The 57,671-nt window shown below is 43.1% G+C and carries 53 protein-coding genes and 1 pseudogene (2 of these 54 cut by a window edge); 32 read left to right on the top strand and 22 right to left on the bottom strand.

What is annotated here, in order from left to right:
- Positions 1 to 214, bottom strand: the beginning of a protein-coding gene (locus F6K46_RS12490; RefSeq protein ID WP_293058761.1) for a glycosyltransferase family 2 protein. It extends 746 nt beyond the left edge of the window; only the first 214 of its 960 coding nucleotides appear in the window; the start codon lies at positions 212 to 214; its stop codon lies beyond the left edge, outside the window.
- 296 nt (positions 215 to 510) lie between these two features.
- Here F6K46_RS12490 and F6K46_RS12485 point away from each other — a divergent pair, with 296 nt between their 5' ends.
- From F6K46_RS12485 to F6K46_RS12475, 3 genes are all read left to right on the top strand, one after another.
- Complete coding sequence (locus F6K46_RS12485) at positions 511 to 1,740, top strand: glycosyltransferase family 4 protein (protein ID WP_293058801.1); 1,230 nt, start codon at positions 511 to 513, stop codon at positions 1,738 to 1,740.
- 510 nt (positions 1,741 to 2,250) lie between these two features.
- Positions 2,251 to 3,465 carry a glycosyltransferase gene (locus F6K46_RS12480; RefSeq protein ID WP_293058756.1) on the top strand — a complete coding sequence of 405 codons (1,215 nt, stop codon included), beginning with the start codon at positions 2,251 to 2,253 and terminating at the stop codon, positions 3,463 to 3,465.
- A gap of 406 nt (positions 3,466 to 3,871) precedes the next feature.
- Positions 3,872 to 6,256 carry a hypothetical protein gene (locus F6K46_RS12475; RefSeq protein WP_293058753.1) on the top strand — a complete coding sequence of 795 codons (2,385 nt, stop codon included), beginning with the start codon at positions 3,872 to 3,874 and terminating at the stop codon, positions 6,254 to 6,256.
- A 365-nt stretch (positions 6,257 to 6,621) separates the two neighbouring features.
- Here F6K46_RS12475 and F6K46_RS12470 read toward each other — a convergent pair whose 3' ends face one another.
- From F6K46_RS12470 to F6K46_RS12430, 9 genes are all read right to left on the bottom strand, one after another.
- Complete coding sequence (locus F6K46_RS12470; RefSeq protein WP_293058750.1) at positions 6,622 to 6,837, bottom strand: hypothetical protein; 216 nt, start codon at positions 6,835 to 6,837, stop codon at positions 6,622 to 6,624.
- 219 nt (positions 6,838 to 7,056) lie between these two features.
- The gene (locus F6K46_RS12465; RefSeq protein WP_075900514.1) at positions 7,057 to 7,341 is read right to left on the bottom strand and encodes a DUF1816 domain-containing protein; all 285 of its coding nucleotides are present in this window, start codon (positions 7,339 to 7,341) and stop codon (positions 7,057 to 7,059) included.
- A 73-nt stretch (positions 7,342 to 7,414) separates the two neighbouring features.
- Positions 7,415 to 8,464: a 23S rRNA (guanosine(2251)-2'-O)-methyltransferase RlmB gene (gene rlmB, locus F6K46_RS12460; protein WP_293058743.1), complete on the bottom strand. Its 1,050-nt coding sequence runs from the start codon at positions 8,462 to 8,464 to the stop codon at positions 7,415 to 7,417.
- Positions 8,465 to 8,478: 14 nt separating this feature from the next.
- Positions 8,479 to 8,967 (bottom strand): ribonuclease III domain-containing protein, encoded by a 489-nt coding sequence (locus F6K46_RS12455; protein ID WP_293058740.1) that lies wholly within the window; start codon positions 8,965 to 8,967, stop codon positions 8,479 to 8,481.
- Between the two features lie 224 nt (positions 8,968 to 9,191).
- Positions 9,192 to 9,560, bottom strand: coding sequence for an STAS domain-containing protein (locus F6K46_RS12450; RefSeq protein WP_293058798.1), 369 nt, complete (start codon positions 9,558 to 9,560; stop codon positions 9,192 to 9,194).
- A 457-nt stretch (positions 9,561 to 10,017) separates the two neighbouring features.
- The gene (carA, locus tag F6K46_RS12445; RefSeq protein WP_293058737.1) at positions 10,018 to 11,166 is read right to left on the bottom strand and encodes a glutamine-hydrolyzing carbamoyl-phosphate synthase small subunit; all 1,149 of its coding nucleotides are present in this window, start codon (positions 11,164 to 11,166) and stop codon (positions 10,018 to 10,020) included.
- A complete protein-coding gene (locus F6K46_RS12440; protein ID WP_293058734.1) occupies positions 11,163 to 11,705 on the bottom strand; it encodes a GIY-YIG nuclease family protein in 543 nt (180 codons plus the stop codon). Before F6K46_RS12440 ends, carA begins: the two co-directional genes overlap by 4 nt.
- A 50-nt stretch (positions 11,706 to 11,755) precedes the next feature.
- Complete coding sequence (locus F6K46_RS12435; protein WP_293058731.1) at positions 11,756 to 12,082, bottom strand: hypothetical protein; 327 nt, start codon at positions 12,080 to 12,082, stop codon at positions 11,756 to 11,758.
- Positions 12,083 to 12,362: 280 nt separating this feature from the next.
- Entirely contained in the window at positions 12,363 to 13,310 is a 948-nt protein-coding gene (locus F6K46_RS12430; protein WP_293058728.1) for a Sll0314/Alr1548 family TPR repeat-containing protein, read from the bottom strand.
- A 334-nt stretch (positions 13,311 to 13,644) separates the two neighbouring features.
- On the opposite strand from F6K46_RS12430, the gene F6K46_RS12425 reads away from it, so the two are divergent.
- The 11 genes from F6K46_RS12425 to F6K46_RS12380 all read left to right on the top strand — a co-directional run bounded on the left by F6K46_RS12425 (position 13,645) and on the right by F6K46_RS12380 (position 24,361).
- The gene (locus F6K46_RS12425) at positions 13,645 to 14,292 is read left to right on the top strand and encodes an ABC transporter ATP-binding protein (protein ID WP_293058725.1); all 648 of its coding nucleotides are present in this window, start codon (positions 13,645 to 13,647) and stop codon (positions 14,290 to 14,292) included.
- A gap of 335 nt (positions 14,293 to 14,627) precedes the next feature.
- Complete coding sequence (gene rsmG / locus F6K46_RS12420) at positions 14,628 to 15,374, top strand: 16S rRNA (guanine(527)-N(7))-methyltransferase RsmG (RefSeq protein WP_293058722.1); 747 nt, start codon at positions 14,628 to 14,630, stop codon at positions 15,372 to 15,374.
- Between the two features lie 258 nt (positions 15,375 to 15,632).
- Complete coding sequence (locus F6K46_RS12415; protein ID WP_293058717.1) at positions 15,633 to 16,220, top strand: Uma2 family endonuclease; 588 nt, start codon at positions 15,633 to 15,635, stop codon at positions 16,218 to 16,220.
- Between the two features lie 115 nt (positions 16,221 to 16,335).
- Positions 16,336 to 16,830 carry a DUF4058 family protein gene (locus F6K46_RS40120; protein WP_366510720.1) on the top strand — a complete coding sequence of 165 codons (495 nt, stop codon included), beginning with the start codon at positions 16,336 to 16,338 and terminating at the stop codon, positions 16,828 to 16,830.
- On the top strand, positions 16,799 to 17,188 hold the full coding sequence (locus tag F6K46_RS40115; protein ID WP_366510719.1) for a DUF4058 family protein: 390 nt from the start codon (positions 16,799 to 16,801) through the stop codon (positions 17,186 to 17,188). Before F6K46_RS40120 ends, F6K46_RS40115 begins: the two co-directional genes overlap by 32 nt.
- 243 nt (positions 17,189 to 17,431) lie before the next feature.
- A complete protein-coding gene (locus F6K46_RS12405; RefSeq protein ID WP_293058714.1) occupies positions 17,432 to 17,614 on the top strand; it encodes a hypothetical protein in 183 nt (60 codons plus the stop codon).
- A gap of 89 nt (positions 17,615 to 17,703) precedes the next feature.
- Positions 17,704 to 19,251: a CHAT domain-containing protein gene (locus F6K46_RS12400; protein ID WP_293058712.1), complete on the top strand. Its 1,548-nt coding sequence runs from the start codon at positions 17,704 to 17,706 to the stop codon at positions 19,249 to 19,251.
- A gap of 49 nt (positions 19,252 to 19,300) precedes the next feature.
- On the top strand, positions 19,301 to 20,290 hold the full coding sequence (locus tag F6K46_RS12395; protein WP_293058710.1) for a hypothetical protein: 990 nt from the start codon (positions 19,301 to 19,303) through the stop codon (positions 20,288 to 20,290).
- Entirely contained in the window at positions 20,290 to 21,294 is a 1,005-nt protein-coding gene (locus F6K46_RS12390) for a MoxR family ATPase (protein WP_293058708.1), read from the top strand. The genes F6K46_RS12395 and F6K46_RS12390 overlap by 1 nt, the downstream gene beginning before the upstream one ends.
- The gene (locus F6K46_RS12385; RefSeq protein WP_293058705.1) at positions 21,291 to 22,388 is read left to right on the top strand and encodes a VWA containing CoxE family protein; all 1,098 of its coding nucleotides are present in this window, start codon (positions 21,291 to 21,293) and stop codon (positions 22,386 to 22,388) included. The genes F6K46_RS12390 and F6K46_RS12385 overlap by 4 nt, the downstream gene beginning before the upstream one ends.
- Before the next feature lie 2 nt (positions 22,389 to 22,390).
- The gene (locus tag F6K46_RS12380) at positions 22,391 to 24,361 is read left to right on the top strand and encodes a formylglycine-generating enzyme family protein (protein ID WP_293058702.1); all 1,971 of its coding nucleotides are present in this window, start codon (positions 22,391 to 22,393) and stop codon (positions 24,359 to 24,361) included.
- Positions 24,362 to 24,373: 12 nt separating this feature from the next.
- Here the strand turns inward: F6K46_RS12380 and F6K46_RS12375 are convergent, their stop codons facing one another.
- On the bottom strand, positions 24,374 to 24,640 hold the full coding sequence (locus F6K46_RS12375; protein WP_293058699.1) for a hypothetical protein: 267 nt from the start codon (positions 24,638 to 24,640) through the stop codon (positions 24,374 to 24,376).
- Positions 24,641 to 24,648: 8 nt separating this feature from the next.
- On the opposite strand from F6K46_RS12375, the gene F6K46_RS12370 reads away from it, so the two are divergent.
- Entirely contained in the window at positions 24,649 to 24,957 is a 309-nt protein-coding gene (locus tag F6K46_RS12370; RefSeq protein WP_293058691.1) for a hypothetical protein, read from the top strand.
- Between the two features lie 211 nt (positions 24,958 to 25,168).
- A complete protein-coding gene (locus tag F6K46_RS12365; protein WP_293058688.1) occupies positions 25,169 to 25,915 on the top strand; it encodes a transposase in 747 nt (248 codons plus the stop codon).
- Between the two features lie 182 nt (positions 25,916 to 26,097).
- On the opposite strand, the gene F6K46_RS12360 is transcribed toward F6K46_RS12365, so the two are convergent.
- The gene (locus F6K46_RS12360; protein ID WP_293058685.1) at positions 26,098 to 26,232 is read right to left on the bottom strand and encodes a hypothetical protein; all 135 of its coding nucleotides are present in this window, start codon (positions 26,230 to 26,232) and stop codon (positions 26,098 to 26,100) included.
- 200 nt (positions 26,233 to 26,432) lie between these two features.
- Between F6K46_RS12360 and F6K46_RS12355 the strand changes: the two are divergent.
- Together F6K46_RS12355 and F6K46_RS12350 are read left to right on the top strand one after the other, a co-directional pair.
- A pseudogene (locus F6K46_RS12355) lies at positions 26,433 to 27,242 on the top strand (formylglycine-generating enzyme family protein); the annotation flags it as partial.
- A gap of 267 nt (positions 27,243 to 27,509) precedes the next feature.
- A complete protein-coding gene (locus tag F6K46_RS12350) occupies positions 27,510 to 27,929 on the top strand; it encodes a trypco2 family protein (RefSeq protein WP_293058682.1) in 420 nt (139 codons plus the stop codon).
- A 37-nt stretch (positions 27,930 to 27,966) separates the two neighbouring features.
- Here F6K46_RS12350 and F6K46_RS12345 read toward each other — a convergent pair whose 3' ends face one another.
- On the bottom strand, positions 27,967 to 29,667 hold the full coding sequence (locus F6K46_RS12345; protein ID WP_293058672.1) for a GMC family oxidoreductase N-terminal domain-containing protein: 1,701 nt from the start codon (positions 29,665 to 29,667) through the stop codon (positions 27,967 to 27,969).
- A gap of 26 nt (positions 29,668 to 29,693) precedes the next feature.
- A complete protein-coding gene (locus F6K46_RS12340) occupies positions 29,694 to 29,876 on the bottom strand; it encodes a hypothetical protein (RefSeq protein WP_293058669.1) in 183 nt (60 codons plus the stop codon).
- Between the two features lie 238 nt (positions 29,877 to 30,114).
- Here F6K46_RS12340 and F6K46_RS12335 point away from each other — a divergent pair, with 238 nt between their 5' ends.
- On the top strand, positions 30,115 to 30,651 hold the full coding sequence (locus F6K46_RS12335) for a late competence development ComFB family protein (protein WP_293117065.1): 537 nt from the start codon (positions 30,115 to 30,117) through the stop codon (positions 30,649 to 30,651).
- On the opposite strand, the gene F6K46_RS12330 is transcribed toward F6K46_RS12335, so the two are convergent.
- Both F6K46_RS12330 and F6K46_RS12325 read right to left on the bottom strand, forming a co-directional pair.
- On the bottom strand, positions 30,561 to 30,782 hold the full coding sequence (locus F6K46_RS12330) for a hypothetical protein (RefSeq protein ID WP_293058663.1): 222 nt from the start codon (positions 30,780 to 30,782) through the stop codon (positions 30,561 to 30,563). The genes F6K46_RS12335 and F6K46_RS12330 overlap by 91 nt on opposite strands.
- Before the next feature lie 117 nt (positions 30,783 to 30,899).
- Entirely contained in the window at positions 30,900 to 32,156 is a 1,257-nt protein-coding gene (locus F6K46_RS12325; protein ID WP_293058660.1) for a glycosyltransferase family 4 protein, read from the bottom strand.
- A gap of 708 nt (positions 32,157 to 32,864) precedes the next feature.
- Between F6K46_RS12325 and F6K46_RS12320 the strand changes: the two genes are divergently transcribed.
- The 3 genes from F6K46_RS12320 (at position 32,865) to F6K46_RS12310 (ending at position 35,162) form a co-directional block, all read left to right on the top strand.
- Positions 32,865 to 32,990, top strand: a complete 126-nt coding sequence (locus F6K46_RS12320) for a hypothetical protein (RefSeq protein WP_293058657.1) — start codon at positions 32,865 to 32,867, stop codon at positions 32,988 to 32,990.
- A gap of 548 nt (positions 32,991 to 33,538) precedes the next feature.
- A complete protein-coding gene (locus F6K46_RS12315; protein WP_070393514.1) occupies positions 33,539 to 34,048 on the top strand; it encodes a hypothetical protein in 510 nt (169 codons plus the stop codon).
- Positions 34,049 to 34,274: 226 nt separating this feature from the next.
- Positions 34,275 to 35,162: a hypothetical protein gene (locus F6K46_RS12310; RefSeq protein ID WP_075900494.1), complete on the top strand. Its 888-nt coding sequence runs from the start codon at positions 34,275 to 34,277 to the stop codon at positions 35,160 to 35,162.
- On the opposite strand, the gene F6K46_RS12305 is transcribed toward F6K46_RS12310, so the two are convergent.
- Positions 35,159 to 35,557, bottom strand: a complete 399-nt coding sequence (locus F6K46_RS12305; protein ID WP_293058784.1) for an ATP-binding protein — start codon at positions 35,555 to 35,557, stop codon at positions 35,159 to 35,161. The two genes, F6K46_RS12310 and F6K46_RS12305, sit on opposite strands and share 4 nt — an antisense overlap.
- A 463-nt stretch (positions 35,558 to 36,020) precedes the next feature.
- Positions 36,021 to 37,010, bottom strand: coding sequence for a sugar transferase (locus F6K46_RS12300; protein ID WP_293058781.1), 990 nt, complete (start codon positions 37,008 to 37,010; stop codon positions 36,021 to 36,023).
- A gap of 115 nt (positions 37,011 to 37,125) precedes the next feature.
- Between F6K46_RS12300 and F6K46_RS12295 the strand changes: the two genes are divergently transcribed.
- Positions 37,126 to 37,905, top strand: a complete 780-nt coding sequence (locus F6K46_RS12295) for a 7-carboxy-7-deazaguanine synthase QueE (protein WP_075900492.1) — start codon at positions 37,126 to 37,128, stop codon at positions 37,903 to 37,905.
- 403 nt (positions 37,906 to 38,308) lie between these two features.
- Here the strand turns inward: F6K46_RS12295 and F6K46_RS12290 are convergent, their stop codons facing one another.
- Entirely contained in the window at positions 38,309 to 38,956 is a 648-nt protein-coding gene (locus F6K46_RS12290; protein ID WP_293025904.1) for a DUF3318 domain-containing protein, read from the bottom strand.
- 574 nt (positions 38,957 to 39,530) lie between these two features.
- Between F6K46_RS12290 and F6K46_RS12285 the strand changes: the two genes are divergently transcribed.
- On the top strand, positions 39,531 to 46,064 hold the full coding sequence (locus F6K46_RS12285; protein WP_293058649.1) for a translocation/assembly module TamB domain-containing protein: 6,534 nt from the start codon (positions 39,531 to 39,533) through the stop codon (positions 46,062 to 46,064).
- Here the strand turns inward: F6K46_RS12285 and F6K46_RS12280 are convergent.
- The 3 genes from F6K46_RS12280 to F6K46_RS12270 form a co-directional block, all read right to left on the bottom strand.
- On the bottom strand, positions 46,019 to 46,219 hold the full coding sequence (locus F6K46_RS12280; RefSeq protein ID WP_293058646.1) for a hypothetical protein: 201 nt from the start codon (positions 46,217 to 46,219) through the stop codon (positions 46,019 to 46,021). The genes F6K46_RS12285 and F6K46_RS12280 overlap by 46 nt on opposite strands.
- Positions 46,220 to 46,315: 96 nt before the next feature.
- Positions 46,316 to 46,618, bottom strand: coding sequence for a hypothetical protein (locus F6K46_RS12275; protein ID WP_293058643.1), 303 nt, complete (start codon positions 46,616 to 46,618; stop codon positions 46,316 to 46,318).
- A gap of 669 nt (positions 46,619 to 47,287) precedes the next feature.
- Positions 47,288 to 47,542: a hypothetical protein gene (locus F6K46_RS12270; RefSeq protein WP_075900466.1), complete on the bottom strand. Its 255-nt coding sequence runs from the start codon at positions 47,540 to 47,542 to the stop codon at positions 47,288 to 47,290.
- Positions 47,543 to 47,852: 310 nt separating this feature from the next.
- Between F6K46_RS12270 and F6K46_RS12265 the strand changes: the two genes are divergently transcribed.
- The 8 genes from F6K46_RS12265 to F6K46_RS12230 form a co-directional block, all read left to right on the top strand.
- Positions 47,853 to 47,999, top strand: a complete 147-nt coding sequence (locus F6K46_RS12265) for a hypothetical protein (RefSeq protein ID WP_158069621.1) — start codon at positions 47,853 to 47,855, stop codon at positions 47,997 to 47,999.
- A gap of 1,589 nt (positions 48,000 to 49,588) precedes the next feature.
- The gene (locus F6K46_RS12260) at positions 49,589 to 51,541 is read left to right on the top strand and encodes a hypothetical protein (protein ID WP_293058632.1); all 1,953 of its coding nucleotides are present in this window, start codon (positions 49,589 to 49,591) and stop codon (positions 51,539 to 51,541) included.
- A gap of 88 nt (positions 51,542 to 51,629) precedes the next feature.
- On the top strand, positions 51,630 to 51,767 hold the full coding sequence (locus F6K46_RS12255) for a beta-ketoacyl synthase N-terminal-like domain-containing protein (protein ID WP_366510716.1): 138 nt from the start codon (positions 51,630 to 51,632) through the stop codon (positions 51,765 to 51,767).
- Complete coding sequence (locus tag F6K46_RS12250) at positions 51,721 to 51,918, top strand: beta-ketoacyl synthase N-terminal-like domain-containing protein (protein ID WP_293058627.1); 198 nt, start codon at positions 51,721 to 51,723, stop codon at positions 51,916 to 51,918. The genes F6K46_RS12255 and F6K46_RS12250 overlap by 47 nt, the downstream gene beginning before the upstream one ends.
- Positions 51,919 to 52,047: 129 nt before the next feature.
- Positions 52,048 to 53,403 (top strand): long-chain fatty acid--CoA ligase, encoded by a 1,356-nt coding sequence (locus F6K46_RS12245; RefSeq protein WP_293058624.1) that lies wholly within the window; start codon positions 52,048 to 52,050, stop codon positions 53,401 to 53,403.
- Between the two features lie 181 nt (positions 53,404 to 53,584).
- Positions 53,585 to 54,328 (top strand): SDR family oxidoreductase, encoded by a 744-nt coding sequence (locus F6K46_RS12240; protein ID WP_293058621.1) that lies wholly within the window; start codon positions 53,585 to 53,587, stop codon positions 54,326 to 54,328.
- Positions 54,322 to 54,651 carry an acyl carrier protein gene (locus F6K46_RS12235; RefSeq protein WP_293058618.1) on the top strand — a complete coding sequence of 110 codons (330 nt, stop codon included), beginning with the start codon at positions 54,322 to 54,324 and terminating at the stop codon, positions 54,649 to 54,651. Before F6K46_RS12240 ends, F6K46_RS12235 begins: the two co-directional genes overlap by 7 nt.
- 48 nt (positions 54,652 to 54,699) lie before the next feature.
- Positions 54,700 to 57,671, top strand: the 5' portion of a protein-coding gene (locus F6K46_RS12230) for a type I polyketide synthase (RefSeq protein WP_293058615.1). The gene runs 2,524 nt beyond the window's last position; 2,972 of the gene's 5,496 nt are visible here — the first part of the coding sequence; it begins with the start codon at positions 54,700 to 54,702; the stop codon falls past the right edge of the window.

Below are 57,671 nucleotides of genomic sequence, written 5' to 3'. Positions count from 1 at the left end.
TTCCAATATTTTTGGGGTGACGGATGTAGTTAATTCGGCTATCCTGATACTGGGACATTAACTCAGGAGTGTCATCAGTTGAACCATCATCACAGACAATTAATTCCCAGTCTTGATACGTTTGTTTAATAACACTGTCAATCGCATAAGGAAGTAAATTAACGCGATTGAATGTAGGAATACACACACTAACCTTGGGGACTCGTTGAATCATTGTATTGTTATAGATGAAACTATCAAGTCACTCAATTCATTGATTTGTTGACATAAAATTATCCTATTGGATGCCTGATATCAAGTCCGGTTATAACGGGAGCATGTCAACTTTGTAATTAGGTAAATAGATCCCCCCTAACCCCCCTTAAAAAAGGGGGGAATTAGATGGAAAAGTCCCCCTTATTAAGGGGGATTTAGGGGGATCTGAATCAGGGATTAACAAAATTGACATGCACCCGGTTATAACGAACTAGATATGACTTATAGCAACTTCTTACCTAACCTGAAGATATGATGAAAATTCTCATGCTATCTGCCACCTTTCCTTATCCCCCCACTAGGGGAGGAACTCAGGTACGGACATTTAATTTACTAAAACATCTTAAGTTAAGTCATGATATCACCATGATTACTCAACGTTCAGAAGATGTCACGGATCAGGAAGTGGAAAAACTCGGTAAATGGGTAGATGAATTGGTGGTTTTCCCCCAACCAAAGCCTTGTGATCCCTCAGGAGGAATCTGGGGAAAAGTAAAGCGATTTAGTAATTTTTTACGCCAAGGCATCCCCCCCAGTGTGCTACATCTCTACTCCCCGGAAATTCAGCAATGGATGGATGAAGCTGTGGCGGCTGGACGGTTTGACATTATTACCTGTGAACATAGTGTAAATGAAATATATGTACGACCAGAATGGCGACAGCAGCTGGGAACGGTGGTGAATATTCACAGTTCTGTGTATGGTACGTTCCGTAATCAGTTGGAAACAGGAACCTCGGAAAATCAGCTAAGAGACCAGTTAAATTTACCCCTGTTGCGCCGCTATGAGGAACGATACTGTGCCAAATTTACTGGCCTTGTGGTCACAACACCGGAGGATCAAAGCCAGATAGCTGCCTACAAGCCATCGGGTAAAATTGTGGTGATTCCAAATGGGGTGGATTTGACTCAATTTCCCCAACGCACTGCTGACCCAGGGGGACATCGCATAGTTTTTATTGGAGCTATGGATAACCGAGCCAACATTGATGCTGTAAGCTTTTTCAGCTTGGAGGTCTTTCCAGCCATTAAAGAACGCTATCGAGATGCTAGCCTGGACCTGGTAGGAGCAAGACCAGTACCTTCGGTGTTGGAGTTGGCAGCATTGTCGGGAATTACGGTCACCGGTCGTGTGCCATCAATGGTAGAGTATCTCCATCAAGCAACTATCTGTGTGGTACCGATGCGGACTGGCTTTGGCATTAAAAACAAGACCCTGGAAGCAATGGCGGCTGGGGTACCTGTAGTGGGAAGCGATCGCGGTTTGGAGGGATTGGCGGTTGATGGTGCCAATACACCTCTGCGAGCATTGCGGGCAAATCATGTTAAGGAGTATATTAGTGCCATCACTCGTTTGTTTGAAGACCCACAGCTGCGAGCAAAGTTGTCCCAAAACGGGCGCTTATTGATCGAGGATGAATACACCTGGGATCGGGCTGGTCAATGCTACGAACAAGCCCTATCTCAGTCACTGGTTAGGAGTTAGTGGCATATGTTCATCTAAAAACTTCCGAGAGTAGGAAAACTCCGTGACGGTGGCAAACCCCTCTAAATCACCGTCACTGGAAGTCATAGAGAGATTAGGCTAGGTGGTGTTTGGTCAATCGGTAAATTTGAATTTTTAACTATATTTTCTAGAGGAAAATTCACAATTGTATAAATGTATTGGTATGAAGATATAATACATTTATACTGTCCGATTTTTTCGGTAGTGTTCTTTGTCGTTGTTTTTTGGGTTTTGGGTAATAGGTAATCGGGAATTACTCTGCAGTAATCAGAATTATCAAAAACCCCAACCTTGGCAATATCGATTATCACGTATTTTATACAATAAGAAGTTGGAGTAAAATAAAATTACGAAATGTTAATAAAAGTTTAGATTTTTAAAAAATAGTATAAATAAATTAATCCTTAACTCATGTAAAAAGTGAGATAAGCATGAATTATTGCCTGTCCTTTCCTTGTGGTCACTTATTGCTCAAAGTAGTAACGTCCTATGAAGATTCTAATGATCTCCACAACCTTTCCCTATCCGCCAACGCGGGGGGCAACTCAGGTCAGGACGTTTAATTTACTTAAGTACCTGAGTAAGCGTCATGCTATCACCTTGGTTACTCAACGTTCTGAGGAGATCACGGAGATCGATGTGGAAAAATTGCAGCAGTGGGTGGAAGAACTGGTGATGTTTCCCCAACCGCAGCCATCAGAACAAGAGAAAGGCATAAAGGATAAATTGCAGCGCTGGAGTACCATTTTGCAACAGGGAACGCCCCAGAAAGTACTCCAACTCTACTCAACTCCAATGCAGCAATGGCTGGATCAGGCTGTAGAGGCGGGACAATTTGACCTGATTACCTGTGAACACAGTACCAATGAAATTTATGTGCGACCAGAGTGGCGGGAGCAGCTGCGAACTGTGGTGAATATTCATCATTCTGTATACCGGAAATCTCTGGACAAGCTGGAAACCAAAACATCAGACAATCAGCTGAAAGACCAGTTAAATTTGCCCCTATTACGTCGCTATGAAGAGCAATATTGTGCTAAGTTTACAGACATTGTAGTCACAACAGCAGAAGATAGACGGCAAATAGAATCATTTGAGCTAGACAGTAAAATTACATTGATTTCTAATGGGGTTGATGTTAATTTATTTCCCAGGCGCATCTCCGATCCTGGTGGACACAGATTAGTATTTACTGGGGCGATGGATAACCCACTAAACATCAAAGCAGCTCGTTATTTTAGCCTAGAGGTGTTCCCAGCAATTACAGAGCGCTATGCTGATACCAAGCTAGAATTGGTCGGACCCAAACCGGTGCAAGCGGTGCTAGAGTTAGAAGAGATCCAAGGGATTACTGTAACTGGCGCAGTGCCTTCTTTAGTAGACCACCTTCATAAGGCAACTATATTTGTGGTGCCAATGCAAAGTGGATTTGGCGTAAAAAATAAAACTCTCGAAGCGATGGCAGCAGGAGTACCGGTCGTGGGAAGCGATCGCGGTTTGGAGGGCTTGACAGTTGATGGCGGGGATGTCCCTTTGCGGGCATTGCGAGCAAATGATACAACAGAATATGTTTATGGCATTAGTCGGTTATTTGAAGACCGCCAACTCCGTAAACAACTGTCTGAAAATGGTCGAGGGTATATTGAACAGAAATATACTTGGGAACGTGCTGGTGAGCTATATGAGCAGGTAATCACAAGTTAAGGATTTAGGGTTAGGGTGCCTTTGGCTCAGGGTGTAGGGTTTAGGGTGTAGGGTTTAGGGTTTAGGGTTTAGGGTTTAGGGTTTAGCACGCCGCAGCGACTGTGAGCAAACTGGTTTAGTCACGATTTTTAGAGTGAGCAAGGGAGAATGACAAAGACATGGACGTGGACGAATTAGCCTTTAAGTCCAAAAATATGTAGAATTTCGCTAATTACTATCTATCATCTATCGGGTGTCTCATAGTTATGAGGTACACAAGATTGTTTCCCTGTTGCCTGTTGCCTGTTGCCTGTTGCCTGTTGCCTAAAATCCAACATGTACCTCACCCAATTTAGAACTGCTATATTGCCGCCAACATTTTTTTAAAACTAGGAAAAAACTAGAAAGATAAACTATTAAAACATCAGTGCAAAAGTCTAGTAGAGGTGGTTGGTTAACAACCTTGGGCGCGATCGCTGCCTTAATCACCACTAGCGGTATCATTGCCGGTAGTATCTGGGTGGCGGTTATGTTAATTATTGACCCTGATTCGATTGTCTGGATCAATCACATTTTGCCGAGTTGGGCTCGTATCCCCCAGACTGTTCCTTCATCTGCCAAGACATTTGCCCAAATTCAAGGGGAGATTCGTGAAAATGGACTAACGGCGAGCACACCCGTTGCCCTTAACTCTGACTTGCTGCTACCGATTTTGGCATCACCACCATCATGCCAAAGTAATTGTAACCAGATTGTGGAACTCAGAGTCTATCAGCCCCTTGAACAAAGCAATAGACAACAGCAGTATTATCAGCTAGTTAGTCAGCTGCCTATCACTGCCCCGATCGAATATTTTGTGCTGTCTACCCAAGTGAACACAGGATCGGCTGATGCTAGTGTCTCCCGTTCACTACCTTTAACTAAACTCGATCGTTTCGATCAACAAGCTCTAGAGGAAGGGTTTTGGTTCAACCTCTCGGGTCAAGTGGCCTCAGAGAATACACCCTCAAGCTATGGACAAATTATTCACTACAATCCGGACCAGACACACCTGAGTATGATGTTGGAGTGGAAAAGCCCTAATGAAGGTTCTCCCTATTGGCAGGAAGTGACCGGTGGTGCTACTCCAGAATTAGTGGTTAATCATACTGTAGGCTTGGAACCCCAGTTCAAGGTTTACCAAATTCAACCTCGGACTTTTGTTCCCAACCCGATTTATCTAGAGGAAATTTCCCTGACCCAAGCAGCGATAGATACTAAACTCTATCGCAATGGTTTAAATCTAGCGCGTAATGGTTTGTGGTCTGATGCTTGGCAATGGTTGAACCAACAGAGACCAAAACACTGGTCAGCAGAGGCTCAAGCCCAAATGGATTTGGTTAAACTGCACGCTCAGGTTACCGAGTCTCAGGCCAATCAAATTTGGGCAAGTGCCAGTGCGGCTATCTTTGCCTATCTCCTGGATGGTCGCTGGGGGGAGGCAAAAACAGTGTTTCAGACGGCAGTGGATGGTGCTCAGTTGGGGGATATTATCACGATGCTAAAGACCGATTCTGGGGGATTGTGGCAGCGGGTGGAAGCAGCTCTAGAAGTGAATCCTGATGACAGCAATGTACAAGCTTGGGGAGGGTTGATTTTGGCAGCCCAGGAAGACCCTCAAAAAGCGATCGCATGGGTGAAGGAATTACCCCAAACTAATCCCCAGGTTTACCAACTCCTCAACCATATGGACAATGCCTTAAACCCAGTTCCAGCTATCGTCAGGCACTTCAGTCAACTGGTTGGCAATTCAGAAATAATTCAAACTGTCAACACAACAGATTGGCTGCAACCGGAAGATGGACATGGGGGAATAGGAGAACAGCACTGCCAAAGGCAACAGGAAAGTACTGAATTGGTGTCTGTAGCAGAGGAAGAGAGTATAGCAGTTTCACCCCTGTCCCCATGTCCATCTGTCCCCCTCACTCTAGAAAAAAACCCCGAGGAAGTTTGGTATCAAGTACAGGTAAAAGCATTTCACGATGGTCAGGGTTGGCGGTGGATGCCCTTTTCTGATTTACGGCTGCCCACTTTGACCAAGGGCAAGCGATTGTGGCGATATTTGGGCTTAGACGTTGACCCCCAGATTCGGATTAGCCTTTGGAATGACAATGGTATTCAGCAATCAACCACAGCTACGGTCAAGGGGGTTTCCTACCAGGAAGGGATGATTAAGCTGTTGGCAGCAGGTGGGAAATTCCCTAGTGAAGCTCTAGCTGTTGATGGCTCTAATCAGCACCTGCTAGCACACACCGATACAGGACTGCGCTGGTTAGACCCAAGTGCGATTACCTTGTCAGCACTCTACCACCTTAACCCCGAGTCGGTCTCAGCCATGCTGCCAGTACTCTGGCAGGAATTAACCAACAGTGGTCAGTTCTCCCCAGGACCCCTTCCTAGTTTACCAATGATGCTTCAGGAGATCGGGCATTGGTCAGTTAGACCGATCGAGCTGACTGGCAACAACCAGCCAGAAGCGGTGCTAACCTTATATCAAGAAATATCGGTTACCTCAGAATCTACCGACGTTGGTCTATCGGATAGTATTAATCACGGGATGGATACAGATAGGGGAACTACTATCTACAAACCCCGCACCATGATTTTTTCTGACACAGGAGCCTTACTATACAGCGAATTTTCCCAAGATTCCAACACTTCCATGACTGCGATCGCAGATTTAGGGGATGGGGGTCCTGCAGCTATAGTCATTGATGAACCAAATAACTATAGCCTTAAGCGTTGGTCAGCCAAGCATCAGCGTTTTGAGTAATGTTTGTACTTATATAGCAATTCTCATAGCTATGAGGTACAAAATTTCGGGATTTTAGGGAACAGGGAACAGGGAACAGGGAATAGGGAATAGGAATGCGCTGCCTCAAGAGTGTACCTCATAACTTCGATAAACGCTAGAATACTTGTACTTAAGCGCATTGGTTAGACCTCTTGCAAAAGTATTTTTCTGATAGTGTTCTTGATGCAAAGGGCGAGTGGGGGGAACCCCAAGACCGTAATGGTGCGTTTGACCCGTAATTAAATTCGCCACGGGTCGCACCTCTGCATCGCTTTACGTCAATTCTTGTGCACTATTCCCTGTTCCGGTGATCCGCTGTTCCCGACAACTGCCGCGAAGTCTGTTCAACGTAAAACCAACCGTTGTTGCTTAAGTAATTGCTGGTGCTGCCAGAGGGATTCAACTTCTGCCTGTAAGTGAAGGTACTTTACTTGCTGGTCAACCCCATAAACTGATGTCATCAATTTCTTCAGCTGGGGCTCACCAGTGACAACAGAACGGGAATTGCTCTGCCAGTGGGCATTGGATAAATCTGTCATATGGTCGGAAGAAGTTAACATCTTTATATTAAGTATTTTTGCTTGTTAAAAACTCCACGTAATTGTATACCAAATTTCCAGCACATGCTAACTATACTTGGAGCGGTCAGCGTTCTCAAGGGATGCAAGCTCCGAGAGCTGCGCTGACTTCGTCAGCTTACGGGCTACTTTAACTAGAGACTACTTAGAGCGTTTTCATGCTTCACACTTAACACCCTACAGGTTAAACTTCATCCTTTTTCAAAAAATCGGCTTACTCAAGCTAGACGATTTGTCTAGTTCAGTTTGTTCTGGCAACTCATCAAAAATTGTTAGTCTATTGGGTTTGCAGCGTTTGAGAGTTACCATAATGCCTTGAGCTCCTTCATTTTCTAAGTCTTCAATGTATCCATATTTGGCAGCCTGAGCCTCCTGCTGGTTAACAAAGGGTCCAAAGTAGTAGGTACACTTGGGGGTTTCGGTGATGATTTCCACCCAAAACGCTAACCCTAAGACGTCGAAGATTTTGATTAAGGCTTCTTTCATGAAATCTACCTAGTTTCAAGGATAATCTCTGTTAATTTAATAGCCTTTTAAACGTTTTTATCCTCCATTTACTTTACTTTTCTTGTTTCACAATCTGTTGATTGGAATTAGTATCTAGATACAGTAAGTCTGACCAACGCTGCCGATAGGTTTCATATAACACCATAGCAGTTGCTGCTGAGGCATTGAGGCTAGGGGTCTTACCCTGTAATGGAATTGAGACTAACATGTCACAGCAGCTTTGTGACCTTAGGCTTAAACCATTCCCCTCTGAACCTATTACCAATACGACTGAACCCGTCAAATCAACTTTGTGTAAAAGTTTACCAGTACCGGCAGCAGTTCCGTAAATCCAAAAGCCCGCAGTTTTCAACTGCTCTAGGGCATTACTGAGATTGACAACTCTGGCAATAGGAAAGGTTTCTAGAGCTCCTGCTGCCACTTTCCTCACAGTTGAGGTGACACCAACAGCTCGACGTTGGGGTATGACTAAGCCTTGAGCGCCTAGAGCTTCTGCTGTACGAATAATCGCCCCTAAATTTTGAGGATCATTAATGCCATCACAAGCCAATAAAACTGGCTGCTCAGTTGCCCATTTTGCTTTGTCAATTAAGTCATTTAAATCTATGTAGTCGTAAGGTGCTATTTGAGCTGCCACACCCTGATGGTTACCACCTTTAGTAATTTGGCTCAGGCGTTTTGGTGCTACTTCATCAATTACTGTACCGTTAGCCTTGGCTTGAACCAGTAAGGAGTGAAAGCGAGGATCGTAACGTAGCTGGGAAATAATCCAAACTCGGTTTAACTGGTGCTGGTTTTGGAGAGCTGCTAGAACTGAATGACGCCCGTAGATTAAGTCACTCTCTTCTTCTGTGCTACTTACAAGTTTTGACTTAGGGTACCCATGCTCCTTCAGCTGAGTTTCCTCGGAGTGATGGGAATGTTTTGGCCGTGGTTTTCGAGAGTGGTAGTTCTTTCGAGGGGGTTTCCCGTTCTTGTGAGAATTGGCTGGGGTCGAACGAGATAATTTTTTATTCTCACCTTGCTTCACAGAGGACTTCCCTGCCTTGATCTGACCAGAAGCATCAGAGGAGGCATCAGAGGAGGGGTTTTGATTAGCCATAATAGAATTAGTATTTATGGGGTGTCGAGTTGTAGATGAGCCAATAACTGGGTCAAGCGTTGAGTATCAGTAAGGTAGAGGTATCCCAGTAAGGTTTCTAAGCTACTAGCTTGTTGATAGATTTCTCGATTGAGACGCCGGGGGCTCTTTGTGGCAGCATTCCGTCCGCGCCGTAAAACGTCTTTTTCAGAAGCAGTTAGGTAAGGTTCTAGCGATCGCAAAATCTCAGCTTGGCTTTCTGCTCTCACATGAGCCACTACCTGGTTATGATAGTCACAGATTCGCCTCGGTGGTAGCAGATAGTGGGTTCGGATGTAAAGTTCATAAACAGCATCTCCTATATATGCCAAGGATGCTGGGGAAATCTGTTGAATTTTGGCGATTTGATCAACTTTCGCCATGAATTGCCTAAATCGAAACTCTGTCCACAATACTATAGAGTCAGTTCCATCGCCATTGCTATCCTCTTCCAAGGGGTCTAATTGTGCATCTGTTTGAGCCATCTTTGGGGTCTCACGGTCTTTTGTTTACTAGACCAAATTTGAAATCTTTCAACAATTTCTCCTTCCACTATTCAATACATTGGCAAGAAGTCAAGTTACTCACACTCAAATCTCACCGATTCCCCACTGCTGAGAAAGTTAGGTGCCCTTTCCGTTGGCGAATTAAATTCGCCACGGGTCGCACCTGAAGGCGAGTTTTGTCCCCGCCTTCAGCAACGATTTTGTCATTTACCCTTGAATTTCTCCTCAGCTACCGCCAGAGAATCTTGCAGAGAGAGAAATTGTTCTAGGCGCACTAGTTTCACAGTTTGAGTCACCCGGGGATTGGTCACGACTTGTAGACTTCCGTCAGAAGTTTTAGCTTTCTTAACTAGTTGCACCAAAGCACCCAAACCAGAGCTATCGACAAAATCAATTTTAGATAAGTCCAGAATAATATCCGGTGGACCTTCATCAATACATTTGCCAATAACGTTACGGAGAGTAGATTCCGAAAAGGCATCTAGCAATCCAGTAAGGCGGAAAATTTGATAATTTGACTCGACTTGGCGAGTGCCCCTTAAACTGACTGTAAGGGTTAGTTGTTCAGGAATAACACCCTCCTAGATATAGCTTATAAATATCAATAATCTAATACTTCTACTGTCAAGTTGACTACTGTGACAGTAGATTGATGACTTGGCTACCGTTGATACACGCGCCCTATCACCATAACCTTTGCTTGTTGGTTAGCACGTCAAGGGGCTAAAACAACGTCAATTTTTTATTATACAACAGTATCAGAGTGTGGGGGGTAGGGTGAGCGGGTTTGGGGGTAGGGTAAAATTAAGCCAGCCGCAATTGTAACCGATTAATTATAACTGAAGCTGATTTCTTGCTTTGCTGGCAATGGGGCGTTGCTGATTCTGAGTATGGTTTAGCCCCCCTAGCCCCCCAATTCTGGGGGGACTTTGAGTATGGGCTCCCCCCTTTTTTAAGGGGGGCTGGGGGGGATCATAATCTTGCGGAAAACTTTGAAAACACGCCCTAGGCCACGCTACGGAATTGGCTCTAGGCCACGCTACGCGAACGCATCAGCTCGACAAACTGCTGAAATAAATAGTCAGCATCGTGAGGACCAGGACTAGCCTCTGGGTGATACTGTACTGAGAAGAACGGTAAGGATTTGTGACGCAACCCTGCCACAGTGCGGTCATTGAGATTTAGGTGAGTAATTTCCACCTCCGTGCCTAAGGTATCGGGATCAATAGCAAAACCATGGTTTTGGCTAGTAATTTCCACCATTTGCTGCAAACCGGCTGGGTGATTCAAACCTCGGTGACCAAATTTAAGTTTAAAGGTCTGCGCTCCTAGGGCAAGACCAAGAATCTGATGTCCCATGCAGATGCCAAAAATAGGTTGCTGACGCTCCAATAACGCTTTGGTGGTTGAGATGCCTTCGAGTACTACAGCCGGATCCCCTGGTCCATTGGACAGAAATATCCCATCGGGATTATATTTAGCAATTTCTTCTGGCGGTGTATTAGCAGGGACGACAATTACCCGACAATTGTAGCTAGCTAGACGTTTGAGAATATTACGTTTAATCCCAAAATCAATGGCAACAACTGTCAAAGGCTTGTCCTTTTCCACTCCATCAACCCCAGGACCGAACTCCCAATTGGCTTCCGTAGGATCAGACCATTCGTAAACCTTGTCAGTGCTCACTTCTTTAACTAGATTTAATCCTGCCATACTCGGAGCCGCTTGCACTTCGGACAATAACTCAGCAGAGTCAAGGATTTCTGTGGAAATAGCACCGTTTATGGCACCAATGGAGCGTATTTTGCGGGTTAATGCCCTTGTATCTATGCCATAAATTCCTGGGATGTTGTGTTCTGCCAGATAATCGGGCAAGGACTGGGTAGAGCGCCAGTTACTGGGACGGTAGCAGATGTTACGGGCAATTGCACCTCTGATTTGAGGATGAGCAGATTCTTCATCGGATGGGTTAACACCAGTATTGCCTAATTCTGGATAGGTGAAGGTCACAATTTGACCGCAGTAGCTGGGATCTGTCACCACCTCTTGATAACCCGTCATAGCAGTGTTAAACACTACTTCACCAATGGTTGTACCAGTCGCTCCGAAAGACCAGCCTTGGTAAGTTGTGCCATCAGCGAGAACTAACAGAGCTGGATGAGCCGTTGAGATAGTCATTTTATATCAAGTAAACCCTTTTCTTTAAGCTTAGGATTGAAGCGAATTTCAGTCTTTACCCCTCGGGATTCTAGCTCATCTTTAATTTTAGCTTCAACTCTCCGAGCAATTTTTTTTAGAATCTTCGTTTTTGCTAATTCCTCACTTTGCTGATAGTCTAATTGCTCTGCTTCAGTCATTGTGGTTTTAGCATCAATCGGCTGACTCCACAAATTTTTCTGCTCTCCATTACCCACGGGGATAACACCATTCTCCTCAATCCATGCCTTACGAATCGTTTCTAATCGACTCCGGTCCGGTTTTTCAATGGTTTCTATTTTTAGCCAATAGCAGGATTGAGGCTGACGAACTAAATGTTGTTTGATGCTGATATATACATCCCGGGAATAATTAACAAATTTCAGGGTTTTATCCTGGTCAAAAATTGCGTATACACCAATCTTTTTTTGTAAAAATTCTGGTATATTTCCCGTTTTATCCAGATAGGGAATAAATTCTAAATCCCTCAGAGAGGGAATTTGATTATCAGAGGTGAGCATAGGATGGGATTCAAAAATAAGATTCAAAAATAAATAATATCAACAAAATATTATTGAATTTTGCGATAAATCGCACAGAGGCGACTGGGATTAAAGATTTTGGCTTTGAACATGAAGTTAGGAGGTACGTTAATGATGATATAATCATCAGATTCCTGATACTGCTCATATTCCGCTGGCATTCCCTTAGGGGTTGAAGTGGTGTAGGGAACTGGTTTAAACAGTAATTCAGTAAACTCAACCCTGTCAGCTTGAGCCGCTTCAGCTACTTGAGCCAAAAAGTTTTCCCCGATTAGTAAAGCAAATAAGTGCTCTCGGGCTTCTGGAGCTAGGACAAAACTGCTATCGAACTTGTTAATTATCTTAAGGCGAACCATAAGTCAAGGACAATCCCGAATTCTTTACCAGAGTGATTATACCTGATCAAGATTCACTGTTGAACAAGACTTCCGTTAAATATACTTCTGAGTTCTGAGTAAGACCTGTCACTGTTCAAGAATCCTATCGGATTGCCATAGGAGCACCCACAAGGAATGCCCCTAAACCTGCAACCTGCAACCTGCAACCTGCAACCTGCAACCTTCAACCTGCAACCTGCAACCTGCAACCTGCAACCTGCAACCTGCAACCTGCAACCTTCAACCTTCAACAGTCAACTTAGTCATCTTTCTGAACCACTTCTGTTCCACGCTTCCGGATGCGATTCCGCTCCTTCGAGCAATTTCTATTCCCATCTGTGAGTTTATTTTCAAGTTTGCACTGCTCGTAAGTAATTTGGGCAGCGTGGCGTTTTGGCAGTTGAGTCTGTTTTTCTAAAGCTTTGTTAAAAAAATCTAAACTTTTTTCCTCCTGCCCCAGTTTTCGCAAAATTTGTGCTTTAAGGTAAAGTACATCTGGGTTGCTTGGTGTTGTTTCCATTGACCGGTCTACATAGTCTATTGCCTTAGAATATTGCTTTAAATCTCGATATCCTACTGCAATACCTCGATAGGCTAAATAAGAGGGTAAAGCATAGGTTTCTAACTTGTCAATGGCTTGAGATGGGTCAGAAAATGGTAAATTTACTGCTAACATTAAATCCATGTAGCCTGTAATCAAGTTTAGCTCTGGATCATTAGGAGCAATTTCTTTAGCTTTATCGAGATATTCAAAAACTTTTTGTAATTTAGTCAAGGCACTGATGGGACCTTCTTTTTCAAAATCGTAAGCTCCTTCCAAAAAATAACCGACGGCTGTGTAGAGATTACCCCGCAAGGGATCAGAAGGAATCATTTCCTTAGCCGTATTAAGAGTTTTAGTGCCGTAGCTCTTGAAGGTTTCCCAATCTTGATCTAAGTAAGCTAGAGAGGATAGCATAGCATAGGTCATGGGTTCTTTAGACTGCCTAGATTCCGATTTTTTTAGATAAGCTTCAGCCTGTTTATAGTTTCCATCCTTGAAGAAGAAGTCAAACGCATCTTGAACAGTGTCATCAATGTCCCGAGGATTACTGTCGCGAAAGGGGTCAGCTGCTAAGGTGGGCATTCCCCATAAACCGATTAATACAACTGCTGTGCTGACACAGGCTTTAACTATCTGTTTTGGTGCTCGAAACCTTTGGTTCATCGTCATTCTGGCAATATTAAAAATATATGCTACTAACCTCAGTACTGACGTTGCACTTGATGCCAGGTTCCATGGTACCGGAAGTTGGGGGATAACATAGTAAGTCAGCTATCAGCGGTCAGCGGTCAGCGGTCAGCCATTCCCGTAGCTTGGCCTTTGGCCAAACCTAATAGCTGATAACTGATAACTGATAGCTGATACCTGATAGCTGATACCTGATACCTGTTCGCGTAGCGTGCGCGTAGCGCTTAAGCTGAGTCCTTACAATAGTAATGTTTATGAAATGTTGAAACCTCCGGAGCCTTGGAAGAGGGGAAGGAGTGGGTAGAAGGGAATGCTATATCTTAGAGACTTAACCTATCATCCACCAGCTAGCTCCACCCCGATCTTGAAGGGTCTGAATCTAGAGCTAGCACCACAAGAATTGGGACTAGTAATTGGTGTTAGTGGTTCTGGTAAAAGCACATTATTGGAAATTTTGGCAGGATTAGCCCAGCCCACGGCAGGAAACATCTTTTGGGGAGAAACTGAACTCACAAACGACCACCTACCCCAACTGGCAGGATTAGTGTTTCAGTTTCCAGAACGGCATTTCTGTGGTAAGACTATCCTGGAAGAATTGCGGATGGGACATCCAGAGTTGGGGTCACAAAGGGTTTATGATGCTTTGGGGGAAGTGGGACTGGCTGATTTTGCCTTGCATACCTCACCCCATGCTATGAGTGGTGGTCAGCAGCGACGCCTTGCTCTAGCAGTACAACTGATTCGTCAACCCCATATACTGATGTTGGATGAACCAACAGCTGGATTAGACTGGTCTATGCGAAGACAGTTAGTCAATCTGCTGGCAAAACTCAAAACCCATTGGACACTCCTAGTGGTGACTCACGATGCTAAGGATTTACTGCCTATTGCTGACCGTTGCTGGACTCTTAAGCAAGGGGATTTAAAAGCTGTTGATCTAGCTAGTGCTGAGTTGTGAGTGTTGAGTACTTTAGGAAAGGGAGTAGGGAGTAGGGAGTAGGGAGTAGGGAGTAGGGAGTAGGGAGTAGGGAAAAAAAATTATCACAATTTATTTAGGATCCCTATTTAGAAATTAAAAATTAAAAAGTAAAAAGCAAAAAATGACGGTTCTTCAGTACCTTTTCTGCTAAATTTATAGTCAAAAAGCTCAGAAAGCTTACTGTAGAATTAAAATTATGCTATTCAACTCACAAAAAATTTTGAATACGGGCTTTTTCCACTACTCCCTGCTCCGAAGTCCCTGCTCCCTTTGCCAAAGTGTTTATTTAGCATAACAAGTACAGAATAGCAAAAATGACAAATGACCAAAATGTTTTACTGCTGCCAGAGATGACAGAGCTTTGGCAAAAAACTCTAAATTGGCAGCCATATCCAGAACAACAACAGTTGTTTCAGAAACTCTATGAAGGGATTTTGTCAGGCAATCGTCAGTTGAATTTAACTCGGATTACTGCTGCCGAGGAATTTTGGGAAAAGCATCTGTGGGATTCTTTGGTAGGATTGGCTCCTATATGGAAATCTGTAACTCCAGGACAGAGAATTATTGATATTGGAACAGGTGCGGGATTTCCGGGATTACCAGTTGCGATCGCATTTCCTAACACTGCTATTAGTTTACTCGATTCCACTCGCAAAAAAATTACTTTTCTCCAAACCTTAATCCCCCAGTTGGGAATTAATAATGTTAAAACCTTAGTTGGCAGAGCAGAAGCCATTGGACACAAGCAACAGCATCGACACTCCTACGATATTGCTCTAGTTCGTGCTGTTAGTGCCCCTTCTGTTTGTGCTGAATATGCTCTACCACTTCTAAAACAGGGAGGTTTGGCGATTCTTTATCGTGGTCATTGGACAGATGAAGAAACCGAGGCTTTACAGCCAGCGGTAAAAAAGTTAGGTGGAAAAATTGAATCAGTTGAAAAATTTACTACGCCTTTGAGTGATAGTGTTCGCCATTGTTTGTTGTTGAAAGTATTATCACCAACAGTAGCTAAGTTTCCCCGTGCTGTAGGATTACCAGCACAAGAACCTTTGAATTAAAAGATATAGCAGTTCTCAATTGGGTGAGGTAGCTCGTACTGAGTTTTAGGGAGCAGGGAACAGGGAACAGCGTATCTGGGAATAGATCAGTTGGTATCCAATCTAAGTTATTTATTATTGGCAAGTAAGAAGTAAACTTGATATTTTTAGCCCCATTTTCATAATTAACTTATCTGCAAATCGCTATAAATGACAGTTTCTAACCCATTTTTTGCTAAACTAGTATTATCAAAAAAATGGCTTCTTAGGAAAACTCCGATGACTGCCACTACTGCACTGCTTAGCCTCGAAGACTACTTAAGCTACAACGATGGCACTGATCGGCGTTATGAACTGGTGAATGGGGAACTGATTGCCATGTCTCAACCCAAAGGACAACATGGTGCAATTACTGAGTTTCTCAACGATCAATTTCGGGCTGAAATTCAGGATCAGGGGTTAGCCTGGGTTTCTAAGCAAGGGTTTATTGCGATCGAGTCGCCCCGTGGGGGACGTTGGGATACAGCGCGGATTCCAGATGTGACGGTGGCAACACTGGAGCAATGGCAGGGAATGCTGGATCGAGAGGCGATCATTCGTCTCAACGAATCGCCACCTTTTTTGGTGGTTGAAGTGGTTAGCGAATCAACTCGGACGACGGATTATCGCAGCAAACGAGTGGAGTATAACTTGCTGGGGATTCGCGAATATTGGATTGTCGATCCGCTCAAAAAGCAGGTTGTGGTGTTGCACTTGGTGGATGATCTTTATGAGGAAACGGTTGTTGTGGGGGATGAGTTGATTGAATCAACTATTTTTCTGGGGTTACAGCTTTCGGCACAACAAGTGTTGAATGGTGCGCTTTAGAATAATTAATAGACTTTTAGCCATCAGCCGTTAGCTGTCAGCTGTCAGCTAAGTTCTAAAACCTGAATGCTGAATGCTCTAAGTTGAACGCTCTAAGCACCGAGGTGGAAATTTTATGCCTTCCCCTTTTCCAGGGATGAACCCTTACCTAGAACATCCAGAAGTTTGGCCAGGAGTACATTTGTTACTTATTGGGGAGCTGGCTAAATTCCTTTCTCCTCAACTGCGTCCCAAATACAGAGTTGGTGTTGAAGTGCGCATGTATGAAACCATTGGGGAACAATCTCTACTGGTTGGCATTCCAGATTTAACTGTCAAAGGTTCACAGGTGACAACGAAACAACCAATGACCAATGTTGCAGTTGCACAAGCTCCAACTCAACCCCAAACAGTACAAGTTCCTGTACCTGAAACCATTAAGCAAGGTTATTTAGAAGTGCGAGAGGTAGCTACCAAGGAAGTAGTAACAGCTATTGAAATACTCTCTCCCATTAATAAACGTTCTGGGGAAGGACGCAAGCAATATGAGACTAAACGAAATAAAGTCTTAGGCAGTTTCACTCATTTAGTAGAAAGCGATGCAGCGCGGTCTTGGGGGTTTCCCCCATGAGCGACTGCATCAAGACATTGATTTACTGCGTAAGGGACAACCAATGCCAGTTTATCACAGCAATATTGAAACCCATTATCGCATTTTAGTCAGTCGAGGAGACCGTCGTCCTCAAGCTGATTTGTATGGATTTAATTTACCAGATACTATCCCTTCATTTCCCTTACCGCTGAAGTCTGGAGATACAGAACCATTAGTAGATTTACAGCTATTGTTGAGTAATATCTACGATCAAGCCAGTTATGATTTACTCATAGATTATAATCAAGAGCCACTACCGCAATTGTCGGAAGAAGACGGAGATTGGGTTAATACATGGTTAACGGAGCGAGAATTGCGTACGCGCAGGGTATCATAGTCACGTCATTCTGGTAAATAATCAAACAATTTCACCGTTACAGTTGCCTGATTCTTTATTAACTGTATCTGGAATGTTGCCACCAGGAATTACGGAGTTTGTTGAGGGTTGATACTTCCCAAATTTTATTCCCCTATTCCTCGTTTTTCTTTTCCTGTGCTTTATGGATCTGTATCAAACAAGATATATATAGCGTTTATATAGGGTTTATAAATAGGTCATGAACAATCTTGCTGTGTCTTGATGCAGTCGCTCATGGGGGAAACCCCCAAGACCGCGCTCCATCGCTTTTTAAGAACACCAAAAAATCATCCAAACTCTTTCCTACTGCTCCCTGCTCCTTACTCCCTGCTCCCTTTTCCCATAACTCCTATGTTCACAAATCAAATAAAAAGGGTAGAATTAGCCCTAAAGTTGTTAAACTAAGGGTGCTCGGCTGGCGATACCAAAGAAAATCAGATGATATACTAACTAGAGTTAATTTTCGCCATAGCTGATAAGGTGCAAATCTTGGAATGACACTGCTGGAACTGCGATTTTATCCCATTGAAGGCAAGCAAGACTGCTTCAAAGTGACTGTGGAGGGTTCATCAGGAGAAGTCCATCACGAAGCTGGTCTGCCTTTTCTCGACAGTGAGACTCCCCATGTCCAGGACAGACGTTTCACGGTAGTTAAGATATTAGAGTCAACTCACTTCAAAGAGGATAACTTTTCGGAAGATGAGCAGGCTTGGATGGTACGTGAGCAACTGCTGCTACCGAAGCGCAATGCTTTTGACCCTCCATACTTGGCTACTATTGGGCGTAGGCTCTATGAAATATTAGGTCAAGACATTCAGCTGGTGATAGAGGCAGCAGTAGCAGAGGCTAAACGCGATCGCATTTTCTTACATATTCGGTTGCGGTTTCCAGCAGAAGACCCTAAACCTGTCCGCATTACTGATTATCCGTGGGAATTACTCCATAACCAGTATGGGTTTCTAGCCCACCAAGGGGTGACCTTCTCGCGCTATATTGCCTATCGTAGTCCTCGTCCTAATTTACCGGGAGTTGAACGGCTCAATGTCCTGTTGATTTCCTCTGGGGCAGGGGATGAGACAATGGGAATGGAATCGTTACCTGCTGTTGAACGACATGCGATCGCAAACGGATTGCAACAGGCTCAGGAACAAGGGAAAATTCAACTCGAAATTCTAGAATCTGCTACATTAAAAGCACTCCGCAGGCGATTGTCAAAGCGCCAAACCTCAGCAGTTCCTCAGGTTCTGCATTTTGATGGACATGGCTTTTTTGGCAAGCGCTGTAATGAAATAGGGTGCAAGAAAGTTTATAACCAGGGTGTAACTCAGTGTGAATGCGGTGCCCCATTGGCAAAAAAACCTCAAGGTTATTTGGTGTTTGAAGACTCAGATGCCAAAGCTGATTATGTCAGTGCCAAAGAACTGGGAGAACTCTTGGGAAATTTGCAGCGTGGGGAGCAACCCCATTCAGAACCGGGAATTGCTTTAGTTGTTCTGAGTGCTTGCAAAAGTGCCATGTCTCGAAAAAGTGAGTCTGTCTTCAATGGTGTGGCACAGAGTTTGATTGGTGCAGGTATTCCTGCTGTAGTGGCCATGACCTATTCCATCAGGGTGGATGCCGCTAGTCTGTTTGCGGAAGAGTTTTATAATTCAGTGGGGGAACAAGAGTCATTAGCGATCGCATTGGGTCGGGGACAAAGTGCTATGGGTATTGAAGGGAATCAGTGGTATCGTCCAGTGCTGTATCTGCGTTGGGAGGATAATGAGGGAGGACAGTTGTTTAAAGCTTCTCCAGTTGAAGCTGATGCTATGCCTACTCAACCTCCAGTTTCCATGACTCCTCCTAAATCTCAACCACTACCTAATAATCCAGAAAACGAGTTCTATACAAAACGCATAGCTGTCAAGCAAGAACAGCTTGCCAAAGTAGAGGCTCAGTTAGAAGAAGTTCTCAGTCAAGATGAGGAATTAAAACTTGAAAAAAAGGCAAAGAGGCTTTTGAGGGAAATTCAAGCCTTCAATGCAGAACTAAGTAACCAGTAGTTTTTATTACTTAATTTTATTAATTTTTTGAAAAATTTAAGAAATAGGTGTGACAGGAACGGCAGGTAGTGATCTAGAAAGAGAATTTTTGAACAAGCGTATAGCTGCCAAGCAAGAAGAGCTTGCCAAAGTAGAGGCTCAGTTAGAAGAAGTTCTCAGTCAAGATGAGGAATTAAAACTTGAAAAAAAGGCAAAGAGGCTTTTGGATAATCTTAAAAGTCTAGACAAGGAATTGTCAAAATTAGATCAAAATAATTCCAGTTCCAATATACGGCATTTAACTTTAGAAAAAAGTTTCCAAAAAATTGATTTTACTGAAGCCAAGGAAATGGCTATATCAATTAATAAAAAGTTGGGTGATGATAGTGGGGCAATTCTTTTATTTTTACAGAGGAGTACCAAACAGAAGGGAAGTTACTGCCTTCAGGAAGTTTTAGATTTGATGGTTAGCGATCGCAAAGTTGGAGAAGACATTATAGGAGACTTCAGACCTTACCCAGTAGACCTAGGTTCGGCAATTTCTGAATTTAATGAGCTAGAATTTTCTAAAAGATTAGCCAGTCATTTAAACCCAGATTCAGAGGCAGGGTTAAACCAAAGTATCAAAAAACTTTGCTCGTCGCTCCGGGGTGGTAGTACTATATTTATTCAGGTTGATAACTGGGATAGCCTCATTGATCAAAAACAATTCTTAGATTGGTTTATCAAGAAATTTTGGCATCCTTTAATTAACGAGCTGAATCCTGTATTCCTAGAGTTCAGCCAAATTAGATTTCTCGTAGCTCTAGTTGCTAAAAGTAAAGTTTTCCCAGATTGTTCGTCTTTACAGCCCTATTTTTGTACACAAGATAAATTTGACCCTTGTAAGGCTATTGAACTACCACTGCCAAACTGGGAAGTTGATGATATAAAAAAATGGTTGATTAATTGTCGGGGGTTATCAAATTCAAAAAGTCAAAAATTAGCACAGCAAATTTATAGAGAAAGCGAAGGGACACCACATACTATTTGTTCAATATTGGAGGATAAATTTAAGTAATGGCCGCATCTAAACGATTAACATTTACAGGAAATATTACTCGCAGACCTAAAAAGGCTCATAAAGATTCCCCACAAAAGCCAGAGCCTTATGTGGTATCTCCAGAATTAAAAAAAGCGGTAAATTTAGCAATTTATCTCAGGCGACCGTTACTATTAGAAGGGGATGCGGGGTGTGGTAAAACTCGTTTGGCTTCAGCGGTTGCCTATGAATTAGGACTGCCCCTTTATCGCTGGGATGTGCGTTCAACAACCAAAGCCGAAGATGGACTCTATGAATATGATGCTATTCTCCGATTACATGATGTACACACTCAAAAAGTAGCACCAGAGCCCACCGTTGCTCATGGACAACCGGAGCCAGAAGACTTGGATCAGGAAGACTTAGACCAGGAAGACTCGGAACCAGTTAATCGCAATCCTGCTAATGCTAAACACTATCGTCAATTTGGTGCCTTAGGGAAAGCCTTTAGGTTGAAGGATTGTCCAGCTGTGGTATTAATTGATGAGATAGATAAGGCAGATTTAGATTTTCCCAATGACTTGCTGACAGTATTAGATGAGCCTTGGGAATTTAAAATAAAAGAAACTGGAGAAACCATTACAGCAACACACAAACCCATTGTGATCATCACCAGTAATAAAGAAAAAGGTAACCTGCCTGCACCATTTCTCCGTCGTTGCCTGTATCATTACTTAGACTTTCCTAACGACCCCAAACAGTTGCAGGAAATTGTTGATAAACACTACCAGGTTTGTCCGGAAGCACCACCCCCTGCGGATTTAGTCGATACTGCGATCGCTCGTTTCCTGGCGGTCTGGAACGAAGGGGGACTCTTCAAGACACCAGGAACTAGTGAATTTCTCGATTGGCTCAAAGCCCTTCATACTTTTGAATCAAAGCCTTACAATCCAACAAAATTAAAAAAAGACCAACTGCTCCCCTATCCAGAGTTACTGTTTAAGCTGCAACAAGACTGGAAAAAATATGCTAAAGCCTCATGAACTCCTTTAACCCCCAAGATTGGGTAACTCGTGCTTTCATTAGCCTGCGCCAAAACAGATTTCAGCTTGGCGTAGGGGAACTTTTCGCAGCACGGCAAGCGGTAAAAGGGGGATTTGGAGAGGATGAAACGGCACTGGCAGAGACATTAAAGCTTTTATGGTGTCACTCTCGCTCAGAACAAAGTCAGTTTGACTCCATCTGGAACTCTATCAGGGAGTCGTTGGGGGTTATTTCTCCCTCCAAACCCTCTGAAAATAGTGTTTCAGAAAAACCCAAGTCTAAACCTGATCACGAGCAGCTCAAGGTATCCCAGAAATTATTGCAGTCACCACCCCAGGAGGTTGTTACCGAGAGCAAACCAAAACCGGACTGGTCATCCTTACCGGTGCGGGCACCCTCTACCTTTGTAGAAAACGAAGATACTTCTAGCTTACAGACATACTATCCCATTTCCCGCCGTTCAATGGTCTATAACTGGAGGTATTTGCGCCGACCGATTGCCGATGGGTCAATGGATCAACTAGATGAAGCCGCAACCGTTAAGCAAGCAACTCGGCAAGGGTTTTATCTGGCTCCAGTCTACCGCAGACGTGAACAAAACCATGCCCATCTCCTACTAGTCTTGGATCAGAATGGTTCAATGACTCCGTTTCATCGCTTCACCAGTGACTTGGTAGAAACGGCACAGTATGAAAGCACTCTGCAACCAGAAAAGGTCAATGTGTTCTATTTCCATAACGTACCTGCTGCCAGTGTCTACAAAGACCTCTACTTGACAGAACCCATCCCCTTGCAAACCCTATTCACAATCTGTGACCAGGAAACTAGCGTATTAATAGTCAGTGATGCTGGAGCAGCACGGGGGTATCGTAAGTTAGAGAGGATTCGGGCAACTACCAGCTTTCTGTTTAAGCTAAAGCGGCACACCACCCTCTTGGCTTGGTTAAATCCAATGCCAGAAGACCGTTGGCTGGGTAGTTCCGCAGAAATTATTGCTAATTTGGTGCCAATGTACCAGATGGATAATGATGGATTAAGTAATGCTATCGACATTGTACGTGGACAACCCCTACAACACCTCCATTCCCCTTGATCATGACAACTGTGGCTGAGGAAGAACAATGGCACCAACAAGCAGCACAGCAAGCCGTCGAGCGGTTTGTAAAACGTTTTGATGAGTCCTATCGGGTCCTGGCCTATCATGCGGCTTTGCCTCTGGTGCTAACACCGGAGCTAGTGAACTACTTGCGCAATCAGTTTTTGCGCAATGAAAACGTTCCGTGGGTGGCAGAAGTTGATTTGTTACTGTCGGATTTGTGTTCTCAGGTAGGCTATGAGCTTTACGCCATGGATACTCATATCCGAGGCTATCTGCTAGAGCAAATGAAACAAGACCCCCGCTTTGGTAAGCCGCGAATGCAGCAAGTGGCCCAGGTTTTAATCAACTATGTCAAGTATCTGAGTCACCTTCATCCCGGTAGAAAGCAAAAGGAATTAGAGGCACAGCGTTGGGCAGCAATGGTGTATTTAGGGGATGAACAGTGCAAACAGGCAGCACGAGAGATTGCCCAGGGGCTCATAGAAACCAGTAGTGGAACCGATTCTGAAAATCTTACTGAATCAGGTATGCGGGCAGAATTAGCACGATTAACACGCATTACCGCAGAGCTATCCCCTCAGTTACAACAGGAACCAACCTTGGTGGAGTACGCCAGACTGATCCAGCGAGTCCTAAGACAGCCAGATACAGTTACTCCAGCTGAACTTAATCCCTATCAATTAGATGATTTGGAGTTGAGAGTCCCAGATTGGTTATTACCAGAAACACTGACAAATACGGTGTCAGTTTCTGGGCAGACAGTGACTGAGGTTGAAGGTTTACCACCCCTGCAAACCTTTCAATGTAAGGTGCTAACCATTGGGCTTAGAACAGGGAAAGAGATATCCTCAGAGATTGACTTAGAACCTTTTGACTTTGAAGTGGCAACGATACAGGTAAAAGACCCCATTCAAACCGCTGAAGAAGCAGTTTTTGGTTCAACAGGACCCTCGTTTACAGACCGGCAACGAAGCATCTTGAGAGGAGCATTAGACAATCAGACTTACCAAGAAATCGCCCATTCACTAGGCTACAGCTCAAAATATTTACAATCTGTTGGCTCTAAGTTATGGAAACTGCTTACAGAAGCCCTGGGTCAAAAAGTTACCAAAACTAATCTTAAGTCTGTATTAAATGCGGGATTAACGATCCACCGTCATCAGCAACAAGCTGATGGTTTTACCGAAGACTTAGGGAATGGAGTTGAGCTAGAGATGGTTGCTATCCCTGAAGGGAGCTTTATCATGGGTTCCCCAGAAACCGAAGAGGGGCATACTAATGATGAAAGTCCCCAGCATCGAGTCACCGTTAAATCCTTCTTCATGGGCAAATACCCAGTGACCCAAGCCCAATGGCAAGCTGTCGCCGCCCTACCCCAAGTCAACAGAGAACTTGAACCCGATCCATCCCATTTTAAAGGTAAAAACCGACCTGTAGAGCAAGTCTGTTGGTATGATGCGGTGGAGTTTTGTGCACGTCTGTCCCAACAGACCAAATGGCCTTATCGCTTGCCCAGTGAAGCCGAGTGGGAGTATGCTTGTCGAGCAGGTACAACTACTCCGTTTCATTTTGGCGAGACCATTACAACCGACCTAGCTAACTATGATGGCAACTCTACTTATGGCTCTGGTTCTAAAGGCAAATATGTTCAGGAAACCACCCCAGTGGGGAGTTTTGGGGTAGCCAATGACTTTGGACTCTACGATATGCATGGGAATGTGTGGGAGTGGTGTGCAGACCATTGGCACTCAAACTATGAAGATGCACCAACAGATGGTAGTGTCTGGGAAGATTACAATGATAATGATAATCGCAATAATAAAAGGCGGCTGTTGCGGGGTGGTTCCTGGTTCTACTTCCCTGGCTTCTGCCGTTCTGGGTCTCGCTACAACTATAATCCGGCTCTCAGGCCCAACCTCGACTTTATTGGTTTTCGTGTGGTGTGTGGGTGTGCGTGGACTCTTTAACCCTTTACCCTTTTACCCTTTTGCCCTTTCCCCTGTTTTGCCTTTTCCCTCTTCCCCTTTCCCCGCCGTAGAACTGGCATCTTGCCAGTAGCCGGAATAGTCCCGCGTAGAACTGGCATCTTGCCAGTAGCCGGTGAATAGGCCCCGCGTAGAACTGGCATCTTGCCAGTAGCCGGGGAATAGTTCCTGTGTAGAACTGGCATCTTGCCAGTGGCTCCAGAATAGGCATCTTGCCAGTGGCTCCAGAATATCCTTTATGAATGTGTCAATATCAATCAAATTAAATATTGGTCACTGGTAATATGCCATCATATTGGTCACTGGCAAGATGTAATAATCCTGGTCACTGGCAAGATGCCAGTTCTACTTCTATCACCACTGGCAAGATGCCAGTTCTACTTCTATCACCACTGGCAAGATGCCAGTTCTACTTTTATCACCACTGGCAAGATGCCAGTTCTACTTTTATCACCACTGGCAAGATGCCAGTTCTACTTTTATCACCACTGGCAAGATGCCAGTTCTACTTTGATCACCACTGCCGAGATGCCAGTTCTACTTTGATCACCACTGCCGAGATGCCAGTTCTACTTTGATCACCACTGGCAAGATGCCAGTTCTACTTTGATCACCACTGGCAAGATGCCAGTTCTACTTTGATCACCACTGGCAAGATGCCAGTTCTACTTTGATCACCACTGGCAAGATGCCAGTTCTACTTTGATCACTGTGGAACAGCCTTTCAGCCTGTCTCAACGCACTAAAATAAAAAAATATACCCCATTAATGTCTTTAAAAATGTAACTAATGACTACCCCTAACTCTCCATCCTATGGGGCACAGGCTTCGAGGCGGTCTCAAACCAAGATTAATAATTATGACTGGCAGGATGCCAGTTCTACCAAGATTAATAATTATGACTGGCAGGATGCCAGTTCTACCAAGATTAATAATTATGACTGGCCAGATGCCAGTTCTACTTATGACTGGCAGGATGCCAGTTCTACCAAGATTAATAATTATCACTGGCAGGATGCCAGTTCTACGAATTATAGCAGTTTCAGAAAGTTCAAAAATCTTAAAATTAGCCAAAGGACTCTTCCTCACTGGGAATCAGCAGGAGCAATTTACTTTGTAACTTTTAATACGTTTAAAAAGCTAGAGTTGACCCCAGAAGCCAGACAAGTAGTTTTAGATTCCTGTTTATTCTTCAATAACCAAAGGTACAAAACGTATGCTGTTGTGATTATGCCAGATCATGTGCATTGGTTAATACAGCCTTTGCTAAAATCCGATCAGGAATATTGGAGCTTAGGTAGTATCATCCACAGCATTAAAAGCTATAGTTCTAAGCAAGTTCCTAAAGTAATGAATCATATCGGTATTGTTTGGCAATATGAGCGATATGATCGCATTATGCGAGATGAAATAGAATTTTTAGAAACCTGGAACTATATCCGAGAAAATCCTGTAAAGGCTAATTTATCTGAGATGCCTGAAACATATCCTTTCTTCTGGCAAATGGATAGTGTACAGAAATCTTCTGTAAAATAATCAATGGTAGAACTGGCATCTTGCCAGTGGTCAATGGTAGGTAGAACTGGCAAGATGCCAGTGTTCAATGGTAGGTAGAACTGGCAAGATGCCAGTGTTCAATGGTAGGTAGAACTGGCTAGAAGCCTGTTGCGGGAATAGCCTTCGAGCCTATGTCAATCTCAATCAAACAATAATCCTGGTCACTGGCAAGATGCCAGTTCTACCATCAACCACTGGCAAGATGCCAGTTCTACCAGGTCAGTGCCAGTTCTACTTACCATCAACCATTGGCAAGATGCCAGTTCTACCAGGTCAGTGCCAGTTCTACTTACCATCAACCACTGGCAAGATGCCAGTTCTACCTACCATAGGCCACTGGCAAGATGCCAGTTCTACACAAGATGCCAGTTCTACAGGATCAGTGCCAGTTCTACATCAGTTAAACCCAACCATAGTGATGCCACAAACAAGTCAAGAAGAACAGCAATCAAACCTTATTATCAACCACCATTGGCGAGAAATTCAGTACTTTGCTGAAGACTTGGGAAATGGTATCACTTTGGACATGGTTGCCATCCCCAGTGGCACTTTCGTTATGGGTTCCCCAGAAACAGAAGAGGGGCATAGAGACAGTGAAAGTCCCCAGCATCAAGTCACCCTTAAATCCTTCTTGATGGGCAAATACCCAGTTACCCAAGCCCAATGGCAAGCCGTCGCCGCCCTACCCCAAGTCAAAACAGAACTTGAAAGCGATCCATCCGAATTTAAAGGGGAAGACCTACCTGTAGAGCAAGTCTCGTGGTATGATGCAGTGGAGTTTTGTGAGCGGCTGTCCCAGTATACGAAACGCCCTTATCGCTTGCCCAGCGAAGCCGAGTGGGAGTACGCCTGTAGAGCCGGAACAACCACCCCGTTTCATTTTGGAGAGACGATTACGACAGACTATGCTAATTACGATGGAACAGATGATCAACAGGATCGTTGGAAAGGGTCTTATGGTAATGGGCCATCAGGGATTTATCGGCAAGAAACAACCCCAGTGGGGAGTTTTGGGGTAGGGAATGACTTTGGACTCTACGATATGCATGGGAATGTTTGGGAGTGGTGTGCAGACCATTGGCATGATAACTATATAGGTGCGCCGACGGATGGTAGTGTGTGGCTAGACGATAACCATAACGATAATCAAACTAAATACCGAGAAAGGCTGTTGCGGGGTGGTTCCTGGGACAACTTCCCTGAGGACTGCCGTTCTGGGTCTCGCGACAGCTGTAATCCGGCTCTCTGGCCCGACGTCGGCTCTTTTGGTTTGCGTGTGGTGTGTGGGTGTGCGTGGACTCTGTAACCCTTTGCCCTTTTGCCCTTTTGCCCTTTACCCTTTTTTTCTTTTACCTCTCCCTCCTGTAGAACTGGCATCTTGCCAGTGACCGGAATTTCAAATGGGTAGAACTGGCATCTTGCCAGTGACCAGCAATTTCAAATGGGTAGAACTGGCATCTTGCCAGTGACCAACATTTCTGTGTTCCCCCTGTAAAACTGGCATCTTGCCAGTGACAACTACCCAGAACCCTGCCTATAGTTAAGCTGTTGCTTAAATAATAATACAACATTAATGTCTAACAACAATAACAGCCCCATTGGATTATCTGAATTTATCCAACAGGTTAAACACGATCTGCTCTCCGTAGCACCAGGTCAGGAAAAAGATGCTCCCTTGTTGTGTGTTGAGTCTGTGGAACTGGAACTACAAGTTAGTGTCAAGCGAACTGCAAAAGCAGGTGCCAAGGGAAATATCAAAATTAACGTACTAGGAACTGGAGGCGAAGTAGGAGGCGAACTGGGTGGCGACTTAGGACGGGATGAGATTCATAAAGTCAAAGTGAAATTATCTCCCCTCTTCGATAAAGAGCGTCTGCTGGAATTTTACCAGACCCTTCATAGAGACAAAGTGCCAACAACCGTCAAGAATTCTTTAAAGGCACTCCTTAAAGGCAATGAGGAGGGCAATCTGAATGAACAACTGGGTGACTAACAGCATTCCCGATTCCCGACTCCCGACTCCCTATTCCCTATTCCCCATTCCCCACACACAACCTCTTCGCCACATGGAAACCAATCAAATAAGCTGTCATCTGCGTACTAATCCGGGGCAAAGGCACAGAAGAAAGGTCAGCCACATAGACATTAGCTGACCCGTATACTTTACCAGTATCTATTGCATTGTCGAGTCCTTTATCAATCGCCTTACCGAATAGGCATCCCCCCGACAAGTGCTGCTCCGACAGTAAAAACCTGCGACTGTAAACATCAACATACTCCTCAATCTGGTTCTCTTCGTAGGGCATCTTAGTTACCAGTCGCAAAAACCACTTAACTAACCAATGTGGCTGTTGTCCCAAACCGTTCAACAGTGCCATGTGCTTGGCAATCTCACTGTTGGCTACTACTTTATCCTGATTGAAATGGGATTGTTCCTCTTCTCCAAAGAAATCTAATTCAATCCGAGAGTCGTCCCTTGAATAGCAACCTTCTTTAGCAGCATTAAACTTAATCGCCGCAGTAATCAAATTGGCTTCCTGATGCCATGGTTTCCTTTCAAGTAAGTTATAAAGTCCCCACAACAGGTTAATGATCAAGTTGACTGCCTGAAGAAACACCCTAATCACGTTCTTGATGATATTAAACAACCAAGGTAACCTGATCACGAACTTCTTCAGCCAGTTTGGGAACAGGAATGCCAGATAAAGGTGGGCAATCATAAACCACAGCCTCTCAAAATTACCGGAAAAGAAATCGAAGCAGCAAACCGTTTCCTGTCCCGGTTGTTCTGGTTCTGGTTGCCATACCGTTGTCGCAAACACAGGGATGTACACATCCCGAGGGGTGACATCAATGCTCTTGTCCACGACGTAGATGCCCAGGGGCATGACAATATGGTCATTCACATGCTCCCCGATCTGATCGTTTCCCAATTCCTCGCGGTGAGACCAGAGCAGCCGTGGCGTGGCACCCCCTGCGCACATAATCACCTTTCCACCATCCCTATCCAGAGACAAGCGCTCCGTCATCCCCGTGTCCAGGTACTTAACATGTACTGCCACGCACCGTGGTTTTTGCCCTTGCTCCTTAGAAAACTCAAGTCTCTCAACCCTACACCTAGTCTTGATCTCCACGCCCTGGCCAAACCAATCGACAATGGATACTCCGCTGTGGGTTCGCTGCCCAAATGAGTTGAACTGGGTTGGAAAAAGGTGCAACAGGCCAGTATCCCTCACCTCCAAATTAGGAATATTCTCGATAGCGTCTGTGCTCACTACAAAACCAACCTTCTCAGCCGCCTGGAGTACTTGTTTAGTCACAGGTGACGGATCCGTTGCTGGGTTTGGTCTAGCAAACTTCTGATTCAACTCTGCCTTCAGGCTGTCCCAATAGGCTGCCGTTTGACCAATGTGTGTCGCCAGCCACTCCGACGACTCATGCATCATGGTATAGTTAATCGAGCCGCCACCACCCATAGTGCAAGCCCGCCCCGATATAATCGGAATTCCCTTGGGGGTCAGGGCATTGTGCAACTTGAATACCTTTTCCTCTGCGTAGGACTTAGTCCAGTTGTTCTGGTGGGTAATGTCGCTAGTAGTGAAGAAATCATCCCCCTCCTCCAGGACTAACACCCGCTCCCGGATAGACCTGTCATTACCAGCTTCTAGGTAATAGCTCAGAAACCCACAGGCTCCATTACCAGAGCCAACCACGATCGTATCGTACATCATCGGAATGGTTTTTCAAGCAAATAACTCTATTGTATCAAATAGGGAACAGGGAGCAGGGAGCAGGGAGCAGGGAGCAGTGTGGGAAGTGTGGGAAGTGTGGTAAGCGTGGGAAGTGTGGGAACTTCGAGTTTGGGGAGAGTGGGGAGTTTGGGGAGATGAAATTGATCTTTAGCCGTAATTTCCAGCAATTGATAACTATGATATAGCATTTTCCATACTTATGAGGTGTATTCCACATAGTTCCCCCGACTCCCGACTCCCTGTTCCCTATTCCCTATTCCCTCTTCCCTTTGCTTAATAACATTATAAAATAAAGTAGTCTAAATCTTTACCATAACTTTAATTCAATTTATTCAAACAAACAGAACGTATACACAAAATCAACCTGTTTATCAACCTAAGCATTGGAGAATCATGATCATAAAAACTATTAATTGAGTTATCGTCATGAAGTCAGGGTTAATGCAAAGAACTCAAGCCTATCAAAATGTTATGGAAATCCTTGTTGAAGAAGAAATCGAGCGACGACTAGATCAACTGTCACCGGAGATAGCTAAAAGTATTAATCCCATAGAAGTAGCGACCTATGCTCTCAATCGCCTCCCACCGTTGTATGCGTCTAGTGAAAAAGGTTGGAAGTACCAAAAGCAACGAGGGATGAAGGAGTTAGCTAAGCAAATAAGTATAGTGGTTAGTCGGTCAATCAGTGCTGTCCAAAAGGACCCCATTCGACTAGCAACTCCTTTATTTGATTCTAAAGATCCAGCATCTCAGCAAGCCTTAAAGCGACTTAAAAAATTGCTATTACAGGAAAACCTATCATGGTGGGAACTTCCTCGGGTTGTTGAGCAAGCTCTAATTAAAGCGTGGCATGGAGAGATTAGCTGGAAGCATCATGAGCAGTTTTTTGTACAAGTGGCAGAGACTAAAATACCTGTGAAATCTGGAGGGGCGTGGGGTATGGATAGGTATGGTCGGTGGTAATTCCTGAGCAGAAAATCTGATTTTAGGGAGTCGGGAGTCGGGAGTCGGGAGTTGGGAGTCGGGAGTCGGGAGTCGGGAGTCGGGAGTCGGGAGTAGCACTGCATCGCTATTCCTTCTGCCCTAACATCCACAACTTGTGTACCTCTCAAGAGGTACACAAGATTTTTTCCCTATTGCCTATTGCTAGCATGCCTATTGCCTACTCCCTACTCCCTACTCCCTACTCCCTAATTAGTAAAAGGGATTGATCAAGACTTCTGAACCGCTGCCAGTAACCGCTTCTTTTGAATGTCAGAAAAGAGTTCTTCGTAACGGTTGAGAGCTTGATCGAAGGAATAATATTGAAGAGCATGTTGTCTACTTCTGTTGCCCAGTAATGTAACTGTTGCGGGATCGTTATACAACTCTAAGATTGTTGCTGCTAGAGTTTCTGGATCCTCTGGGGGAACAACAATGCCACCGCCGCTTTTTTTGACAGCTTTGGCAGCGGTACCATTAGCAGGAACAGAAGCTAGGATGGGGCGACCACTAGCTAGCAGTACTTGGATTTTGGAGGGCATATTAAACGAAATTACATTTTGCTTTTGTATGACCAATCCGACATCCGCTGCTGCTAGCATTTCCGGTAGTTTTTCCCGAGGTTGAAATGGTAGTAGCTTAACATTATTGGCGTTCCAATTCCTACAGCACTGCTTTAGTCGGCCTAAGGCTTTCTCTTCTCCGACGATCACAATCACAATATCTCGAATGTGATTTACCCTAGATGCTGCCTTAATCAGAGTTTCTAAACCTTGAGTGAGGGCAATATTACCAGAGTAGAGTATAACGAACTTACCATTAAGGTTATGGGCAGTGCGAAAGGAGTTGTTTTCTTTTGGTAAAGGACGGATGAAATTAACATCAACCCAATTGGGAATCTTGACAATTTTAGAGCTGGGCACACCTTTGCTGCGCAAGTTATCGGTAAAGCCATCAGCAATAACACTGATTTTGGTGACTGTGCGGTAAGCAAACCTTTCTACAACCTCTAATGCACGGATTAGAGGTTGGTTGCTCAGTAAGCCTACTTTAATCGCAGCTTCTGGCAAAATGTCTTGAAGATTTAGAATTACTGGCGTTCGGTGTATCCACCCCAAAATCGCAGCTGGTAGGGAAACTAGCAGTGGTGGACTAGTTAAAATAATAATATCAGGGCGAGGATAAATCAGAGCCTTGAGGAAGCTGGTAGCAACAAAGCTGCCCTCTAGCAATAATCGGTCGATCAAATTTGGTTTTGGGCGAATCCGCACATAACAGCGATCTACAATCACACCGTTAATGTGTTCGGTAAGATACAATTTCCGTCGATATCCCTCATAAATTTGACGTTGAGGATAGTTGGGCATCGCAGTAATGACCCGAACATCATGCCCTCTTTTGACCAACCCTTCTGCTAGTTCAGTCATCAAGGGGGCAATCCCAATTGGCTCTGGATGATAGTTGTAAGAATATATTAGGATTCGCATAATCTCTAGTAGATGTTGCTAGCCGGGTGTAGACTCACCAAATTTGTTTATTGATGATTTATTGGCTTTAGCACTGAGAACTCAAGACCATTGTCAAGTCAGGTGGGTTGTGCACAATGCCCAATCAGGGATTTTAAGCCTATAACTATTTATTCGGCTTCAATTCCATATTTTACGCCTGGATGACAGTTTTTGTAACAAAAATTAACATAATCTCCCTTGATAAAATATTCAAATTGTGCATTTATAAAGGGTTTGAAAGAGCTACAGCAAGAATCTTTATGCCAATTATGATTATGGCTACAACTAATAAATCCTCCCTTTTTCTAATTACCAATGAGTAATTAGTAATTAGTAATTACTCATTGGTAATGGTCGTATGATTAGCAAACTATGACGACTAGTTTGTGATATCAACTGATAATTGAATTTACCAATAATTCTATTAGTATCCAAAAAAACACTATTTTTCATGGGTGCAATCCCGCAATTGAGTGTAAACTAGTTTTTTTTTGTTTCAGAATTTTTACGGATGTCAGAGGAATTAAATCTTAATTAAAAGTCATGATAAAATTGCGAAAGTCGATTTATAAAAAAAATAAGTAATATCCTTTTAAAGCTGCGTCGAATTGTATAGAGTTTTTCATAGCTATAAGGTACACAGAATTTTTTATAGCACTACCCATTCAGATGTTTGACATTGTCTTGATGCAGTCGCTCATGGGGGAAACCACGGCAGTCGCTCATGGGGGGGACCCCCAAGACCGCGCTGCCTTCCCAAGACCGCGCTGCATCGCTTCTAAACTCCGAAACGTAGTCCTAGCTTATTTTTGACTTCTGACTTATAACTTCTGACGCTAAGCGTAGCGCTATAACTATGCCCAGATCCGCTGTTCCCTATGCCCAGATCCGCTGCTCCCTATTCCCTATTCCCTATTCCCTATTCCCTATTCCCCATTTTGCAAAGTATTGACTACAATTTTCTAGGATGGCTTTGGCAGGTGTTTCAGCTTTGGACTTCGTCTACAAAGCAGGGAGTACACCTTGGCAGAACGTTGTGACCAGTTGCTCAAGACCAGAAGGGGGTAGTGGTTTTATGCCTAGAGTGGGATATTGTTACTGGTTACCTATTTGACCAAGCCATGGGGCACTTGGGAAATCTTTGTTAAGTGCGCTTTCCGGATTAGGTGCGCTTTCCGCGTTAAGAATTAAATTCGCTCTTTGCGCGCTTTCCAATGGCTAGGGAACCCGGCCTTGGGTCGCGGCTTATCGGCAAAGCCGACCCGGGGCGCGAACGGGCGCGCACCTGTAGATAGCTTTGGTAAGGTTTCCCCTAGATAGTCTCGCTAAATAAGCAGCATACATCATTCAAGGAGAAAACGATGACCATGTCTCGTGTAAAGGCAATTTTAGCGACCATGTTACTCAGCATAGTATTGCTGGTAACATCCTGCGCTCAAAAAGCGCCCTCTCGTTTTGACCAGGCACAACAGGCCAGCAGCCAGGCTAGAAGTGGTCAGGCTGTTACCAAGAATGCCACTCAAGGGTCTCAATTCAACAAGTTTTTCCCACCATCAGGCGGCGGTTATCAACGAGTCTATACCCAGGAGAAAAAAGGCTTTGCTCAAGCCAAGTTGAAGAAAGATGGCACTGAGGTGGCAGTTCTCTCAATTTCTGATACCAGCAGCACTCCTACCACTGCTGCCAAATATCAGCAAAGTGGTCAAACCATTGCTGGTTATCCAGCCCGGGAAATTGGTTCAACTCAAACCGCTATTTTGGTCGGTAAGCGCTACCAAGTAAAGATCCAATCCCGAGATAAGTCGTTTACCGCTAGCGATCGCAAAGCCTGGTTAGCAAAATTTAACCTCAGTGGTCTTTCCCGACTTTAGGAAATAAATGCTACAAGAAAAAAGGTGAATGGGGAATAACCATCCTCAATCACAAGAATCATAAGAATCACAAGTAAGTAGGTCATTAGTCATCAGTCATTAGTTATCAGTAACTACCATCAGTAGCTACGATCAGACTCGGTGTTGGTCACTCAGGACTAATAACCAAGGACTAATGACCAAGGACTAATGACTCGAAAGTATCAGATTGTAAAGGAGTCTGAGTGTGAGCAAAGCAATTTATGAAATCGTTGATGATCTGCCAACCAAGAACCTGACCATCTCGGCGCTGAAGTCTCTAGACTTTGTTGTGCCTGGAGAGTGGGAAAATTTAGTGGGATTTGAAAATACCATTCGTGCCATCACTGGTGAAGAAGACGAAGAGGTAATTCAGGAAATTGGCGATCGCGCCGTCTATCTGTTCAATGACCGCTCCCAGGGCTACCAAAGAGCGCTGTGGATTTACCAAACCATTGATAGCACTGGTACCGCGTTGGGGGCAGCAGCTTTAGCGAACAAGGTTGGTGAAAAAATTCCCTTGTTGGGTTTCTTGAACAGCTTGACTCCGAAAGCTGACAAAGCCCAAACCATTGATCTGTCGATCAAAGTGGTAGGGGAATTGATCGGCTTTTGCCAAATTAATGGTCTGCCTGGAGATAGCATTGGTGACTTTGTAGCTGCCTTAGGTGACTATGGTGGCGCATCTATAATGCGTATGGCAGCACTGGTTTGTTTTGATGGCCTGATTCCCCTTGGTCCTGACTTTATCATGGGAGTACAGTCAACTCTAGAGCGTCTAACTCCCAACGAGTTGGAACACAGTGGCAGTTTCAAAGGTATTCAGGATGCGATTCCTGGGGATGATTCCCAGAGCAAGCTCAGCTTTATTGGTCAAAGCTTTGAATCGGTGAAGGGATGGATGAGTGATTTCGTTACTGACCGAGGTGTGACCCCAGAACAAATCGCTAATAATTTGCAAAGTTTTATTGAGTTTTCTGATGACAAGTTAGACTATCTCGCCGCTTTTCTGGATATGTCTACTAACTATTACGAACACACTGGCATTCAAAGTCTGGCGCGTAGCTTAATTGAACGCGCCGCAGCGGAAATCTAGCACCATTTACGCATTAGTAGGCAATTACGTTGGTCAGACAGACGTTGGTAAGAAACTTCGTCTGTCAGCTGATTCATAAACATCAACCCTCTACCTCCTTCTTTTTCTAAAGGGTCATAGTCCTCTTGGTAGAGGTATTCCAGCTTGGATTGGAAATCAAAGGGGTGTCCATAGTCCCAAAGCCGCATTTCTAATCCGTCAGTAAATAACTTTAGCTCCAGCTCTATTACTGTAGTGTTAGGTAAATGTCGATGAGCATGGCGTACTACATTAGTAAAGCCTTCCACCAAAGCAATTTGACACTGTTGCCAAAATTCCTGAGGCAGTGGGTCAGAAGTGAATTCTTCAAACCACTGTAATACATCTTTAACTTCACTCAAGTCTGTTTGGACCATTAGACGAGATGCTCGAAGCGGTTTGCCATTGCACATCAACCGACTGAGTTTCCAGGTTTTATTAATAAGCACCACTATTTTGTAAGAGAAAAACAACAATGACTCTTCTGCAACACGGAGGTTCCGATGATCTAGTCGATGCAGATCGGTCTAGTGGGAACCACTATATTAGCCTAAATTGATCGAGTTTGATGGTACTTTGAAAAATTCTGGTGTTTACACGGTCTATGGCATTAGACTTCGCCGCAGTTTACGGGAACTGCGGACAAGGTAACTTCGGATCAGCGGACAATAATTGAGAAAGACAAGATCAGACAAATACTTTGCCAAGAGGTCTATTGTCATCTATTCGTGAACATTTAGTTTTCGGTTCCAAGGTAAGCTAGGCTGGCATTTGATCAACTACCATCACCTTCGCCACTAGGGGCGAAAGTGCGGGTTCCAAACTCATCTAACCATAAAACTACATTCCATCTTTACGAAGCACTACCAGGATAGTTTTGAAGATAAGTCTGATATCATGGGCTAAGCTCCAGTGATGTTGGTATTTTAAGTCCATTTGAATGATATCTTCAAAACTACGGATTTTTGAGCGTCCATTAACTTGCCACTCACCAGTGATACCCGGTTTTACGTTTAAACGTTGCCACTCCGGAACCTCATATATTTCTACTTCATTGACTGTTGGTGGTCTTGTCCCTACTAAACTCATCTCTCCTTTCAGAACATTCCAGAACTGAGGCAGTTCATCTAAGCTGGTTTTCCGTAAAAAATGACCCACTCTGGTGATTCTGGGGTCATTTTCATTTTTAAAAACTTTGCCATCAGCTTGATTTTTAACTTTCTTTTTTAGCTGTTCAGCGTTAGCACACATGGAGCGAAATTTCCAGATCCGAAACCGCTTTCCCATCCAACCACAACGGATTTGATCAAAAAAAATCGGACCAGGGCTATCTAGCTTAATAGCAAGGGCAATAGGAATAAACAAAACAGCAGTAATGCCCAAACCCACGATTGCACCGACAATATCGATTAATCGCTTCACCGGAGATCTAACTGAGGGATGGGTTGTTGGTAAGTGATTTACTGATTTGTTGGTGTTTCGTGTGGTATTATGATCTGATGCTTCTATAGCTAACCTTTGGTCTAGTCCTGTCATGACCAATACAGACATGACTTGGGGAGTGACATTTTTAAGCAACGTTTTAACCCCTTGTTCTAGGGCGCTTTTGTGATTACTCACTAATGCACCGATACCACTGCTATCGATAAAAGTAGTCTGGTGAAAATCAAAGATGATTGTTTCAGGTAGAGGAATTTTTTGGAGAAGCTGCTGAAATAGTTGCTTAAACTCCACAGCTTCTAGTACACTTACACGAGTAGGTAATTCCACCACGGGAGCATCTTGTGAAAAGATTACCTGGAAATTGTGGTTCTTGACTGAATCAACCATCATAAAAGAAAAACCGCTAGATTCTAACCTATAGTCTTGACCATTATTTTGTCCTAGAACGTTACGATTCGGCAAAAATTTAGTCATATATCATGAAATCTTTTAAAATGTGAATATGCTCTGTGGGAATCAAGCAACTGCCCGCCTGATCGAAGTTTTTTCTGCGATTCAAGGAGAAGGGCTAAATGTTGGCACTCGTCAGATCTTTATCCGGTTTGCCCTATGTGATCTCAGATGTCATTTCTGTGACAGTTTCCATACCTGGACTGTCCCTCCTCAATGTCAGGTGGAACAGACTCCCGGTAAGCGTGATTTTGAAACTTATCCAAATCCAGTCCCCCTGCGATCGCTACTGAAATGGGTTAACAGACAAAATAAACATCGATTGCACGATAGCATTAGCCTGACTGGGGGTGAACCATTACTTCATACTCCTTTTCTGGTGGAATTTCTGCCTGAGCTACGACAGTTAACTGGATTGCCCATTTACCTAGAAACTGGCGGTCATCGTCCTCAAGAAATGGCAATGGTTTTGCCCTATTTGGACTCAGTGGGTATGGATATCAAGTTGCCCAGTGTGAGTGGAGAGAACAGATGGGCTGCTCACAAGGAATTTCTCAAGCTGTGCCACAATTCATCAGTGGAGGTATTTGTCAAGTTAATTATTGATTGCCACACTGACCCCACGGAGTTGGAACAATCTGCCGATTTGGTAGCAGCGGTTAGCCCGGAAATTCCAGTATTTCTGCAACCAGTGACTCCGGTGGAGGGGTCTGGGCAACCAATAGTTGCTCCTACTCCGGAGCAGGTTCTGGCTTGGCAGGCTTTAATGAAGCTTTTTCTTAAGCAGGTACGGGTGCTCCCTCAGACCCATAAAATGATCGGTCAGCTTTAGGGGTTTGTTGAAGGTTATTTGGTTAAAGGTTATTTGGTTAAAGGTTATTTGGTTAAAGGTTATTTGGTTGAAGGTTATTTGGTTGAAGGTTATTTGGTTGAAAATTCTTTGGTTGAAGGTTATTTGGTTGAAGGTTGTTCGCCTTTGGGGTTCCCTTTGGGTAGGTTGTTTGTCAGAATGCAGAATGTAGAATGAAGAATGCAGAATGTAGAATTCTAAATTCTTAATTCTTAATTCTTAATTCTAAAATGTTGTTCGCCTTTGGCGTTCCCTTTGGGTAGGTTATTTGGGTTGAAGGTTATTTGGTTGAAGGTGAACAAACAACAGTTAACAATCAACAGTTAACCATCAACCATCAACCATCAACCATCAACCAACAGTTAAGTCTTGCCTAGACATCACACTACATTGTTGTGCCTTCTCGCTTGGCTTGGGCTTGGGCTTTGGCTTTAGCAGCACTGCGTTTGAGAGCAGAGAGCCGGTCTTCGTATCTGCGCCGTAGACGACGACTAGGGGTAATTTCAATTAAGGTTTTCAAGGCACTGCCTAGACTCTTGTAGGCATTGGGTAGGGTATAGCCGAAGCGAGTGGCAAGTGCGATCGCTTTTTCGTCAGCTTCGATGGCATATTTGAGGTTTTTCTCCCCATTGTTTTTTTGATACAGTCGCCAACCTGAGACTCCGCATAGGGCTAAGGCCAACAGCAGCAGTAAGCCATCTTGTACCCACAGTTCCCCGACAGCACCCCCTAAACCAATGGCTAGGGCTGCCATTTCCCAGCCTTCTTTAGGAATTGTGTCATTTTGAATCCGGGCAACTTCATGCCAAAACAGGAGGTTACGCTGGTCAAGGGCGAGCTGCTCCCATTTAGTTAGGTCAATTTGAATTTCCACCTCGTCTGAACCCAGTTCTTCACAACGAACCAAGGGGGGATTGACTTCTGTGGACCCTTCCACCATCACCCAGCTTTGTAGCTCTGGTGGTAGTAACGTTTTTAGTCGTCGGAGTTCACTCATTTCTGCTCTAGCAGAAGAGGCTGCATAGGATGTCATTCATATCCTCCTAGAAAAAACTTTTTCAAATTGAGATGTGTTTGACCGGACACTATCTACCGATTCGATTTACCCAAGTTTAAGATGTTGTGTACTCGACGAGAGTGAACTTCGAGGAACCCAATCATCAGTAGTACGTCAAACTAATCCCGTCAGCCGTCAGCCGTCAGCCGTCAGGTTATTTTATTCAAAAGTACCGATCTAGTAGCGTGGCACAGGCTTCTAGCCTGTGACCCATTAGCTGATAGCTGATAGCTGATAGCTGATAGCTGATAGCTGATAGCTGATAGCTGATAGCTGATAGCTGATAGCTTACCTAATCCCTAAGGGTACTACTGGGCACTAAGCGCGATCGCATGGTCTTGCGTTTCTGTATTTAAATTTATAGTAGCGTTTCAGGGCTAGCAGCTCAAAAACCCGATTAACCCATCATAAATTCTCCCCATTAGCCGATCACCCTATCTTCAGATTCCTATAAAATTTTAGCTACCCTGTATCAGTCAATTTCCGGAATATATTGCAGCTGATCTGGAATAATTTTCAGCAAATCCTCTAATCATCCTGATATTCGGATATGACCAAGCCTTCCCAAAATCCTCCCCCTGAACCAAAGGGAAATCAAAGCCGGAGTGCTGTAGCCACTGTACTGCAATGGGGAAAACGCCCCTCTACTATTACCTTTGCCATGATCTCCCTGACCATTGGTCTGGTGGGATATTTTGGGGTTAGGATGTGGCTATACCAAAACTTACCTGGCTGGATTGAAACTGAACTGAGTAAGGTTATCCAGCGAGATGTACGGGTTGGACAACTGAAAGCCCTATACCTGACTAGCCTAGAGTTGGGAGCATCCTCTATCCCAGCTACCACCACTGACCCTGACCATGTGGCTATCAAAAAGATCAAAGTAGGTTTTAATCCCTTGCCTTTGCTTCTAAAACGCCCTTTGCCTGTCACCATTAACTTGGTACATGTGGATGTGTATGCCCAACAAGAGGCGAATGGGGAATGGATTAATTTAAAAGACTTGAATTTCGATAATTCCTTCTCTCCTCCGATTGATTTTGATGCTAAGGTGCGGGTTTGGAATGGTAAAATTGCCCTCTTACCCTATGGTCAGACTAATCCATTCAAAGTCAGACTTGATGCTACTGCTGGGTTATCCGACAACAATAAGCGTCTCAGGTATAACATCACAACGGCTATTGCTGAGGGTAAGACCAAACTGAAGGGAAACACATTGCTGACAACTGGGCAAACTCAAGCTAGGGTCAACGTCCAAAACTTGGCATTGGCGGAGCTGATGCCATTAATCAAAGCGGTTATTCCCAATATCCCAGCTAATCTCCAATCTGGTGAATTAGATGCCAAACTCAATATTTCCCTGCCTTCGGTGAAGGAAATCCCTGATGTTAAGGGTAAGGCGGAATTTAAAGGGATTCAGGTGCAAGTCAACCCGTTGAAGGAACCGGTGAAGGCTAGCGCTAGACTGCGCTTCCAGGGAGACCTGGTGCGCTTGGAAAAAACTCAGGGGAGTTATGGCGCACTTGAGGCGTTGGTATCTGGTGAAGTTGGTTGGAAAAAAGGGTTTGACCTGAATGTTGAGGTCACGCCCTTTAGCTTGGCGAAACTGCTGAAAACTGTTCCGGTGAAATCCCCAGTGCCAGTAGATGGGGAAATGGCAGCAGACTTATCGATTACCGGTCCGATTGACATGCCAGAGGTGACTGGCAAACTAAGGAATACTAAAGTGACCACTATCGACAAGGTTAAGTTGGCTCAGATTCAGGCTGACTTCGCTGGGAATTTTTCCCAAGTGGTCTTGACGGATTTCTTAGTAAGACCTGAGGCCGGTGGGAAAATTACTGGGCGTGGTCAAGTAAGACTGGCTAGTGACCAGCAAGGGGAAACTAAACCTCAGGGAATGCCCCTAGCGTTCGATTTTATCGCTGCCCTTCCGGTGGATGCGATTGCATCTCCCTATAAGCTGCCATCTCAGATTACCCTGGGCAAGCTTAACGCCCAAGCTACCATTAGAGGAAACACTCAAAACCCCCAAGGGAGTCTAATTTGGGAAGCACCAGCCCTATCCACTTCATCTTCAAAGGATATCGGGGTTTCTGGTGCTGGAGAACTCCTGTTGCTCAATCAGAATATTTTGCTGCGTAACACCCAGGTCAAGGTCGGTAAAGGGACAATTACTGCCACGGGTACAGGAAACCTTAAAACCAGTAAGTGGGAAGCTACTGTAGTGGCTAACGCTGTGCCTCTAGACCCCTTCTTACCCCTGTCGGGACAGTTGACCACAGGTAAAATCAACCTCTCTGGTAGTCTCAAATCCTTTTCTCCTAAATCTATTGAGGCAACCGGAGATATGCAGGTGGGGGTAGAAGGGGGTAAGGTTAAGGCTACAGGTCAGGTAAATCGAGGCATGGTGGAATTGGAGGCCAGAGCCTCTAAAATTCAACTGAATAAGGTAGTGCCCAAGTTAGGTTTACCGATTGGTTTAGATTCTGGCAAAATCAACCTTTCTGGTTCCCTGGAGTCTCTGCTCTCCTCTAGCTCAACTCCCAACCTCAATAGCCTGATGAATACTATTGATGGCAATTTTAATGGGTTGCTCGGGGTGGGTGGGGGTAAGGTGAATGCGACAGGTCAGTTAAATTCAGGGAATCTGGATGTTAATGCATTAGCTGGTCAAATTAAGCTCAATCCCTTAGTTCCCAAGTTGACCATACCAGTAGCGTTACAGTCAGGTCAACTTAATCTTTCCGTAACCCTGGCATCTCTGCTAGCCTCTGTCTTGAATCAGGACTTCAACAGCCTCAATACTATTAAGGCCAATTTTCAGGGAAACTTAGGGGTGGCTGATGGTCAAGTTAATGCGAAAGGCCAGTTAAATTCAGGAAATCTAGATGTCAATGCATTAGCTGGTCAAATTAAGCTCAATCCCTTAGTTCCTAATTTGACCATACCAGTAGCGCTACAGTCAGGTCAGCTTAATCTTTCCGGAAGCCTGGCATCTCTGCTCGCTTCTGGCTTGAATCAGGACTTCAACAGCCTCAATACTATTAAGGCCAATTTTCAGGGAAACTTAGGGGTGGCTGATGGTCAAGTTAAGGCGAAAGGCCAGTTAAATTCAGGAAATCTAGATGTTAATGCATTAGCTGGTCAAATTAACTTGAGTAATAGTATTCCTAATCTAACTCTACCGATAGCTCTCAAGTCAGGTAACGCTAAGCTTTCTAGTTCTTTAGAGTCTCTACTGGCTTTCGGCTCGTCATTTAACCTCGACCTACTCAAGCCAATTCAGGCTAGCTTTGATGGAAACCTAGGTGTAGGTGGTGGTGACGTTAATGCTATCGGTCAGTTAAGCTCTGGGGTGCTGACTGCGGATGCGATCGCAAACAGCCTGGATGTAGGGGAAATCGCATCCCAAATGGCGTTGGCTAACTTTCCAAGCTCTATCGACACCCAAATCGGGGGGAAAGTTAAGTTAAAGAGCCGACTTAACACCCTAGACCCCCCAACTATACTGAATCAGACTGACCTACAAGCAGACCTTAACGGAGTAATAGCCCAAGGGAAACTTAACCTAAATAGCACCCTCAGCAACGGTCTATGGCAAGCTGCCATCAATACTACTAATCTTGATTCCTCCTTACTGGTTAGTCAGTTATTACCGCAGCTGGGTAACCAAAAACTAGAGCTAGGACCGCTGAACAGTCAACTGAATTTATCCGGAAACCTCAATCCCTTGCTCAATCCTGGTGCTATTGCTACCATCAAAGCAAATACTTTATCGCTACAGTTGCCAAAACAATCCTTTAATGCTAAAGGAGTAATCCTACTGTCCCATCTCACCAAAACTAATCCTAGTCAGATGCCATGGGAGATGGGCACTGATCTAAACCTAGAGGTTGATTCTGATCTCAGTAGATTACCCTATAACCTGCTATTGAGTCGGTTACCTTTGGAGCAAATTTCCCCAGGGTATCAAATTCAGGTCAACGGTCAAGCTGACTTGAACGGTCGCATCCAAGGAAAAAATTTACTCTCAGCCCCCTTTCTACCTGGGAATTTGAATCTGACGGGGAATCTACAGCTATCGAATTTGAAGGTTAACGACTTAACCTTTGAGCCAGTGTTAGCTGGGCCAGTAACCGTTGCGCCAGGACAAGAATTAGCCATAGATTTACGAGGAAAGAAAGATGCGATCGCAACTCGCCTCCAACCCTGTACTAGAGAAGACTGTCTTGCTCCCTACCTGCCCGCATCCTTTACACTCCAACAGGGAAAAGGGTCAAAATTCCCGATTCTGATCACAGGAGTACGCCGGGGAGATAACTTAAGGGCTCAGATCAAGAATTTATCCCTAGCTATCCTTAATCTCACTCCTGGTTTAAACTATGGTATTCCCGGTAGATTAGAAGGTGACGTAACAGGGCAAGCAAACCTGAATCTTTTCACCCTAGAAACTTCTGGTCGTAATACTATCGACATTAAGCAACTTGCTGTAGGAGAAATCAACGCTAAACAAGTTAGTGCTAACTTCTCCTATCAAGATGACATTGCCCAGATCGCATCAGCTGCTTTAATCTTGGGTAACAGTCGATATTTATTCAAAAATGGTCGATTTAATCTCAAGTCTCAAGAAATAAACGGCAAGCTTACTATTCCAGAAGCCTATATTGAAGACATCCTGACTATTGTCAAACGTGTTGATATTATCGACATCGTCCAAAGATTCCAAACTACTAATTCCTCTACTACTAATTCCTCTAGTGATAACATTGGCAACAATAAATCTGGCAAAGCTGACCAATTACGACCATTCCCTACTATACCAGCAGGCTCCCTAGCTACTCTCCTACAACGGTTTGCTAAAATTAATGCCCAAGACGACGCTGTCGCTAACCAATTCGATCCTAATACACTCCTCACTAATTTTGATATTCGAGGTAAGTATACTGGGGAAATTGCTGTTGCTGGTATCTTGACTAATCCTAAAGTCAATTTTAATGTCGAGGGCAACAACTGGCAGTGGTATGCTAATTCCCCCAATCAAGTTATTGTGATCAACCAATTGGTTGCTAAAGGAAGTTACGACCAAGGTCTAATTACTGTGCAGCCAGCCCGAATGGAATTGGGCGAAACAGTCTTAGCATTTCAAGGAAAGCTTGCCCAAGAAACCAACTCAGGAGACTTCCTCCTCCAGAATTTATCTCTAGAGACCGTTAGCAACTTAGCAAGCAATTTTGTCACTATTCCCTTTGAGATTGCAGGTAACTTAAATGCCAAAGGCGAGCTGGGGGGTAGTCTCACCAATCCCGAAGTTACCAATGGCCAAGTCGCTGTTGTAGATGGCACTGTCAATGATACCTCTCTAGATGATATTGAGGTGACTTTCGACTATGTTGATTCTCGTCTTGACTTTGATACCAACAAACCAGATTATCTACAACTGTCTGGTAACGTCCCCTTTCCCCCCAAACCCAATAGCGATCGCATAGATATCAACCTCAAGCTGGCAACTCCAGCCATGGCACTCCTTAGTGTAGTGACTCAAGAACAAGTGGCATGGGTGAATGGAGAGGATAGAACAGCTGATATAGAACTGGATGTTAGTGGACGTTTGGAGTTAGCAGATAGTATCAAAATTAAAGACTTATCAGGAACATCTGAGGTTAATATCCAGAATGGTACTATCAAAACCAAGCTCCTGGAGGATGACTTTACTCTCAATGTTGTAGGCAAGGTTAAGTTAGATCAGCAACGCTTGGAAGTAGTAAACTATCCAGATAAAGAAGGTCAAAAAACTCTCGAAGGTGACCTAGCAGGGATTGGATTCTCCCTGTCTGGGAAATTGCCGATAGTGTCAAATAGGATAGCGTCGAATACAACAAATTACTCCAATCCCCTAACCCTGAAAATTCCTAAAGATAACCTAAAGTTAGCAGGGCTATATGAAGGGGGAGTAGCCGGTAATGTCGTGATTACTGGTTCAGCATTGCGTCCAGTTATTGGAGGAAACATTAACTTAGACAATGGGCAAGCTTTTATCCCCAAAATACAGGAAACCAAAACCCAAACAAGTGACGAAAAAACTGTTAAGAATAGGTCTAATCAGACTCCCTCATTAGTACGTAGTAGAATCAATAATCTGTTTGTGCCTAGGTTAAATAACTTTCAGGTAAATTTGGTAAATGAGTTAAGAGTCCAACAGTTTCCCCTATATGATTTTCGACTAGCTGGTGATTTAACCCTCAACGGTCCTATCAATGGCAATCTCCAAAACTTAAAAGGATTGGGAACAATTAAGCTAGGACGTGGGGAAGTTGATGTATTAGAAACCGAATTTGTTGCAGACAGGCGGTACAATAACACCATTGTATTTGTACCAGAACAGGGATTACTCAATCCCAATTTAGATCTTAAGTTTAACACCATAGCGTTTGAGCCTTCTGGTGCCTTACGTCAAAGACGGATTGATAACGAAATCCTTGAAAATGTCTTGCGTTCTTCTCGACCCGACCAAGTGAAGATAACCCTCGCCATCAAAGGTCAAACTAGTCAAATCCTTGCCCTAGGAGGAGAGAAAGATTATTGTGCTGATCAACAAATTGTTACTAGTGGACAAGATAGTGGACTAGCTAAACTTGGTTCAAAAACAACCATCTTGTCTCGGCAACAATTCCAACAGCTTGCTGAATGTGTTTATGGCGAAGCTATAGCTAATAGTGAAGACAAGGCGTTTCTATTTTCTCCCATTGTCACCTTAACCAGTACTCCTCCCCGGAGTGAAAGTGGAATTATCGCTCTGCTCGGTAACAGTTTTATTACCCAATTTGAAACTATCGCTAACAGCAACGAACGAGAAATAGCTGAGTTAGTGATTACTCAGTATGTTCTTCGACCAATTATCAAAGATATTTTATTTACTGTTGAAGAAAAAGTCAGTAATGTCGGGAGATCCATCGGTTTAGCTGATTTACAGGTTTACCCAACCTTCGATGCCGTTTATGATTTGGGCGAAACTTCCTCAGTTGAATTGAGTTACGACTACGTGTTTAATGAGGTACAAGTTAGATATAAATTGCAATTTTGATTAGCTAAGGGAGTCGGGAGTAGGGAGTAGGGAGTAGGGAGTAGGGAGTAGGGAGTAGGGAGTAGGGAGTAGGGAGTAGGGAGTAGGGAGTAGGGAGTAGGGAGTAGGGAGTCGAAAGATATCTTAACCTTTCCTTCGACTACTATAACAATCAATTTCAGTTCTGAAATAGTCAGCTATTATCACTGTTCCCTGTTCCCTGTTCCCTATTCCCTGCTCCCTACTCCCTGCTCCCTGCTCCCTTTCTTATACTATCTATTTTTAAAAAAACTACAGATAAGTTCCCCTGGACCATTGTGTTGAAATAGTACAACAGTTCTGTCTTTCTTAACTCTAATCCGATTGCGACAATTATATATTTCTATAGGAGTAGCAACGCCATTGACACTAACTGATGCTCGATATTCCCATAGATACTTAGCACTCCGCTTGATGCTAAGGATACAAATCCGGTTGTTATTCTTAGTGCGGCAGTAGGAGAAAGCAACAGCGGGAGGAGCAAAGGCAAAGGATAATGTTAGCAACAGCAATAAAGTAGTGATGTATTTTATCATTTTTGAAAGTTGTTATTGGAGAGAATCGGGAATCGGGAATCGGGAATCGGGAATCGGGAATCGGGAATCGGGAATAAAATTTAGATTTACCTGACTAGACTAGGAAACGCTAGATTATAGTTTCAAAGATAGATTGTTGCACAACTTGGAAAAAATATAAAGAGATCTAGGTTACGTAAATAAATTTTGATAATTGTTGTTCTCTGTTTCCTGCTCCGAAGCGGGTGCATATCATTAAAGCTGTTTGACCTGGTGGGTGGAACGGGCATCTTGCCCGTGGTGCGTTACGGTGCGGGCTGTTTCAACAAGGCGCGAAGAGGGGAAAAATTAAGGCTCGCCCGCCCCTAACGCACCCTACGAACTGATAGCTGATAGCTGATAACCTTCAACCATCTAACCTTCAACCAAATAACCTTCAACCATCTAACCTTCAACCAAATAACCTTCAACCATCTAACCTTCAACCATCTAACCTTCAACCATCTAACCTTCAACCATCTAACCTTCAACCTCATAACCTTAAACCTGCTAACCAAAAAAAAGTAGCCGCAGAACTATGTTCCACGGCTACGAATTGTTACTTATGTCTCAACTTTGTAAACCCATCCGGACGTGATCCGATGTGATTGGCCTTTGGCCAGGGGGCAAAGCCCCCTGAAATTTAAGCCCTTAACCCAGAGTTAAGTATTTCGTCATTACCGTGATGAATTCCCCAGGAATCTCAGTTGCCTGAAGGGGGCTCCATTCGTCAATTTGGGCGTAACCCCGTGCATAAAGGGTATACATGGTGTTGTTTATTGCCTGGCGAGAGCCTTTCAAAATGTGCTTAATGGGGTATTTTTTGCGGAAAGGTTCCTGAGGAGTATTACTAGGAGTGATATCCTCAGGATTGTTTTCTGGATTAGGGCGAAAATTGTCAGACATAGTTAACAATTCGTTGTTAAGTTTATAAATATAATCATAACGATAATAGTTAAATTTGTCAAGGGGTTTTATAATTTTTTTTCGGAGGGGTAATTGAAATAAAATGTACGGTTATGGAATGGGATATTGTTTTTTAAGGGAGTAGGGAATCGGGAATCGGGAATCGGGAATCGGGAATCGTGAACAAATTACAGAATCAAAATGTTAGCGTGCGCGTGGCATTTTTTTCAGAGAATCGAATTTCTTGGTTCTTCAGTACCTGCTATGCTAAATTTCAGGTAAAAAAAACAGAAAACTTACTCTACAAGCGATGCAGCGCGGTCTTGGGGAGCCAGTGCGGTCTTGGGGAGGCAGCGCGGTCTTGGGGGTTTCCCCCATGAGCGACTGCCGTGGTCTCCCCCATGAGAAACTGGCGTGGTTTCCCCCACTCGCGCTTTGCATCAAGACAGGATTCTGAGGCTATTTACTTAACAAGTATTTCTAAATACTGCCTCTTTCCACTGCTCCCTGCTCCCTGCTCCCTTCGTCAAATTGTTAAGTTAAAATAACAAGTACGGAAGAGCTAAAAAAAATCATTTCATTAAACAAGAAAGCCAAATTTGGACTCAGTTACAACAGTTAGGGTTAAAGCCAGGAATAGCTTTTTATCTTCGTTCGCGTTTGGCCTACGGCCACGCGGGGCTCGTTCGCGCAGCGGAGGCCTACGGCCTAAAGCGTCGCCTACGGCGAGGTATAAAAATTACTAAAACCAAACAAGTAGTAGGATTTGATTTGGCAACTAAAGAACTATGACTCTGATTCAGTCTACCTTCTAGCTTCCTTGTCACCCCATCAGCATTATTTTTTTGACCACAAGTCGCTCTAATTGCCAATCCATAAGGCTTCTGGCTTGGTTGTCACCCCGTCAGGCTGCTTTAAGGCAGGATGCAGAAGGCAGAAGGCACGTAATACCGTAGTTGCAACTATTGTTAATAATTCCAGTGATTTTACAAATGATTTAAGATTACTATATGTTACAAGTTGGCTCTTCCGGCTTTGCGGTGATAAGACAAGCTTATGTCAGGTAATTCCGCCAGTTCCAGCCACGTTGATTTTCGATTTTGTGCCTTTTAATACGTTTTAAACCACAGATCCGGAAGAGCCTACAAGTTTTGTCCCTTGATAGCTATAAAGGATACTGTTTTGATACTTTTGTCAAGTACCTTTTTTACTAAATTAGATGAGCTTACCCTGGTAAAATTTAGTCATAAGCTTATTGATTGTAAACAATAATTAATGAAAATTAATCCTAATGAATAGGAGTGTTTTATACGAAAAATGAGAGCTATATCCCTTGTCATGTCTGCTTTCTAACTATTTTCGTACAAAAAAACAAAAAAAGTGTTGACTTTCTCAAATAATAACGATAAGATACCAAAAGTTATTAAGCAGCCTATCTATATATAGCGTTCGTCATAGCTATGAGGTACACATTTTTTTTGCCCTCTTCCCTTATCCTGGCTCCCGGCTCCCCGCTCCCGGCTCCCCGCTCCCCGCTCCCGGCTCCCTAGAACCCAGAGAGTTGTACCTCATGGGTATAAGACTTGCTATAGTATGCTAGTCTACTCTCAAAACACACAGATGAGATCCATCACAACAAAGCTCAAACTTAATAACAAACAGAAAAAGATGATGGCTCAACACGCAGGAGCAGATGGTGTTTTAACTGGAGTTTAAATTTATGGAATATCGAGATTTAAACCCAATTATAAGGAGCAAAAAATACGGTGGGCTTGACTTTATCACGAGTATAGTAATTTACCTGGAGACCCCCATTCCCCCAATCCAGAATTACTGGAAGAGGGAATATTGGGTAAGTTGCGAGGTCTCTGGCACGCCCATGTAGGCTGGTTAACCAACCACGAGTATCCCAACCCATACAAAAGACTTTTGTTCGGTTGAATTTCTTGCTATTTAACGGGTTGAGCGCATTTGAGCTACTAATTGCCTATAACCAGTCCAGAATAGCCAATTTTTTATTTTGATAAGATTGTGAGGTAAAACATTATGATTGAAGTATGTATAATCGGTTTTGGATTTAGTGCGTTGCCATTGATTAGAGAATTACAGCGCACCGGAACAGAGTTTCAAATCATTTCCGAGGACGGTAATAGTGTCTGGGATAGTCTGAGTAAAAGTAACCGTTTGGATTTTGACTTAGTATCCAGCTATTTGACTAGCTTTTATTCATTTGATTTGGTAAAGGATTTTGTAGAAGATTATTATCCTACATCAAAGCAATTTTATGAAATGCACCAGAAATGGCGAAAGGTATATGAGAACGAAATAATAAGAGATCGGGTGACGAGAATAGATAATTTCAAAGACCATAGTGTAATTTTTACAAAATCTGGAAAAACACTGAAAGCCAAACACGTCATCTGCTCCACAGGGTTTAGTCGTGCTATACACAGCCAGATTAATGATATTGATTACAGTGTATCGAACAAAACTTTTGTGTTTGATACGATGGGAGACTCGGCTAATCTAATCATCGCAAAATTGATACCCAATAACAACAAAATTATCATTAGAACAAATGGGTTTAATGCCCGAGATAAAGTAGTGGCAGGACCGGGAACAATATATACCTTAGATCAGCTAGAAGCTCATAATTTTAGGTATATGTCCCATGAGCATTACGGATCTGTAATCTACGGTACGCCTATAGGTTCAAAGAAACCAATTCTAATGGGAGATCAATTTCCTCTGACTGTGCGTGACGATAGTTATATTACAAGTAAGTCACGCCCTGCCAGCGGTACAATTGCGATTAAATACTGGCCTATAGATCAATATGCGGATAAATTTGGTAATAACCTTGAAGAGTCTATTTCTCAAGGTTACCTATTGAATGATATCGCCATGTGGTTGCATACAGGTAAGGTTATTGTTGTACCCAAAGATACCGAAATTAATTTTGAAAAGAAAACCATAACTTACGCAGGCATTGAAAGAACTTTCCATCAGTATATAAAAGGGGATACAGAACAACCCAGGTTACCAGAAATTATGATTGATGGAAATACTTCCTATAACTATCATTACAGAGATAATTTTATGGGTGTAATTCCCCAGACACTGAATAATGTATACTTGATTGGGTATACACGTCCTTATACAGGTGGTCTGGCAAATATAATTGAAATGCAAGGGTTGTTCGTTCATAAAATGATAACTCAATCAGAATTTCATCAGAAGATAAATCATAACCTGGACGAGCGTATTGTCGCCTACAATAATCATTATTATGGCACAACTAAACCTCGCCGCGCAGATCACCTGGTATATTTTGGATTTTATACAGATGATATAGCAAGATTAATCGGAATTGATTATAAACCTAGTAAAGTTAGCTCAATAAAAGATCTGGTATTTTATTATGCCTTTCCTAATAACGCATTGAAATATCGACTGAAAGGGGAATATGCTGTTGACGGGGTTGAAGACCTGATCGAAAAAATTAATAAAAAATATGGTAATTTTATTGGTATATTTGTATATTTCTGGAAAACGCTCATGATGGATTCAGTTGAGTTGACTGAAGCGCTAGAACAATTATTTAGTCGCAACTATTTCAATGATATGAGGTATAAGGAACCATATAAAAAATTCCTGGACAATTATATTGAAGTCTATCGTCACCTTAAAAATGCAAAAGTTGATGAAACGGATGATGAACAGTGGAGTGTTATGGTCAAAAAGGCTAGTGAAACGAGAGATAGAGTTGTTCAAAAACTCAAAGAATCAGGCGATTATAAAGTTGAGGAAGATTTAGAGTTTTTTGATATTCAGTTTGAAAATATAATTTTAATAAAATCTTTAATGAATTCTGAGAAAAAATCAGTTAATGATAGCCAATTAAAAATCGATTCTGAAAAAGTTGAGGCTAAAGATTTAGGATTTTTATTATCTTTGACTAAGCCCAAAGAGTATGAATTGCTTTATTTGAAGCCCTAGAAGATTTTGTAAAGTAGTTAGACAAAAATAATTACACATCGCTATCTCCACAGAAAAGACTTGTGTGCTGGTAGCAGAAGCTGAAAAAATGATGAATATTGAACCAAGAGCAATAATAGGAATGGGGTGTCGTTTGCCCGGAGTTAAAAATCCAGAAGCCTTCTGGAAACTACTATGCAATGGTATCGATGCCATTTACAGAAGTGCTAGCTTCTCGGTGGGATAACGAATTATTTTACCACCCTGACATCTCTAACCCAGGGAAAACTAACAGTTGGTGGGGTAATTTTCTGAAGCAGGTAGACGAATTTGATCCACACTTTTTTGGAATTTATTCCCGAGAAACCCAAACCATGGATCCCCACGTCTCTTGCTAGAACTAGCTTGGGAGGCTTTAGAAGACGTCCGGACAACCACCAGAAGAATTAGCAGGTATACCCACAGGGGTATTCATGGGAGTATCCAGCTTTGACTACTACGAACTCATCTATGAAATAAGGTAATTTATGTTAAAGCACTGGTTACTAGAGAGGTTGGCTGATTTCAATAATCGTACAGCTATTATTTTTGAAGATAGTCCAATTAGTTACAGTCAGTTACTAGAAATTCAAAAGTCATGGCAGAGCTTTATTGAAAAAGCAAAGGTGTCAGCTGGTCAGGTTGTCGCTATTGATGCTGACTATAGTCCTGATAGCATAGCATTATTACTAGCGCTAATTGCTAACAAAAATATTATTGTGCCTCTTTCCCCTTCAATTAAACAGCAAAAAGACTATTTTATGGAGATAGCTAAAGTTGATTACATAATCAGACCCAATGTTGGTAAGGAGGTGATTCAACCTTTTATTGTATCATCAGAAAGTTATGATATTTACGATAAACTTAGACATAACGATGCGCCTGGTTTAGTTCTATTTAGTTCCGGTTCAACAGGTAAAAGTAAAGGAATTGTTTTAAATTTTAATAGACTATTGGATAAATTCCTCAAACAACGCAAGGCAATGAGCACTATATGTTTTCTCATGTTTGACCATATAGGAGGTATTAATACATTGCTCAGTACAATGGCCAACGGAGGTACCCTTGTTCCGGTTACTGATCGCTTTCCTGAATCGGTTTGTAGTCTTATTGAAAAATATCAATTGCAACTCTTACCTACCTCTCCAACATTTTTAAATATGTTACTGATATCAAGAGCCTATGAAAAATATAATCTCAGTTCCTTATCGCTAATTACATACGGTACTGAACCTATGCCGAATTCAACCCTAAAAGAGTTACATAAGCATTTACCCAAATGTCGCTTGAAACAGACCTATGGTTTATCTGAGTTAGGGATTTTGAGTACCCAGTCCCAAAACAATGACTCATTATGGATGAAAATGGGTGGTGATGGTTATCAACTGAAAGTTGTTGATGGTGTCCTATGGATTAAATCAGAAAGCGCGATGTTAGGTTATTTGAATGCCCCTTCACCATTTGATGAAGAAGGATGGATGAATACTCGTGACAAAGTAGAGGTTGATGGAGAATATTTTAAAATTTTGGGCAGAGAAACCGACATCATTAATGTCGGAGGGGAAAAAGTTTATGCGCCTGAAATTGAAAGTGTGATTCTGGAAATACCAAACATTAAAGATGTTGCTGTTTCTGGGAAAAGAAACCCATTAACAGGTCAAGTAGTTTATGCAAAGGTAGCTGTCATCGAGGAAGAAGACATTAAAAGCCTCCGTCGTAAAATCAAAAAACATTGCCAAACACGTTTAGCTGCATACAAAGTACCGGCTTATATTGAGCTTTGCAATACCACTTTTCATAGTGCTCGTTTCAAAAAACAAAAAAAAACGGCGGGAGAAAGTTAGCCAGCCTATTTTAACGACTAGTTGAATAGGGACACGCGGGTTTTAACCCGGCATTACTTTCTGGTTTGGTTTTCCATTGCGTAAGTCCTGATTGATTTAAAGATGTATAATTAAATGAGATTTCATTCTTCATTCTTCATTCTGTTCATTCTGTCAATGGTTAATTGAGTATGGTGAGGTTATGAACAGTAAACAAAAAGAAAAAAAAGTGCTTTTGATTAGCGGTGGTAGTCGTGGGCTTGGTCAAACAATTTGTGAACGAGCTCTGCAGGAAGGCTACTGCGTTGCTACTTTTAGCAGAACTGCTAGTGACTTCATCAAAAAACAGTTGGACAGTAACCCAGAAGATTTTTTCTGGACATCCGTGGATATTACTAATGCACAGAAAGTAAAATCATTTGCCATGCAAGCTTATAAAAGGTATGGACATATAGATGCTTTAGTAAATAATGCTGGTGTTGGCTTAGATGGTGTATTAGGGACAATGCCTTTTGATGATATTGCCAAATGTGTAAATCTTAATTTAACAGGGCCTCTATACTTAACCAAAGTGGTAACTAGCTTAATGCTAAAAAACGGGAATGGTAGTGTTGTATTTATTTCATCAGTAAATGCTATTCGAGGTCATTCTGGAGTCGCGGTTTATAGTGCTACAAAAGCAGCCGCTGATGGACTAACACGCGCTCTGGCTCGCGAATTAGGAGTCAAGAAAATAAGAGTTAACTCAGTTGCTCCCGGATATTTTGAGAGTGATATGGTTGGGGGATTAACAGAATCTGATAAAGCAAGAATAAAAAGAAGAACTCCTCTTGGGAGAATGGGCACAACAATTGATATAGCTGAAAGCGTATTGTTTTTGTGTTCGGAAAAAGCAAGTTTTGTTACTGGTCAAACCCTAGTTGTCGATGGAGGTATTACATGTTAGATGAAAAAGAAATTTGTTCGATCATCGAAGATCAAATCAAAGAAATTCTTCAGGATAAAGAATCAGAGATCAACGAAGTTAAACCAACTGACTCGTTGAATACGGATCTGGGATTAACATCACTGGAATTGGCTCAATTAGTTACAAGCTTAGAATTGGAATTAGATTGTGATCCCTTTGCTGAGTTTGTTTCTATCACCAGTGTCCGAACTGTCAATGATTTGATCAAAGCTTATATCGATTTTTTGCTTAGAGATAATCAAGGTGAAAGCGATGAACTTGATGCCGAACTTAGCAAGATCAGGGAACGTTTTCAAGTTTAATTTTTAATATTTATAAGTTTTTTTTATAGTTAATTATAAAAATAATATATGTATATTCCTCATAAGTATCAAGATATCGCTATTATTGGTATGGCATGTAGATTTCCTGGTGCCAACGACTTAAATAGTTATTGGACTAATCTATGCGAAGGGAAAGAAAGTATTACTTTTATGGAACTTCAACAAGTGCTAGATCATGAGGAAGAACCTAAGATTGCAAATCATCCTGATTACGTTCTTGCTGCACCGATAATTGATGCAATCGATCGATTTGATGCTGAATTTTTTCGTTATTCGTCGAGAGAAGCCTCCGCTATCGATCCTCAACAACGAGTTTTACTAGAAACCGCGTGGCATGCCTTTGAAAACGCAGGATATGGGGCTACTGACATTAAAGAACCCGTCGGCGTTTTTGCTGGAACCGGGGGATTAGTTACTAGTTATTTTGCTAATCGGATTGGTCGTACTGAACAGTTACCGAATACGACGGGCAGTATGGAACACATGGGCATGGATAAAGACTTTGTAAGTACCAGAGTTTCCTATAAACTGGACTTAACTGGTCCTAGTGTCAATATACAAACAGCCTGCTCAACATCTATGGTTGTATTGCACACAGCTTGCCGCAGTATCTTAAGTGGGGAAAGTGAGATGGCGTTGGCCGCAGCCTCCTGCATCCGTGTACCCCAGCATCGTGGTTACCTCTATAGTGAAGGCAATATTCTCTCTCAAGATGGCCATTGTAGACCTTTTGACCAGGAAGCTAAGGGAACAATATTCGGCAGCGGGGTAGGAGCTATTGTACTTAAGCCCTTGAATAAAGCAATCAGGGATAATGACAACATTTATGCAGTAATTAAGTCCACTGCGGTTAATAACGATGGTGCTAAAAAAGTTAGCTATACTGCATCAAGCGTCCCTGCTCAAGCAAAGGCTGTAGTAGAAGCCTTAACAGTTGCCAATATTGAACCAGAGCAATTGAAATATTTAGAATGCCATGCCACTGGGACTATTGTTGGCGACCCCTTAGAGATTCAGGCCATGACTAAAGCCTTTAAGTTCATTGGGATCAAACAAAGTCAAGTTACTATAGGAAGTGTCAAAGCCAACATTGGTCATTTAGAACAAGCTTCTGGTATGGCGGCCTTAATTAAAACTGCCCTCATTCTCAAACATGGAAAAATACCACCGCAAATTAATCTAAATCAGGTCAATGATAAACTGAATCTGGCCACTAGCCCTTTTAAAATTAATACAAAATTTGAAGAATTTTCTCCCATATCACTAGATAAAGAAACTGAGCAAAAACCTATTTGCGCTGTGGTTAATTCCCTCGGGCTTGGGGGGACAAATGGATGTGCTGTGCTGGCGCAACCGCCTTCTAAAGTCACAACTCAGAACGTTATTGATCGTCCATTTCATGTATTAACTATATCAGCGAAAACAGAAAAGGCTTTAGAAGATTTAGTCAGTAAGTATCAAAGTTATCTAGAAACTAATCCCGAATTAGCCCTAGCAGATGTATGTTATACAGCCTCTACAGGCAGAGTCCATTTTAATCATCGACTAGGGGCGATCGCATCTGACCCTACAGAATTAATGGAGAAACTGCTGGGATGGAAAACTCAGGCAGAATTAGTAGGAGTATTTTCAGGACAACCAAATAGTGAAAGTCCTAAAATAGCATTCCTATTTACAGGCCAAGGTTCCCAGTATGTGAATATGGGCCAACAACTGTATGAACAAGCACCAACTTTCCGTCAAGCTTTAGAACAATGTGACCAAATTCTCCAATCCTATTTGGAAACATCCATATTAGAAATCCTATATCCTCAAGAGGAACAAAAGTCAAGTATTTTAGACCAAACAGCTTACACCCAACCGGCCATATTTGCCCTGGAATACGCCCTTTTTAAATTATGGTCGACCTGGGGAATCAAACCCAATGTAGTCATGGGTCATAGTGTTGGAGAATATGTAGCAGCAACCGTTGCCGGAGTATTTAGCCTAGAAGATGGTCTCAAACTAATAGCTATGCGAGGAAAGTTGATGCAACAGTTACCCTCCGGTGGTGAGATGGTATCGGTAATGGCATCAGAATCTCAGGTAACAGAGGCCATAAAAGAATATACTTCCCAAGTAACAATCGCAGCAGTTAACGGACCAGAAAGTATAGTAATCTCAGGTGAGAGTGGAGCTATAGCAACTATTTGCACTAGCTTCCAGAAGATGGGAATTAAGACCAAACAGTTACAGGTGTCCCATGCTTTCCATTCCCCATTGATGGAACCAATGTTAACAGAATTTGAAGCCGTGGCTAAACAGGTTACCTATAATCAACCAAAAATACCACTAATATCAAATGTGACAGGTACTGAAGTAGGTGCAGAAATAACCACTGCTGAATATTGGGTGGGTCATGTGCGTCAACCAGTAAGATTTGCTCAGAGTATGAAAACTCTAGAAGAGCAAGGATATGAAACATTCCTGGAGATAGGCTCTAAACCGATATTGTTAGGAATGGGCAGACAATGTGTAACAGAAGATGTGGGAGAATGGTTGCCATCATTGCGTCCAGGAGTAGATGAATGGCAACAAATGCTCTACAGCTTAGGACAATTATATGTAAAAGGAGTAAAAATAGATTGGTCAGGGTTTGAATCTGATTATAATCGTCATAAAGTAGCATTGCCTACATATCCATTCCAACGGGCACGTTATTGGTTGGAAAATGCCAATTCTCAAACTATCTCTACAACTAAACTTCATCCTCTGATTAATCGCAAGTTTAAATCTCCTTTATCAAAAGAGATATTTTTTGAATCCGAGTTTAGCACCCATAACCTACCATTTTTAGCAGACCACCTTATATATGAAAAAGTTGTAGTGCCTGGTGCTAGTCACATTTCTCTACTGTTAGCAGGGGCCTCTTTAACATTTTCTGCAACCGGATGTCAACTGGAAGATATTCTGTTTCCCCAAGCCTTAGCAATTCCGGAACAAGGAGTGCGGAATGTTCA

Origin of the sequence: Moorena sp. SIO3E8 (assembly GCF_010692445.1) — a bacterium.
Taxonomy (GTDB): domain Bacteria; phylum Cyanobacteriota; class Cyanobacteriia; order Cyanobacteriales; family Coleofasciculaceae; genus Moorena; species Moorena bouillonii.
Note: the sequence above shows the minus strand (reverse complement) of the source record. Positions and strands in the feature narration are given on the sequence as shown.

Coding starts and splice junctions, on each gene's coding strand:
- F6K46_RS12485 (WP_293058801.1), top strand. CDS start 511: ATGAAAATTCTCATGCTATCTGCCACCTTTCCTTATCCCCCCACTAGG.
- F6K46_RS12480 (WP_293058756.1), top strand. CDS start 2,251: ATGAAGATTCTAATGATCTCCACAACCTTTCCCTATCCGCCAACGCGG.
- F6K46_RS12470 (WP_293058750.1), bottom strand. CDS start 6,837: ATGTTAACTTCTTCCGACCATATGACAGATTTATCCAATGCCCACTGG.
- F6K46_RS12465 (WP_075900514.1), bottom strand. CDS start 7,341: ATGAAAGAAGCCTTAATCAAAATCTTCGACGTCTTAGGGTTAGCGTTT.
- rlmB (WP_293058743.1), bottom strand. CDS start 8,464: ATGGCTAATCAAAACCCCTCCTCTGATGCCTCCTCTGATGCTTCTGGT.
- F6K46_RS12455 (WP_293058740.1), bottom strand. CDS start 8,967: ATGGCTCAAACAGATGCACAATTAGACCCCTTGGAAGAGGATAGCAAT.
- carA (WP_293058737.1), bottom strand. CDS start 11,166: ATGACTATCTCAACGGCTCATCCAGCTCTGTTAGTTCTCGCTGATGGC.
- F6K46_RS12440 (WP_293058734.1), bottom strand. CDS start 11,705: ATGCTCACCTCTGATAATCAAATTCCCTCTCTGAGGGATTTAGAATTT.
- F6K46_RS12435 (WP_293058731.1), bottom strand. CDS start 12,082: ATGGTTCGCCTTAAGATAATTAACAAGTTCGATAGCAGTTTTGTCCTA.
- F6K46_RS12430 (WP_293058728.1), bottom strand. CDS start 13,310: ATGAACCAAAGGTTTCGAGCACCAAAACAGATAGTTAAAGCCTGTGTC.
- F6K46_RS12425 (WP_293058725.1), top strand. CDS start 13,645: ATGCTATATCTTAGAGACTTAACCTATCATCCACCAGCTAGCTCCACC.
- rsmG (WP_293058722.1), top strand. CDS start 14,628: ATGACAAATGACCAAAATGTTTTACTGCTGCCAGAGATGACAGAGCTT.
- F6K46_RS12415 (WP_293058717.1), top strand. CDS start 15,633: ATGACTGCCACTACTGCACTGCTTAGCCTCGAAGACTACTTAAGCTAC.
- F6K46_RS40120 (WP_366510720.1), top strand. CDS start 16,336: ATGCCTTCCCCTTTTCCAGGGATGAACCCTTACCTAGAACATCCAGAA.
- F6K46_RS40115 (WP_366510719.1), top strand. CDS start 16,799: ATGCAGCGCGGTCTTGGGGGTTTCCCCCATGAGCGACTGCATCAAGAC.
- F6K46_RS12405 (WP_293058714.1), top strand. CDS start 17,432: ATGCAGTCGCTCATGGGGGAAACCCCCAAGACCGCGCTCCATCGCTTT.
- F6K46_RS12400 (WP_293058712.1), top strand. CDS start 17,704: ATGACACTGCTGGAACTGCGATTTTATCCCATTGAAGGCAAGCAAGAC.
- F6K46_RS12390 (WP_293058708.1), top strand. CDS start 20,290: ATGGCCGCATCTAAACGATTAACATTTACAGGAAATATTACTCGCAGA.
- F6K46_RS12385 (WP_293058705.1), top strand. CDS start 21,291: ATGAACTCCTTTAACCCCCAAGATTGGGTAACTCGTGCTTTCATTAGC.
- F6K46_RS12380 (WP_293058702.1), top strand. CDS start 22,391: ATGACAACTGTGGCTGAGGAAGAACAATGGCACCAACAAGCAGCACAG.
- F6K46_RS12365 (WP_293058688.1), top strand. CDS start 25,169: ATGACTACCCCTAACTCTCCATCCTATGGGGCACAGGCTTCGAGGCGG.
- F6K46_RS12360 (WP_293058685.1), bottom strand. CDS start 26,232: ATGGTAAGTAGAACTGGCACTGACCTGGTAGAACTGGCATCTTGCCAA.
- F6K46_RS12350 (WP_293058682.1), top strand. CDS start 27,510: ATGTCTAACAACAATAACAGCCCCATTGGATTATCTGAATTTATCCAA.
- F6K46_RS12345 (WP_293058672.1), bottom strand. CDS start 29,667: ATGATGTACGATACGATCGTGGTTGGCTCTGGTAATGGAGCCTGTGGG.
- F6K46_RS12340 (WP_293058669.1), bottom strand. CDS start 29,876: ATGCTATATCATAGTTATCAATTGCTGGAAATTACGGCTAAAGATCAA.
- F6K46_RS12335 (WP_293117065.1), top strand. CDS start 30,115: ATGAAGTCAGGGTTAATGCAAAGAACTCAAGCCTATCAAAATGTTATG.
- F6K46_RS12325 (WP_293058660.1), bottom strand. CDS start 32,156: ATGCGAATCCTAATATATTCTTACAACTATCATCCAGAGCCAATTGGG.
- F6K46_RS12320 (WP_293058657.1), top strand. CDS start 32,865: ATGCAGTCGCTCATGGGGGAAACCACGGCAGTCGCTCATGGGGGGGAC.
- F6K46_RS12315 (WP_070393514.1), top strand. CDS start 33,539: ATGACCATGTCTCGTGTAAAGGCAATTTTAGCGACCATGTTACTCAGC.
- F6K46_RS12305 (WP_293058784.1), bottom strand. CDS start 35,557: ATGGTCCAAACAGACTTGAGTGAAGTTAAAGATGTATTACAGTGGTTT.
- F6K46_RS12300 (WP_293058781.1), bottom strand. CDS start 37,010: ATGGTTGATTCAGTCAAGAACCACAATTTCCAGGTAATCTTTTCACAA.
- F6K46_RS12295 (WP_075900492.1), top strand. CDS start 37,126: ATGCTCTGTGGGAATCAAGCAACTGCCCGCCTGATCGAAGTTTTTTCT.
- F6K46_RS12290 (WP_293025904.1), bottom strand. CDS start 38,956: ATGACATCCTATGCAGCCTCTTCTGCTAGAGCAGAAATGAGTGAACTC.
- F6K46_RS12285 (WP_293058649.1), top strand. CDS start 39,531: ATGACCAAGCCTTCCCAAAATCCTCCCCCTGAACCAAAGGGAAATCAA.
- F6K46_RS12275 (WP_293058643.1), bottom strand. CDS start 46,618: ATGATAAAATACATCACTACTTTATTGCTGTTGCTAACATTATCCTTT.
- F6K46_RS12270 (WP_075900466.1), bottom strand. CDS start 47,542: ATGTCTGACAATTTTCGCCCTAATCCAGAAAACAATCCTGAGGATATC.
- F6K46_RS12265 (WP_158069621.1), top strand. CDS start 47,853: ATGCAGCGCGGTCTTGGGGAGCCAGTGCGGTCTTGGGGAGGCAGCGCG.
- F6K46_RS12260 (WP_293058632.1), top strand. CDS start 49,589: ATGATTGAAGTATGTATAATCGGTTTTGGATTTAGTGCGTTGCCATTG.
- F6K46_RS12255 (WP_366510716.1), top strand. CDS start 51,630: ATGATGAATATTGAACCAAGAGCAATAATAGGAATGGGGTGTCGTTTG.
- F6K46_RS12250 (WP_293058627.1), top strand. CDS start 51,721: ATGGTATCGATGCCATTTACAGAAGTGCTAGCTTCTCGGTGGGATAAC.
- F6K46_RS12245 (WP_293058624.1), top strand. CDS start 52,048: ATGTTAAAGCACTGGTTACTAGAGAGGTTGGCTGATTTCAATAATCGT.
- F6K46_RS12240 (WP_293058621.1), top strand. CDS start 53,585: ATGAACAGTAAACAAAAAGAAAAAAAAGTGCTTTTGATTAGCGGTGGT.
- F6K46_RS12235 (WP_293058618.1), top strand. CDS start 54,322: ATGTTAGATGAAAAAGAAATTTGTTCGATCATCGAAGATCAAATCAAA.